General features: G+C 72.8%; 50 protein-coding genes and 2 tRNA genes (2 of these 52 running past the window's edge). 34 read left to right on the top strand and 18 right to left on the bottom strand.

Going from position 1 to position 56,347, the window contains the following annotated elements; genetic code table 11:
- On the top strand, nucleotides 1-32 hold the final stretch of the coding sequence (moeZ, locus tag IG86_RS0111525) for an adenylyltransferase/sulfurtransferase MoeZ (protein WP_030831043.1). The gene continues 1,147 nt to the left of window position 1, outside the view; the window shows 32 of its 1,179 coding nt (coding positions 1,148-1,179); its start codon lies off the left edge, out of view; its stop codon occupies nucleotides 30-32.
- Nucleotides 33-146: 114 nt separating this feature from the next.
- On the opposite strand, the gene IG86_RS0111520 is transcribed toward moeZ, so the two are convergent.
- Nucleotides 147-1,751 carry an alpha/beta hydrolase gene (locus tag IG86_RS0111520; RefSeq protein WP_045936630.1) on the bottom strand — a complete coding sequence of 535 codons (1,605 nt, stop codon included), beginning with the start codon at nucleotides 1,749-1,751 and terminating at the stop codon, nucleotides 147-149.
- 223 nt (nucleotides 1,752-1,974) lie between these two features.
- Nucleotides 1,975-4,797 (bottom strand): lysylphosphatidylglycerol synthase transmembrane domain-containing protein, encoded by a 2,823-nt coding sequence (locus IG86_RS0111515; protein WP_420894079.1) that lies wholly within the window; start codon nucleotides 4,795-4,797, stop codon nucleotides 1,975-1,977.
- Between the two features lie 167 nt (nucleotides 4,798-4,964).
- Between IG86_RS0111515 and IG86_RS0111510 the strand changes: the two genes are divergently transcribed.
- From IG86_RS0111510 to nudC, 5 genes are all read left to right on the top strand, one after another.
- Complete coding sequence (locus tag IG86_RS0111510) at nucleotides 4,965-5,345, top strand: MGMT family protein (protein WP_037942271.1); 381 nt, start codon at nucleotides 4,965-4,967, stop codon at nucleotides 5,343-5,345.
- Between the two features lie 246 nt (nucleotides 5,346-5,591).
- Nucleotides 5,592-9,119, top strand: coding sequence for an ATP-dependent helicase (locus IG86_RS0111505; protein ID WP_030896587.1), 3,528 nt, complete (start codon nucleotides 5,592-5,594; stop codon nucleotides 9,117-9,119).
- 94 nt (nucleotides 9,120-9,213) lie between these two features.
- Nucleotides 9,214-13,194, top strand: coding sequence for a UvrD-helicase domain-containing protein (locus IG86_RS0111500; protein ID WP_030831054.1), 3,981 nt, complete (start codon nucleotides 9,214-9,216; stop codon nucleotides 13,192-13,194).
- A 9-nt stretch (nucleotides 13,195-13,203) separates the two neighbouring features.
- Nucleotides 13,204-14,628 carry a dipeptidase gene (locus IG86_RS0111495; protein WP_030831056.1) on the top strand — a complete coding sequence of 475 codons (1,425 nt, stop codon included), beginning with the start codon at nucleotides 13,204-13,206 and terminating at the stop codon, nucleotides 14,626-14,628.
- Nucleotides 14,629-14,680: 52 nt separating this feature from the next.
- Entirely contained in the window at nucleotides 14,681-15,622 is a 942-nt protein-coding gene (gene nudC / locus IG86_RS0111490; RefSeq protein ID WP_030831058.1) for an NAD(+) diphosphatase, read from the top strand.
- 72 nt (nucleotides 15,623-15,694) lie between these two features.
- Here the strand turns inward: nudC and IG86_RS0111485 are convergent, their stop codons facing one another.
- Complete coding sequence (locus IG86_RS0111485) at nucleotides 15,695-15,955, bottom strand: mycoredoxin (protein WP_030772737.1); 261 nt, start codon at nucleotides 15,953-15,955, stop codon at nucleotides 15,695-15,697.
- A gap of 170 nt (nucleotides 15,956-16,125) precedes the next feature.
- Here IG86_RS0111485 and IG86_RS0111480 point away from each other — a divergent pair, with 170 nt between their 5' ends.
- From IG86_RS0111480 to IG86_RS41060, 5 genes are all read left to right on the top strand, one after another.
- Nucleotides 16,126-18,291 carry an ATP-dependent DNA helicase UvrD2 gene (locus tag IG86_RS0111480; protein ID WP_030831060.1) on the top strand — a complete coding sequence of 722 codons (2,166 nt, stop codon included), beginning with the start codon at nucleotides 16,126-16,128 and terminating at the stop codon, nucleotides 18,289-18,291.
- Nucleotides 18,292-18,458: 167 nt separating this feature from the next.
- On the top strand, nucleotides 18,459-18,791 hold the full coding sequence (locus IG86_RS0111475; protein ID WP_385873616.1) for a hypothetical protein: 333 nt from the start codon (nucleotides 18,459-18,461) through the stop codon (nucleotides 18,789-18,791).
- Nucleotides 18,792-18,974: 183 nt separating this feature from the next.
- On the top strand, nucleotides 18,975-19,346 hold the full coding sequence (locus IG86_RS0111470) for a WhiB family transcriptional regulator (protein WP_030029453.1): 372 nt from the start codon (nucleotides 18,975-18,977) through the stop codon (nucleotides 19,344-19,346).
- Nucleotides 19,343-19,672 carry a hypothetical protein gene (locus IG86_RS0111465; protein WP_030831064.1) on the top strand — a complete coding sequence of 110 codons (330 nt, stop codon included), beginning with the start codon at nucleotides 19,343-19,345 and terminating at the stop codon, nucleotides 19,670-19,672. The genes IG86_RS0111470 and IG86_RS0111465 overlap by 4 nt, the downstream gene beginning before the upstream one ends.
- 99 nt (nucleotides 19,673-19,771) lie before the next feature.
- Nucleotides 19,772-19,978: an ADP-ribosylation factor GTPase-activating family protein gene (locus tag IG86_RS41060; RefSeq protein WP_030660162.1), complete on the top strand. Its 207-nt coding sequence runs from the start codon at nucleotides 19,772-19,774 to the stop codon at nucleotides 19,976-19,978.
- A 31-nt stretch (nucleotides 19,979-20,009) separates the two neighbouring features.
- Here IG86_RS41060 and IG86_RS0111460 read toward each other — a convergent pair whose 3' ends face one another.
- Nucleotides 20,010-21,338: an ABC1 kinase family protein gene (locus tag IG86_RS0111460; protein ID WP_030831067.1), complete on the bottom strand. Its 1,329-nt coding sequence runs from the start codon at nucleotides 21,336-21,338 to the stop codon at nucleotides 20,010-20,012.
- Between the two features lie 72 nt (nucleotides 21,339-21,410).
- Entirely contained in the window at nucleotides 21,411-22,565 is a 1,155-nt protein-coding gene (locus IG86_RS0111455; protein ID WP_030831070.1) for a TOMM precursor leader peptide-binding protein, read from the bottom strand.
- Nucleotides 22,566-22,788: 223 nt separating this feature from the next.
- On the opposite strand from IG86_RS0111455, the gene IG86_RS0111445 reads away from it, so the two are divergent.
- The 4 genes from IG86_RS0111445 to IG86_RS0111430 all read left to right on the top strand — a co-directional run bounded on the left by IG86_RS0111445 (nucleotide 22,789) and on the right by IG86_RS0111430 (nucleotide 26,607).
- Nucleotides 22,789-23,328, top strand: coding sequence for a M48 metallopeptidase family protein (locus IG86_RS0111445; protein ID WP_078848255.1), 540 nt, complete (start codon nucleotides 22,789-22,791; stop codon nucleotides 23,326-23,328).
- A gap of 164 nt (nucleotides 23,329-23,492) precedes the next feature.
- Nucleotides 23,493-25,133: a TerD family protein gene (locus tag IG86_RS0111440; protein ID WP_030896584.1), complete on the top strand. Its 1,641-nt coding sequence runs from the start codon at nucleotides 23,493-23,495 to the stop codon at nucleotides 25,131-25,133.
- 20 nt (nucleotides 25,134-25,153) lie between these two features.
- Entirely contained in the window at nucleotides 25,154-25,834 is a 681-nt protein-coding gene (locus IG86_RS0111435; RefSeq protein ID WP_030829249.1) for an AIM24 family protein, read from the top strand.
- Nucleotides 25,835-25,851: 17 nt separating this feature from the next.
- Nucleotides 25,852-26,607 carry an AIM24 family protein gene (locus IG86_RS0111430; protein ID WP_030829252.1) on the top strand — a complete coding sequence of 252 codons (756 nt, stop codon included), beginning with the start codon at nucleotides 25,852-25,854 and terminating at the stop codon, nucleotides 26,605-26,607.
- Between the two features lie 69 nt (nucleotides 26,608-26,676).
- Here IG86_RS0111430 and IG86_RS0111425 read toward each other — a convergent pair whose 3' ends face one another.
- Both IG86_RS0111425 and IG86_RS0111420 read right to left on the bottom strand, forming a co-directional pair.
- Entirely contained in the window at nucleotides 26,677-27,213 is a 537-nt protein-coding gene (locus IG86_RS0111425) for an NUDIX hydrolase (RefSeq protein ID WP_030829256.1), read from the bottom strand.
- On the bottom strand, nucleotides 27,210-28,628 hold the full coding sequence (locus tag IG86_RS0111420; protein WP_030829259.1) for a zinc-dependent metalloprotease: 1,419 nt from the start codon (nucleotides 28,626-28,628) through the stop codon (nucleotides 27,210-27,212). The genes IG86_RS0111425 and IG86_RS0111420 overlap by 4 nt, the downstream gene beginning before the upstream one ends.
- Before the next feature lie 193 nt (nucleotides 28,629-28,821).
- Between IG86_RS0111420 and IG86_RS0111415 the strand changes: the two genes are divergently transcribed.
- The 4 genes from IG86_RS0111415 to IG86_RS0111395 all read left to right on the top strand — a co-directional run bounded on the left by IG86_RS0111415 (nucleotide 28,822) and on the right by IG86_RS0111395 (nucleotide 32,099).
- Nucleotides 28,822-30,000, top strand: coding sequence for an SDR family oxidoreductase (locus tag IG86_RS0111415; protein WP_030658777.1), 1,179 nt, complete (start codon nucleotides 28,822-28,824; stop codon nucleotides 29,998-30,000).
- A gap of 101 nt (nucleotides 30,001-30,101) precedes the next feature.
- Nucleotides 30,102-30,563 carry a molybdenum cofactor biosynthesis protein MoaE gene (locus IG86_RS0111410; protein WP_030829262.1) on the top strand — a complete coding sequence of 154 codons (462 nt, stop codon included), beginning with the start codon at nucleotides 30,102-30,104 and terminating at the stop codon, nucleotides 30,561-30,563.
- A 143-nt stretch (nucleotides 30,564-30,706) separates the two neighbouring features.
- A complete protein-coding gene (locus tag IG86_RS0111405) occupies nucleotides 30,707-30,922 on the top strand; it encodes a hypothetical protein (protein WP_030829265.1) in 216 nt (71 codons plus the stop codon).
- Between the two features lie 85 nt (nucleotides 30,923-31,007).
- Nucleotides 31,008-32,099, top strand: a complete 1,092-nt coding sequence (locus tag IG86_RS0111395) for a YlbL family protein (protein WP_030896678.1) — start codon at nucleotides 31,008-31,010, stop codon at nucleotides 32,097-32,099.
- Nucleotides 32,100-32,121: 22 nt separating this feature from the next.
- Here IG86_RS0111395 and IG86_RS0111390 read toward each other — a convergent pair whose 3' ends face one another.
- Nucleotides 32,122-32,691, bottom strand: a complete 570-nt coding sequence (locus IG86_RS0111390) for a PPA1309 family protein (RefSeq protein WP_030658785.1) — start codon at nucleotides 32,689-32,691, stop codon at nucleotides 32,122-32,124.
- 131 nt (nucleotides 32,692-32,822) lie between these two features.
- Between IG86_RS0111390 and IG86_RS0111385 the strand changes: the two genes are divergently transcribed.
- From IG86_RS0111385 to IG86_RS0111370, 4 genes are all read left to right on the top strand, one after another.
- Complete coding sequence (locus IG86_RS0111385) at nucleotides 32,823-35,699, top strand: UPF0182 family membrane protein (RefSeq protein ID WP_030896579.1); 2,877 nt, start codon at nucleotides 32,823-32,825, stop codon at nucleotides 35,697-35,699.
- Between the two features lie 52 nt (nucleotides 35,700-35,751).
- Nucleotides 35,752-35,825 (top strand) — tRNA-Met (locus IG86_RS0111380).
- A gap of 192 nt (nucleotides 35,826-36,017) precedes the next feature.
- Nucleotides 36,018-37,874: a tetratricopeptide repeat protein gene (locus IG86_RS0111375; RefSeq protein ID WP_107051952.1), complete on the top strand. Its 1,857-nt coding sequence runs from the start codon at nucleotides 36,018-36,020 to the stop codon at nucleotides 37,872-37,874.
- A 104-nt stretch (nucleotides 37,875-37,978) separates the two neighbouring features.
- Nucleotides 37,979-38,052 (top strand) — tRNA-Met (locus IG86_RS0111370).
- Nucleotides 38,053-38,181: 129 nt separating this feature from the next.
- Here the strand turns inward: IG86_RS0111370 and IG86_RS0111365 are convergent.
- Nucleotides 38,182-38,598: a Fur family transcriptional regulator gene (locus IG86_RS0111365; RefSeq protein WP_030829274.1), complete on the bottom strand. Its 417-nt coding sequence runs from the start codon at nucleotides 38,596-38,598 to the stop codon at nucleotides 38,182-38,184.
- 130 nt (nucleotides 38,599-38,728) lie between these two features.
- On the opposite strand from IG86_RS0111365, the gene IG86_RS0111360 reads away from it, so the two are divergent.
- The gene (locus tag IG86_RS0111360; protein ID WP_030829276.1) at nucleotides 38,729-40,198 is read left to right on the top strand and encodes a catalase; all 1,470 of its coding nucleotides are present in this window, start codon (nucleotides 38,729-38,731) and stop codon (nucleotides 40,196-40,198) included.
- Between the two features lie 70 nt (nucleotides 40,199-40,268).
- On the opposite strand, the gene IG86_RS0111355 is transcribed toward IG86_RS0111360, so the two are convergent.
- Nucleotides 40,269-40,661: a CBS domain-containing protein gene (locus IG86_RS0111355; protein ID WP_030829279.1), complete on the bottom strand. Its 393-nt coding sequence runs from the start codon at nucleotides 40,659-40,661 to the stop codon at nucleotides 40,269-40,271.
- A gap of 172 nt (nucleotides 40,662-40,833) precedes the next feature.
- Nucleotides 40,834-41,637, bottom strand: coding sequence for a histidinol-phosphatase (gene hisN / locus IG86_RS0111350; RefSeq protein ID WP_030829281.1), 804 nt, complete (start codon nucleotides 41,635-41,637; stop codon nucleotides 40,834-40,836).
- 155 nt (nucleotides 41,638-41,792) lie between these two features.
- On the opposite strand from hisN, the gene IG86_RS0111345 reads away from it, so the two are divergent.
- Nucleotides 41,793-42,335, top strand: coding sequence for a TetR/AcrR family transcriptional regulator (locus IG86_RS0111345; RefSeq protein WP_030829283.1), 543 nt, complete (start codon nucleotides 41,793-41,795; stop codon nucleotides 42,333-42,335).
- Here the strand turns inward: IG86_RS0111345 and IG86_RS0111340 are convergent.
- From IG86_RS0111340 to IG86_RS0111325, 4 genes are all read right to left on the bottom strand, one after another.
- Nucleotides 42,301-42,624, bottom strand: a complete 324-nt coding sequence (locus IG86_RS0111340) for a DMT family transporter (RefSeq protein ID WP_030658800.1) — start codon at nucleotides 42,622-42,624, stop codon at nucleotides 42,301-42,303. The two genes, IG86_RS0111345 and IG86_RS0111340, sit on opposite strands and share 35 nt — an antisense overlap.
- Before the next feature lie 101 nt (nucleotides 42,625-42,725).
- A complete protein-coding gene (rsgA, locus tag IG86_RS0111335) occupies nucleotides 42,726-43,736 on the bottom strand; it encodes a ribosome small subunit-dependent GTPase A (RefSeq protein WP_030829286.1) in 1,011 nt (336 codons plus the stop codon).
- An 8-nt stretch (nucleotides 43,737-43,744) separates the two neighbouring features.
- Nucleotides 43,745-45,103, bottom strand: coding sequence for a 3-phosphoshikimate 1-carboxyvinyltransferase (gene aroA / locus IG86_RS0111330; RefSeq protein ID WP_030829289.1), 1,359 nt, complete (start codon nucleotides 45,101-45,103; stop codon nucleotides 43,745-43,747).
- Between the two features lie 64 nt (nucleotides 45,104-45,167).
- A complete protein-coding gene (locus tag IG86_RS0111325; protein WP_030829292.1) occupies nucleotides 45,168-45,881 on the bottom strand; it encodes a M50 family metallopeptidase in 714 nt (237 codons plus the stop codon).
- A 53-nt stretch (nucleotides 45,882-45,934) separates the two neighbouring features.
- On the opposite strand from IG86_RS0111325, the gene IG86_RS0111320 reads away from it, so the two are divergent.
- The 8 genes from IG86_RS0111320 (at nucleotide 45,935) to def (ending at nucleotide 53,409) form a co-directional block, all read left to right on the top strand.
- Nucleotides 45,935-46,753, top strand: coding sequence for an SOS response-associated peptidase (locus tag IG86_RS0111320; RefSeq protein ID WP_030829295.1), 819 nt, complete (start codon nucleotides 45,935-45,937; stop codon nucleotides 46,751-46,753).
- Nucleotides 46,754-46,778: 25 nt separating this feature from the next.
- The gene (locus IG86_RS0111315) at nucleotides 46,779-47,429 is read left to right on the top strand and encodes an alpha/beta hydrolase family protein (RefSeq protein WP_030829298.1); all 651 of its coding nucleotides are present in this window, start codon (nucleotides 46,779-46,781) and stop codon (nucleotides 47,427-47,429) included.
- Nucleotides 47,430-47,725: 296 nt separating this feature from the next.
- Nucleotides 47,726-48,370 (top strand): sigma-70 family RNA polymerase sigma factor, encoded by a 645-nt coding sequence (locus IG86_RS0111310; protein ID WP_030771483.1) that lies wholly within the window; start codon nucleotides 47,726-47,728, stop codon nucleotides 48,368-48,370.
- Nucleotides 48,367-48,672, top strand: a complete 306-nt coding sequence (gene rsrA / locus IG86_RS0111305) for a mycothiol system anti-sigma-R factor (RefSeq protein WP_030658812.1) — start codon at nucleotides 48,367-48,369, stop codon at nucleotides 48,670-48,672. The genes IG86_RS0111310 and rsrA overlap by 4 nt, the downstream gene beginning before the upstream one ends.
- A 198-nt stretch (nucleotides 48,673-48,870) precedes the next feature.
- Nucleotides 48,871-50,301, top strand: coding sequence for an HD-GYP domain-containing protein (locus IG86_RS0111300; RefSeq protein WP_030896574.1), 1,431 nt, complete (start codon nucleotides 48,871-48,873; stop codon nucleotides 50,299-50,301).
- Nucleotides 50,298-51,554: an HD-GYP domain-containing protein gene (locus IG86_RS0111295; RefSeq protein ID WP_030829305.1), complete on the top strand. Its 1,257-nt coding sequence runs from the start codon at nucleotides 50,298-50,300 to the stop codon at nucleotides 51,552-51,554. Before IG86_RS0111300 ends, IG86_RS0111295 begins: the two co-directional genes overlap by 4 nt.
- Nucleotides 51,555-51,673: 119 nt before the next feature.
- Nucleotides 51,674-52,675, top strand: coding sequence for a tetratricopeptide repeat protein (locus IG86_RS0111290; RefSeq protein WP_030829308.1), 1,002 nt, complete (start codon nucleotides 51,674-51,676; stop codon nucleotides 52,673-52,675).
- Nucleotides 52,676-52,758: 83 nt separating this feature from the next.
- The gene (gene def, locus IG86_RS0111285; RefSeq protein ID WP_030829311.1) at nucleotides 52,759-53,409 is read left to right on the top strand and encodes a peptide deformylase; all 651 of its coding nucleotides are present in this window, start codon (nucleotides 52,759-52,761) and stop codon (nucleotides 53,407-53,409) included.
- Here def and IG86_RS0111280 read toward each other — a convergent pair.
- Nucleotides 53,406-54,371, bottom strand: coding sequence for a helix-turn-helix domain-containing protein (locus IG86_RS0111280; protein WP_030896570.1), 966 nt, complete (start codon nucleotides 54,369-54,371; stop codon nucleotides 53,406-53,408). The two genes, def and IG86_RS0111280, sit on opposite strands and share 4 nt — an antisense overlap.
- An 81-nt stretch (nucleotides 54,372-54,452) precedes the next feature.
- Here IG86_RS0111280 and IG86_RS38595 point away from each other — a divergent pair, with 81 nt between their 5' ends.
- Complete coding sequence (locus tag IG86_RS38595; protein WP_051785088.1) at nucleotides 54,453-54,680, top strand: hypothetical protein; 228 nt, start codon at nucleotides 54,453-54,455, stop codon at nucleotides 54,678-54,680.
- Between the two features lie 110 nt (nucleotides 54,681-54,790).
- Here the strand turns inward: IG86_RS38595 and IG86_RS0111270 are convergent, their stop codons facing one another.
- Together IG86_RS0111270 and IG86_RS0111265 are read right to left on the bottom strand one after the other, a co-directional pair.
- On the bottom strand, nucleotides 54,791-55,807 hold the full coding sequence (locus tag IG86_RS0111270) for a ribonucleotide-diphosphate reductase subunit beta (RefSeq protein WP_030658824.1): 1,017 nt from the start codon (nucleotides 55,805-55,807) through the stop codon (nucleotides 54,791-54,793).
- Nucleotides 55,807-56,347: the final stretch of a ribonucleoside-diphosphate reductase subunit alpha gene (locus tag IG86_RS0111265; RefSeq protein ID WP_030829316.1), read on the bottom strand. Its footprint extends 1,847 nt past the window's final position; 541 of the gene's 2,388 nt are visible here — the last part of the coding sequence; the start codon falls outside the window, past its right edge; it ends in the stop codon at nucleotides 55,807-55,809. The genes IG86_RS0111270 and IG86_RS0111265 overlap by 1 nt, the downstream gene beginning before the upstream one ends.

Here is a 56,347-nt window from a genome sequence, read left to right as displayed (position 1 = left end):
ACCAGATCGAGCCCGAGAAGCCGGTCTACTGATCGCCCTCTGATGTCCCCGCAGGGGCCGTACCCGCGTGTTTCGCCGCGGGTACGGCCCCTGCGCGTTTCGCCGCGGGTACGGCCCCTGCGCGTTTCCCGGTTCCGAGATCCGGGTCAGGCGCCGAGGGGTTCCACCGGGGCCGACGGCTGGGCGGGAGGTTGTGAGGCGTCCGGGGCCGGGGTGCAGACGGTGTTCGCCGCGGGCACCTTCCCGTCCAGCAGGTAGGAGTTCACGGCTCCCTGCACGCACGGGTCGCCGCTGTTGTAGGCCCCGTGTCCCTCGCCCTTGTACGTGAGCTCCACGCCCACGCCGGGGCCGAGCCGTTCCACCATCTTGCGGGCGCCCTCGTACGGGGTGGCCGGGTCGCCCGTGTTGCCGATCACCAGGATCGGGTCGGCGCCGGGGGCGGAGACGTCCGGCGTCGACGCGGTTCCGGGCACCGGCCAGCCGGTGCAGCCCATCATGGCCCAGCCGAGGAAGTCCCCGAAGACCGGCGAGGCGGCACGGAAGTCGGGCAGCTTCGCCTTGGTCTGCTCCAGGGTGTAACGGTCCTTGGAGTCCACGCAGTTGATCGCGGTGTTGGCGGCGCCGATGTTGCTGTAGTCGCCGTTCTGGGAACGGCCGTTGAGGGCGTCCGACAGGGCCATCAGCAGCTGGCCCTGGCCGCCCTCGGCCTCGTCCAGGCCCTGCTCCAGCAGCGGCCAGAGCTCCTGCGAGTAGAGGGACTGGGCGATGCCGTTGGTCGCCGAGGACTCGGTCAGCATCCGGTCGCCGATCCCCGGGATGGGCTTGGCGGCCAGCTGCTTCTGGAGCTTGATGATGTTGTCCTCGATCTCCTTGGCGGTACTGCCCTGGAGCCGGCACTCGTCGCCCCGGTCCACGCAGTCCTGCGCGAAGTTGCCGAGGGCCAGCTGGAAGCCCTTGGCCTGGCCGAGGGCCCCCTGCTCGGAGGTCGCGGTCGGGTCGACGACGGCGTCGAAGACGGTCCGGCCGACCTTCTCCGGGAAGAGGTGGGCGTAGACCCCGCCCAGCTCGGTCCCGTAGGAGATCCCGAAGTAGTTGAGCTTCTCGTCGCCGAGGGCCTGGCGGATCCGGTCGAGGTCGCGGGCGGCGTTCTCGGTGCCGACGTACGGGAGCACCTTCCCCGACTTCGCCTCGCAGGCCCGCTGGTACTTGCGGGTGTTCTCCAGGTACGCCTTCTCCGCCTCGGGGGTGTCGGGGGAGGAGTTCGAGGCGTAGTAGGCGTCGAGCTGCTTGTCGTCCAGGCACAGGACGGGGGCGCTGCGGCCCACCCCGCGCGGGTCGAAGCTCACGAGGTCGTAGCGCTGGCGCAGGGCCTCGTACTCCTTGGCGGCGCCGGGCAGCGTGGTGATGCCGGACCCGCCGGGTCCGCCGAAGTTGAACACGAGAGACCCGAGGCGCTCTTTCTGGTTCCTCGCCTTCGCCCGGATCAGGGCGAGAGGAATCGTTTCTCCTTCGGGGTCGGCGTAGTCGAGCGGCACGTGGAGCGTGGCGCACTGCCAGTCCTTGGGCGGCGCCTGCCCGCCCCCCTCGGCCGCCGTCGGGGCCTCGCAGTCCCCCCACTTCAGAGGTGGCGCCCCCTCGGTGCCGCCCGCCTTGGGCGTCTTCTCCTCCCCGCTGTCGGAACAGCCACTGGTACCGGCCACCCCGGCCAGGAGAGCGACGGCGACGGCGACCCGCAGGAGGTGTTTGGGCATGTCACCATCCTGCGCGCGCCGGTCGGCCCCCGCCCGCGCGCTGACCCGTTCGGGTAAGAACGCACCCGGCGACGGCCTGCGGGGGCGTCCGGTACCGCCGGCCCACGCCCCGCACGGCCGCCGGAGCGGGAGCGGCCGCATCCGCCGCGGCCGGGCCGCCCGGCGGGGGCGGAAACCCAGGCCCGGGGCGGAGCACCCGGAAGCCCGCCGACCGGGCCGGAGGCTAGATGGCCTCCTTGCGGGTCAGGAAGTTGAACGAGATCCACCCCGGCAGGACCGGCAGCCAGAACGTCATCAGGCGGAACAGCAGCACCGCCGAGATGGCCACCTCCTTCTCCAGCCCGGCCGCGACCAGGCCCAGCGTCAGGGTGGCCTCCACCGCGCCCATGCCGCCGGGCGTCGGCGCGGCCGAACCGAGCGCGTTGCCCGCCAGGAACACCACCGCGATGCTCGCGTAGCTGATGGCCTCGCCGCCCCCGAACGCCCGGATCGAGGCGTCCAGGCACATCACGAAGCAGCCCGTCAGCAGCAGCATCCCGCCGATGCCGGTCACCAGCTTCTTCGGCCGCTGGAGCACGTCCAGCATGCGCGGCACCACGCCCGCGAACAGCGCCCGTACCCGCGTGACCACGAACTTCCGCATGAACGGGACCGCCGTCACCACCAGCACCAGGACCGCCACCGTCAGCAGACCCGCGATGACCGTCCGGGACGGGGTCATCTCCGGGGTCTTCTCGGTGCCGGTCAGATAGCCGAAGGACAGCAGCAGCAGGATGTGGCTGGCCAGACCGAACAGCTGCGAGGCGCCGACGCTCGCCACCGCGAGCCCCGGCCGGATCCCCGCCCGCTGCAGGAAGCGCGTGTTCAGGGCGACGCCGCCGACCGCCGCCGGCGCGACCAGCTTCACGAAGGACCCGGCCACCTGCGCGACCACGGTCCGCAGGAACGGCACCCGCTCGGGTACGAAGCCCAGCAGGCTCATGGCCGCCGCGACGTAGCTGAGCGCCGAGAAGGCCAGGGCCGCACCGACCCAGCCCCACTCCGCGTCCGCGACGGTCTCGGCGAGGGGGACGTGCGCGAGCTGCGTCAGCAGGAAGTACGCGCCGAAGGCGCCCGCGATGAACGAGACCAGCGTGCGCGGCCGGATCCGCTCCAGCCGCGCCGGCTCCACCGGCGCCTGCGGACGGATCAGCAGCACCTGCTGGCGGATCTGGCTGAGCAGGTCCTCCTCGCGGGCCCCGTCCAGGGCGTCGTCCAGGGCCTTCTTCTCGGCCTTGCGGTCCGCGGCGGAGACCGCCGCGGTCGTCCCCGGAGCCGCGGCCTCCGCCTCGCGCGCGGCCTTCGCCGCCCGCGAGGACTCCAGTACGGCCTCCCGCTCCCGCTCGGCCCGCTCCCGGGCCAGCTTGCGCAGCGTCCCCCGGGTGGAACGGCTCAGCGCGATCGGCTGGAGCAGCGGCAGGCAGCCCGCCACCGTGTCCGGGCCGAGCACCGAGACCGCCGAGGCCACCGCGCGTTCCGCGCCGACCCGCAGGCCGAGGGTGGCCAGCAGCTGCGCGACGTCCATCCGGAGCACCAGGTCGCCCGCGGCGATCTCCCCGCCCCGCAGGTCGGTGAGGATGACATTGCCGGAACGATCCACCACGAGCGCGTCCCCGGTGAGCCTGCGGTGGGCGATCCGCCGCGACTGCAGGGCGCGTACCTGCTCCCACGCGTTGCGGCTCAGCTCGTCGGTGATCTCCTCGTCGGGGAGGGAGTCCAGGGTCCGGCCGCCCAGGTGCTCGTACACGAGCATCACCGCGTCCGGCCCCAGCTCGGAGGTGGCGATCAGCTTCGGCGCGTTCGCCCCGGCCGCGATGGCCGCGTACGCGAGGAGCGCCTCCTGCTCCAGGGCCTGCCGCAGCGACTGCAGGCTGCGGCGGGTGGTGATGCCGCGCAGGGTGAGCCGGCGCCAGACCCGGTAGAAGAAGCCCTGGGCCTGCTGTTCCCGGTCGACGACGGTGACGTCGAGCGGAGGACCGTCCTCCAGGGTGACGTGGTAGCGCCGGCCGCGGTCGCCGGTCTCGGACGCCTCGGGACCCTCGGGCATCTCGGCGCGCATCGCGCTGACCGGCTGGAAGCCGACGCGGCGCAGCCCGGCGAGGAGGTGCTGCCCGGTGGGGCGCACGTTGGGGGAGCCGACGGCGTACAGGGTGCCGTAGGCCACGCTCCAGCCGATCAGCACGGTGAGGATGATCGAGAAGGGCGTGGTGTAGCCGTTGACCAGCATGGTGAGCGCGTTGAGCAGCAGGACGACCCACAGCGCGACGCGCCAGTGGGGCCTGCGGGTCATGCCGACCGCGGTCATGTACGCGATCACGGGCGCGAGGTAGCCGTGCACGGGATCGGTGAGGGCCCCGCCGCCGGCGGAACGGGTGAGGGCGTCCTGGATGGTGTCGGGGGCGGCCTGGGAGACCCACAGGTCGGTGGCCAGGGTGACGCCGTGCGCGAGGACGGCGGCGAGCACGCCGTCGGCGATGCGCAGCCCGTCGCGTTTGATCAGCCGCTCGATGGCGAAGGCGACGGGGAGCAGCAGCACCGCGATGCTGGAGACCAGCGCCGCGACCTTGATCAAGAGGTCCGGCGCCTGGCCGGTGCCCTTGCTGATGTCCTCCTCCAGGCCGACCGTGGTGCCGTGGGCGAAGGCGGCGATGCCGAGGAGCACGGCGATGCCGAGGATGCCGACGAGGAGGCGTACGAGGTCGGACGGCCGGTGCACGCGGGCGGCGAGCAGCGGTTCGTCGACCTCGACCTGGTCGGCGGCGGTCGGGGCATGGCCGTGCGGGGCCTCCGCGTCCTCCTCGCCGCCGGCGTCGTGACCTTCGCCGGTGTCGTCGCCGCCGCGGGTGCGGCCGGCCGGGAGGCCGGGCGCGAGGCCCGGCGCCGGGTCCGGCGCCGGGTCCGGCGCGAGGTCCGGCGCGAGGTCCTGGGGGCGGTTCTGCGGGCGGGAGGCGGGGCCGTCGTCAGGGCGCGCGCCGTCGTCCCCCGCCGCGCCTTCCGGAGGGCTCACACCCTGCTCCTTCGTCGTCACATCCGTCTCTTCTTGATCACGTATCACCAGTCACCGCCCGGAAGATGGTGGCACGGACCGAGGGGCCGCCGGGGCATCAGGGTGCGCGCCGGTCCGGAACCACAACTTCCACCGACGGGTGGCCGGCGTACTGCACCATGTGCTGAATGAGTGAGGAGCTGCCCGCGCACGCGGAGCGCGTACTGGAGGTCGTCGAGCGTATTCCGCCCGGCCGGGTGATGACATACGGGGACGTCGCCGAATGGCTCGGCGAGGGAGGACCGCGCCAAGTCGGGCGTGTCATGGCCCTGTACGGGGGAGCCGTGCCCTGGTGGCGCGTGGTGCGGGCGGACGGCATGCCGCTGCCCGGCCACGAGGCGCGCGCCCTGGAGCACTACCGGACGGAGTCCACCCCGCTGCGCCTGACGGCCGGCGGCGAACCGCGCCTGGACATGCGCCGGGCGCGCTGGGACGGGGACCCGGACCCCGGACGGGACCCCGGACGGGACCCCGGAGGGGACGGCGGGCGCGACGAGGCTCACACCTGACAGCTTCGGCCATGCGGCGCCGGGGCGGGCGATCGGGCGACCGTGCGAACGCCCGTCCGGGGTACCCGGGGGGACTGCGCGGGGCGCGCCGGTTGCCGTAGCGTTGCCTCTTCGGCTTCCGCGCGAGCCGGCACGGCAGCACCGCCACACCCCGCAGACCCACCAGGACCGGCACCTCACGTGATCACCTCTTCCTCCGACCGCACCGAACGGCGGCGTACGCGGACCCCCGACGCGTACCGCCTCGTGCGCACCGGGCCGGAACGGGTGGATCCCCCTGTGCTGGACGCAGCGCAGCGGGCGGTGGTTGACCACCCCGGCGGACCACTCCTGGTCCTGGCCGGACCGGGCACCGGGAAGACGACCACGCTGGTCGAGGCCGTCGCCGCCCGCGTGGAAGCGGGCACGGACCCCTCCCGGATCCTCATCCTCACCTTCAGCCGCAAGGCGGCGGTGGAACTGCGCGACCGGGCCGCCCTGAGGCTGGGCGGTGCCCGCGCCCCGCAGGCCACCACCTTCCACTCCTTCTGCTACGGCCTGGTCCGCGCACACCAGGACACCGACCTGTTCGCCGACCCGCTGCGGCTGCTGTCCGGCCCCGAGCAGGACGTGATGGTCCGCACCCTCCTGGAGGGCCAGCGCCGGATCCGCTCGATCCGCTGGCCGGACGACCTGCGGGCCGCGCTGACCACGCGCGGGTTCGCCGACGAAGTCCGGGCGGTCCTCGCCCGCGCCCGCGAGCTGGGCCTCGGCCCGCAGGCCCTCGCCGCCTTCGCGGACCGCATCGGCCGCCCCGACTGGAAGGCGGCGGCCGCCTTCCTCTCCGAGTACCTGGACGTCCTCGACATGCAGGGGACGCTGGACTACGCCGAGCTCCTGCACCGCGCGGTGCTCCTCGCCGAGCGCACCCCGTCGCTGGCCTCCGCCTACGACGCGATCTTCGTGGACGAGTACCAGGACACGGACGCCTCGCAGCTGCGGCTGCTGCGGGCCCTGACCGGGCGCGGCGGCACGCTGGTCGCCTTCGGCGACCCGGACCAGTCGATCTACGCCTTCCGCGGCGCCGACATCAACAACGTGCTGGACTTCGAGTCCGCCTTCCCGGGCGCGCGGGTCAGGGCCCTGACGGTGGGCCGCCGCTCGGGCGCGGCCATCCTGCAGGCGACCCGCCTCCTCACGACCCGCATGCCGCTGCCCCGCCTCCCCGCGGACGCGGTCCGCGCGCACCGCGCCCTGCAGGCCACGCGGGAGGGCGGCCGGGTGGAGGTCTTCACGTACCCGACGGCCGGCGCCGAGCTGGACAACATCGCCGACGTCCTGCGCCGGGCCCACCTTGAGGACGGCGTGCCCTGGCAGGACATGGCCGTCCTGGTCCGCGCCGGCGGCCGCACCCTCCCGCAGATGCGCCGCGCCCTCATCGCGTCCGGAGTCCCGGTCGAAACGGACGGCACGGACACCCCCCTCCGCCACGAACCGGCGGTGGCCCCCCTCCTGACCGCCCTCCGCCTGACGGCCACCCCGCCCGCCACCGCTCCGGCCGAGCCGGGCCCGGAACCGGACCCCGAACCGCAGGCCGCCCCCGCGCAGCCGCCCCCGGCCGACGGCCGGCCCGCATCTGCCGCAGCAGGCGAGTCCGGGCCGCAGGGGGACCACGCCCCGGAGCCCGGGGCCGAAGCCCTGCCCGCTGCCGCGGGCGGCCCCGGCGCCCAGGAGCCGACCCCGGCCGTCGCTGCCGTCGCAGGCGAGTCCGGCCCGGTGGCGGGCCGCGCCGCCCCGGCCGGGGGCGCGGGTCCCGCGTCGGCCGCCGCCGACCCGCAGGGTGACGTGGCTGCGGGCCTCGGGCCCGCGGACAGCGGCACGGGGTACGGGGCCGGCCCCGTAAGCCCCGCCGACCCGGCCGGAGGCGTGGAGGTGGAGGCGGCGCTGACCCTGCTCGCCTCCCCCCTCGGCGGCATGGACGCCGCCGACCTGCGGCGGCTCGGCCGCGCTCTGCGTGACGAGGAGCGCGCCGCAGGCGTCAAGGTGCCCGCGCCCTCCGACGTCCTGCTCGCCCGCGCCCTCGCCGAGCCCGAGCGCCTCACCGCCCACGACCCCGCCTACGCCCGCGGCGCGCAGCGCCTCGGCCTGCTCCTGCGCAAGGCCCGCGAGCTCCTCCAGGGCGGCGGCACCGCCGAAGAGGCCCTGTGGATCCTCTGGGACGGCACGCCCTGGCCGGACCGGCTGGAACGCCAGGCCCGCCGCGGCGGCGCGGCCGGCCGCAACGCCGACCGCGACCTCGACGCCGTCTGCGCCCTCTTCGACACCGCCGCCCGCGCCGAGGAACGCACCGGCGGCAGCGGCGCGCTCAACTTCCTCGAACAACTGGAGGCGGAGGACATCGCCGCCGACACGTTGACGGCCCGCACCACCCGCCCCGACGCCGTCCGGCTGATGACCGCCCACCGCTCCAAGGGACTGGAGTGGTCCCTGGTCGTCGTCGCGGGCGTCCAGGAGGGCCTGTGGCCCGACCTGCGCCGCCGCGGCTCCCTGCTGGAAGCCGACCGCATCGGCCGCGACGGCCTCGCCGAGCCCCTCACCCCCGGCGCCCTCCTCGCCGAGGAGCGCCGCCTCTTCTACGTCGCCGCCACCCGCGCCCGCGACCGTCTGGTCGTCACCGCCGTCAAGGCCCCCGCCGAGGACGGCGACCAGCCCTCCCGCCTGCTCACCGAGCTCGGCGTCACCCCGAAGGACGTCACCGGCCGGCCCCGCCGCCCCCTCGCCGTCCCCGCGCTCGTCGCCGAGCTGCGCGCCACCACCGTCGACCCGGACGCCTCGCCCGCCCTGCGCGACGCGGCCGCCCGCCGGCTGGCCCGCCTCGCCGCGCTCACCGACGACGAGGACCGCCCCCTGGTCCCCGCCGCGCACCCGCAGCGCTGGTGGGGCCTGTACGAGCCCACCCGCAGCAGCGTCCCGCTCCGCGACCGGGACCGGCCCCTCGCCCTCTCCGGCAGCGCCCTGGACCAGCTCGCCAACACCTGCTCCCTCCAGTGGTTCCTCGGCCGCGAGGTCAAGGCCGACGCACCGTCCACCGCCGCCCAGGGCTTCGGCAACGTCGTCCACGTCCTCGCCGACGAGGTCGCCTCCGGCCGCACCCCCGCCGACCTGGCCGTTCTCATGGAACGCCTCGACTCGGTCTGGGACGCCCTCGCCTTCGACGCCCCCTGGAAGTCAGCCCAGGAGAAGGAGAACGCCCGCGCCGCCCTCGAACGGTTCCTGCGCTGGCACACCACCGACCGCGGGGGCCGGGAGGCCGTGGCCACGGAGCACGAGTTCGACGTCACCCTCGAAGCCGGCGACGTAGCCGTCCGCATCCGCGGCTCCATGGACCGGGTCGAGGCGGACCCGCAGGGCCGCGCCTACGTCGTCGACTTCAAGACCGGGAAGTCGGCTCCCACCAAGGACGAGGTCGCCCGCCACCCCCAGCTCGCCGTCTACCAGCTCGCCGTCCGCGAGGGCGCCGTCGACGAGGTCTTCGACGGACAGCGCCCCGAAGCCGGCGGCGCCGAGCTGGTCCAGCTGCGCCAGGGCGCCGCGATCCGCGACGGCGGCGAAACGGTCCCCAAGGTCCAGGCCCAGGAGCCGCTCGACGGGGAGTGGGTCGGCGATCTGCTCGCGACCGCCGCCGGCCGGGTGCTGGACGAGCGGTTCGCGCCCGCCACCGGCCGCCACTGCGACCACTGCTCCTTCCGCAGCTCGTGCAGCGCCCGCCCGGAGGGCCGCCAGACCGTCGAGTGAGGTCGGGCCGGTCCCCTGAGCGGTCGGGCGGTCGTCCGGTGATCCGGTCGGCTGGGCGGTCGGGGCTGTCGGTGGGGGCGGCTAGCCTTTTTACGTGTCCGCGCGTGCGTCCGTACTGACCGATCCCGAGCAGCTCAAGGAGCTCCTCGGGATCCCCTTCACGCCCGAACAGATGGCCTGCGTCACCGCCCCGCCCGCCCCGCAGGTGATCGTCGCCGGTGCCGGATCCGGCAAGACCACCGTCATGGCCGCCCGCGTGGTCTGGCTCGTCGGCACCGGCACGGTCGCGCCCGAGCAGGTCCTCGGCCTCACCTTCACCAACAAGGCCGCCGGCGAACTGTCCGAGCGCGTACGCACCGCCCTGGCCCGGGCCGGCATCACCGACCCCGACCCCTCCCCGGCCGACGCCGCCGCGGCCGGCGGGGAGCCGCGCATCTCCACGTACCACGCCTTCGCCGGCCAGCTCCTCAAGGACCACGGCCTGCGCATCGGCCTGGAGCCCAGCTCCCGCCTCCTCGCCGACGCCACCCGCTTCCAGCTCGCCGCGAAGGTGCTGCGCGACGCCCCCGGCCCGTACCCCTCGCTCACCAAGTCCGTCCCCGACCTGGTCGGCGACCTCCTCGCGCTCGACGCGGAACTCTCCGAACACCTGGTCGACCCGCAGAGCCTGCGCCTCCACGACACCGCGCTGCTGGACGTGCTGGCCGGTACCCGGCTCACCAACGAGGACCTGCGCAAGGTCCCCGAGGCCGTGCGCGGCCGCCTCGAACTGCTGGAGCTCGTCGGCCGCTACCGCGCCGCCAAACGCTCCCGCGACCTGTTCGACTTCAGCGACCAGATAGCCCTCTCCGCGCAGCTCGCCACCACCCGGCCCGAGGTGGGCGCGCTGCTGCGCGAGGAGTTCCGGGTGGTCCTGCTCGACGAGTACCAGGACACCTCCGTCGCCCAGCGGCTGCTGCTGTCCGGCCTGTTCGGCGCGGGCACCGGCCACGCCGTCACCGCCGTCGGCGACCCGTGCCAGGCGATCTACGGCTGGCGCGGGGCCTCCGTGGCCAACCTCGACGACTTCCCCGAGCACTTCCCGCACGCCGACGGCACCCCCGCCACCCGGCTCTCCCTCAGCGAGAACCGGCGCAGCGGCGGCCGCCTCCTGGACCTGGCCAACGGCCTCGCCGCCCCGCTGCGCGCCATGCACGAGGGGGTGGAGGCGCTGCGTCCGGCGCCGGGCGCCGAGGGCGTCGGGCAGGTCCGCTGCGCCCTGCTGGAGACCCACGCGCAGGAGCTCGACTGGGTCGCCGACTCCGTCGCCCACCTGGTCCGCACGGGTACGGAGCCGCGCGAGATCGCCGTCCTGTGCCGGTCCGCCGGGGACTTCGCGCAGATCCAGGCCGTCCTGGTGGACCGGGACGTCCCGGTGGAGGTCGTCGGCCTGTCCGGGCTGCTGCACCTCCCCGAGGTCGCGGACCTCGTGGCCGTCTGCGAGGTCCTCCAGGACCCGGGTGCCAACGCCTCCCTCGTCCGGCTCCTCATCGGACCCCGCTGGCGGATCGGCGCCCGCGATCTGGCGCTCCTGGGCCGCCGGGCGCGGCTCCTGGTGGGCCGTACGCCGGCCGGGGCCGACCCCGACGAACGGCTCGCGGCGGCCGTGGAGGGCGTGGACCCGGCCGAGATCGTCTCCCTCGCCGACGCCCTGGAGACCTTCCTCGACGGCGCGGGCCAAACCCCGGACGACCTCCCCTTCTCCGCCGAGGCCCGGGTCCGCTTCGCACACCTCGCGCAGGAGCTCCGCGACCTGCGCAGGTCGCTCGCCGACCCGCTGATGGACGTCCTGCACCGGGTGCTGTCCGCCACCGGCCTCGAAGTGGAACTGTCCGCTTCCCCGCACGCGCTGGCGGCCCGCCGGCGCGAGACCCTGTCGAACTTCATGGACGTCGCCGCCGGTTTCGCCGCACTCGACGGGGAGGCCACGCTCCTGGCCTTCCTGGCGTTCCTGCGCACGGCCGCCCAGTACGAGAAGGGCCTCGACCACGCCCTGCCGGGCGGCGAGAACACGGTGAAGGTCCTCACCGCCCACAAGTCCAAGGGCCTGGAGTGGGACGTCGTGGTGGTCCCGGACCTGTGCGCGGGGTCCTTCCCGAAGGAGAAGGCACCCGAGGCCTGGACCTCCTACGCGAAGGTCCTCCCGTACGCGCTGCGCGGCGACGCCCCCACCCTGCCCGCGGACCCGGCGTGGACCTCGGCCGGCCTGAAGTCCTTCAAAGCCGCCCTCAAGCACCACAAGTCGGTGGAGGAGCTGCGCCTGGGCTACGTGACCTTCACCCGCCCCCGGTCCCTGCTGCTGGCCTCGGGCCACTGGTGGGGCCCCACCCAGAAGAGGCGCCGCGGCCCGTCGGAGTTCCTCACCGCCCTGTACGAGCACTGCGCGGCCGGTTCCGGCGAGATCGAGGCCTGGGCGGACGAGCCCGAACCGTCCGCCGAGAACCCGGCCCTCGCGGGTGAATCCGCCGCCGACCACTCCTGGCCCCTCCCGCTCGACCCGCACTCCCTCAAGCTGCGCCGCGAGGCGGCCGCGCTGGTGGAGTCATACCTGGCGACCCCGCCCCCGCCGGACCAGGACGACGCCTACCTCTGGCCCCCCGACTGCGAGGACCCCGCCTACGGCGACGAACCCTGGCCCCCGGACCCGGACGACCTCTGGTCCGCCGATCCGTGGCCGCCGGCCGACGCGCCTTCCGCGGCGCCCGCCGTCGAAGCCCACCCCCCGGCCGCGCGGGTCCCCGGCTCCGCCGACGGCCGGGAGACGGACGCGCCTTCCGCGGCGCCCCGCGTCGAAGCCCACCCCCCGGCCGCTGCCTCCGACGGCTGGGACACCGACGCGCTCTGGGGCGAGGGTGCCGCCACCCCGTGGCCGGGTGACGTCCCCGACCTCGCGGGCGGGCCGGCCGCGCCCGGAGCCGCGGGCCGGGCCCGAGCCGCCGACGGGACTGAGACCCCCGCCCCCCGGGGCGACGGCCCCTGGGACGACGCCGACCGGGCCCCCAGCCCCAGCCCCCGTCCCGACGGCCGACATGCCCTGCCCCACCCGCGCGGCGCGTGGGCCGACGAGGCCTGGGCCGCGGACCCGGTGGCGCAGCCGGGTATGCCCGGGCCCGTTTCCCCGGCCGGCCCGCAGGCCGACCCGGACCCCGCCCAGGGCGGAGCCGCGCGCGGCGCGTGGGCCGACGAGGCCTGGGCCGCCGACCCGGCGATGCGGACCGCCGTCCCCGCGGCCCAGCCGCACTCCGCGGCGCGGCCCGGCCCGCCCGACCCCGCCGGAGGCGTGCGGCTCACGCCCGAGGAGGCCCGGGCGATCGCCTCCTGGGACCGGGACCTCGACGCCCTGGAGGGCGAGCTCCGCCGTGCCCGCGCGGCCGTCCGCGACGTGGAGCTGCCCCCCGCCCTGTCGGCCAGCCAGCTGCTCCGGCTCGCCGCCGACGAGCAGGGCTTCGTACGCGACCTCGCCCGCCCCATGCCCAAGCCCCCGCAGCCCGCGGCCCGCCAGGGCACCCGCTTCCACGCCTGGGTCGAGTCCCGCTTCGACGAGCTCCCGCTCCCCTTCCTCGACGTCCTCGACCCCGTCGCAGACCTCCCCGGCGCCGCCGGCTCCGGCTCCGGCCAGGACATCGCCGACGAGGCCGACCTCGACGCCCTCAAGGCCGCCTTCGAGCGCAGCCCGTACGCCGACCGCCCGCCCCACCGCATGGAGGCCCCGGTACAGCTCACCCTCGCCGGCCGCGTCATCCGCGGCCGCATCGACGCCGTCTACAAGACCACCGACGCCGACGGCGACGACGCCTACGAGATCGTCGACTGGAAGACCGGGCGGACCACCGAGGCCGATCCGCTCCAGCTCGCCGTCTACCGGCTGGCCTGGGCCGAAGCCACGAACACCCCGCTCGACCGGGTCACCGCCGCCTTCCTGCACGTCCGCAGCGGCCGGGTGATCCGCCCCCGCAACCTCCCCGGCAGAGCCCGTCTTGAGCGGATCCTCCAAGGCGAATCGGGCACCGACGGTGACCACCAGGCGGACGGCTAGGCTCGGGGCATGAGCGACACCCAGCCGGACAACGTCGTCCGCACGTACATCGACACCCACCGCGCCGCGTTCCTCGACGACCTCGCCGAGTGGCTGCGCATCCCCTCCGTCTCGGCCCAGCCCGAGCACGCGGACGACGTACGCCGCAGCGCCGAATGGCTCGCGGCGAAGCTCAAGGAGACCGGGTTCCCGGTCGCCGAGGTCTGGGAGACCGACGGCGCTCCCGCCGTCTACGCGCACTGGCCGAGCGAGGACCCCGACGCCCCGACCGTCCTCGTGTACGGCCACCACGACGTGCAGCCCGCCGCCCTCGCCGACGGCTGGGACACCGACCCGTTCGAGCCGGTGGTCCGCGACGGCCGGATGTACGCGCGCGGCGCCGCCGACGACAAGGGCCAGGTGTTCTTCCACACCCTGGGCGTGCGGGCGCACCTGGCGGCCACCGGCAACGCCGCCCCCGCCGTGCACCTCAAGCTGATCGTCGAGGGCGAGGAGGAGTCCGGCTCCGCCCACTTCCGCGAGCTCGTCGAGACCCGCGCCGGCGAACTCGCCGCCGACGTCGTGATCGTCTCCGACACCGGCATGTGGTCCGAGACCACTCCCACCGTCTGCACCGGCATGCGCGGCGTCGCCGACTGCGAGATCGACCTGCACGGCCCCGACCAGGACATCCACTCCGGAGCCTTCGGCGGAGCCGTCCCCAACCCGGCGACCGCCGCCGCGCGCCTCGTCGCCGCCCTGCACGACGACGACGGCCGCGTCACCGTCCCCGGCTTCTACGACGGGATCGCCGAACTCACCGACGCGGAGCGCGCGCTCATCGCCGAGCTGCCCTTCGACGAGGCCGAGTGGCTGCGCACGGCCAAGTCCCACGCGGCCGCCGGCGAGGCCGGCTACAGCACCCTGGAGCGCGTCTGGGCCCGCCCGACGGCCGAGGTCAACGGCATCGGCGGCGGCTACCAGGGCCCCGGCGGGAAGACCATCGTGCCCTCCTCCGCCCACGTGAAGCTGTCGTTCCGCCTGGTGTCCGGGCAGGACCCGTACGAGGTCGAGGCGGCCGTCAAGGAGTGGGTCGCGGCCCGGATCCCGGACGGCATCCGCCACGCCGTCACCTTCGGCGCACCGACCCGCCCGTGCCTGACCCCGCTGGACCACCCGGCCCTGCAGTCCGTCGTCCGGTCCATGGGCCGCGCCTTCGGCCAGAAGATCCGCTTCACCCGCGAGGGCGGCTCCGGACCCGCCGCCGACCTCCAGGACGTCCTGGGCGCGCCCGTGCTGTTCCTCGGCATCTCGGTGCCGTCCGACGGCTGGCACGCGCCGAACGAGAAGGTCGAGCTGGACCTGCTGCTCAAGGGCGTCGAGACGGCCGCCTACCTCTGGGGGGACCTGGCCGCCGGACCGCACGCCCACCGCACGCCCCGCACACCCGCCTGACGCGGCGCACACACCTGTCGTACCGAGCCTGCCTGTCCCACCACCGGGGGAGTTGGAAGTACCAGTGAGCACCCATACCGAGCGCCCTCTCTCGCTCACCGCGCCCAGCGGCATCGACCGCAGCGCGCACCACCGCCTCGACGAGGCCTGGCTCGCCGCCGCCTGGAGCCACCCGACGACGCGCGTCTTCGTCGTGTCCGGCGGCCAAGTCCTGATCGACGACACCCCCGACGGCGGCACCGGCATCGTGATGACCCCGGCCTTCGAGGCCCCGGTCACCGAGACCCACCGCTACTTCCTGGGCACGGACGAGGACGGCGTACGGTACTTCGCGCTGCAGAAGGACGCGCTGCCGGGCCGCATGGACCAGTCGGCCCGCCCGGCCGGCCTGCGCGAGGCCGGACTGCTGCTGAACGACCGCGACGCCGGACTGATGGTCAACGCGGTGGCGCTGGAGAACTGGCAGCGGATGCACCGCTTCTGCTCCCGCTGCGGAGAGCGCACGGTGGTCGCGGCGGCTGGGCACATCCGGCGCTGCCCGGGCTGCGGCGCCGAGCACTACCCCCGCACCGACCCGGCCGTGATCATGCTGGTCACCGACGAGCACGACCGCGCGCTGCTGGGCCGCCAGGTGCACTGGCCGGAGGGCCGCTTCTCGACGCTCGCCGGGTTCGTGGAGCCGGGGGAGTCGATCGAGCAGTCCGTCGTCCGCGAGGTGTGGGAGGAGGCGGGCGTCAGGGTGGGGCAGGTCGAGTACGTGGCCAGCCAGCCGTGGCCCTTCCCCTACAGCCTGATGCTGGGCTTCAACGCCCGCGCCACCAGCTCCGAGATCACCGTGGACGGCGAGGAGATCCAGGAGGCCCGCTGGTTCTCCCGCGACGAGCTGCGCGCGGCCTTCGAGTCGGGCGAGGTGCTGCCCCCGTCGGGCATCTCCATCGCCGCGCGGCTGGTCGAGCTCTGGTACGGCGAGCCGCTGCCGAAGGCCGCGGCGTAACGTTCGTCACTGCGTGACAGCGGAAGGCCCCCGCCCGGCAGGACGGGGGCCTTCCGCGGACGCGGGAGCGGCTCAGACGGCGAGGGCCTGCTTGACCTGGGCGAGGCTCGGGTTCGTCATGACGGACTCGTTGCCGGCGGCGGACTTCACGAGCACGGTGGGCACGGTCTGGTTCCCGCCGTTGGCCTTCTCGACGAACGCCGCGGACTCCGGGTCGAGCTCGATGTTGATCTCGTTGTACGCGATGCCTTCCCGGTCCAGCTGGGTCTTCAGCCGACGGCAGTAGCCGCACCAGGTCGTGCTGTACATCGTGACGGTGCCCGTGTCCTGCATGCTGCGCTCTCCTTCGTGAAGGCTCTGTGGTCCGAGTACTCGAACGTACGCGACCGCACGGCCATTCCCGTCCGTGCACATCCACACCGCCGGTGTGACTGATATGACGTATCGGTGATGCCTGTGGACAGATTTCCCGCCCGGCTCACGAGACCTGGCAGCATGGCGGAGTGACAGCAGCAACGCACTCCTCATCCTTCACCGCCGCGGCGGACTCGGCCGACGCGGTGCTCCTGGGCCTCGACCCGGAGCAGCGCGAGGTCGCGACCAGCCTGCGCGGACCGGTGTGCGTGCTGGCCGGAGCCGGTACCGGCAAGACCCGCGCGATCACCCACCGGATCGCCTACGGGGTCCGGTCGGGCCAGCTCATGCCGGCCAGCGTGCTCGCCGTCACCTTCACCAACCGGGCCGCCGGCGAGATGCGCGGCCGGCTGCGCGCGCTCGGCGCGGGCGGGGTCCAGGCCCGGACCTTCCACGCCGCCGCCCTGCGCCAGCTCCACTACTTCTGGCCCAAGGCCATCGGCGGGGAGATGCCCCGGCTGCTGGAGCGCAAGATCCAGTTCGTCGCTGAGGCCGGGGCCCGCTGCCGGATCCGTCTCGACCGCGGCGAGCTGCGCGACGTCACCGGCGAGATCGAGTGGGCCAAGGTGACCCAGACGGTGCCCGCCGACTATCCGGCGGCCGCCCTCAAGGCGGGCCGCGAGGCACCCCGGGACATGGCCGAGATCGCCCAGATCTACGGCACCTACGAACAGCTCAAGCGCGACCGCGGAATGATCGACTTCGAGGACGTGCTGCTCCTGACCGTCGGCATCCTCCAGGACCGCCACGACATCGCCGAGCAGATCCGCGCCCAGTACCAGCACTTCGTCGTCGACGAGTACCAGGACGTCAGCCCGCTCCAGCAGCGGCTGCTCGACCTGTGGCTCGGCGAGCGCGACAGCCTCTGCGTCGTCGGTGACGCCAGCCAGACCATCTACTCCTTCACCGGCGCCACCCCCGACCACCTGCTGAACTTCCGTACGCGCTACCCGCAGGCCACCGTGGTCAAGCTGGTCCGTGACTACCGCTCCACCCCTCAGGTGGTGCACCTCGCCAACGGACTCCTGAACCAGGCCAAGGGACGGGCCGCCGAGCACCGCCTGGAGCTGGTCTCCCAGCGCGAGTCCGGCCCGGACCCGCTCTACGCCGAGTACGCCGACGAGCCCGCCGAGGCCGAGGGCGTCGCCCGCCGGATCCGCGACCTGATCGCCGCGGGCGTCCCGGCGGGCGAGATCGCCGTGCTGTTCCGCATCAACGCCCAGTCCGAGGTCTACGAGCAGGCCCTCGCCGACGCCGGGGTTCCGTACCAGCTGCGCGGCGCCGAGCGCTTCTTCGAGCGGCAGGAGGTCCAGAAGGCCATCCTCGCCCTGCGCGGAGCGGCCCGCTCCGGCGGGAACGACCCGCTGCTGGAGGACGTCGTCGACCTGGGCTCCCAGGTCCGGGCGGTGCTCAGCTCCACCGGCTGGACCACCGAGCCGCCCGCCGGCTCCGGCGCCGTGCGCGACCAGTGGGAGTCGGTGGCCGCGCTGCTCCGGCTCGCCGAGGACTTCGCCCGCACCCGGCCCGGTGCCACCCTGGCGGACCTCACGGTCGAGCTGGACGAGCGCAGGGCCGCCCAGCACGCCCCGACCGTCCAGGGCGTCACCCTGGCCTCCCTGCACGCGGCGAAGGGCCTGGAGTGGGACGCCGTGTTCCTCGTCGGCCTCACCGACGGCATGCTGCCGATCACCTACGCCAAGACCGACGACCAGGTCGAGGAGGAGCGCCGGCTGCTCTACGTCGGCGTCACCCGGGCCCGGCTGCACCTGACGCTCTCCTGGGCGCTCTCCCGCGCCCCCGGGGGCAGGGCCTCCCGACGCCCCAGCCGCTTCCTGAACGGCCTGCGGCCGGGCTCCGCAGCCCCGGGAATCCGGCCGGGCTCCGCGGGCGAGCGGGCGCCGCGGGCGCGCGGCCGCCGCGGGCCGGTGCTCTGCCGGGTCTGCGGCAGGACGCTCACCGAGGCCGGCGAGCTGAAGCTGATGCGCTGCGAGGACTGTCCGTCCGACATGGACGAGGGTCTCTACGAGCGGCTGCGGGACTGGCGGGCCGACCGGTCGAAGGAGCAGGGCCTGCCCGCCTACTGCGTCTTCACGGACAAGACGCTGATGGCGATCGCAGAGGCCGCGCCCTCCGAGGCGGGGGAGCTTGCGATGATCTCCGGAGTGGGCAGTCGCAAGCTTGACCGGTACGGAGCCGATGTTCTGGCCATCTGTGCAGGTGAGGAGCCTGGGGGCGAGGATTCTGACGACGCGTAGAAACTCGTCGGAAAAATAGTTTGCACATGCCCAGCCAAGACCCATAGGTTCTTAGCAACGGAAACGGTGGCTTCTCCGAAGCCCTGGATCCGTGCTGTACTTATCCGAATACGCATGGGACAGGCCCTCGGGCCGGGTCCCCGAGACGCCGAGAGGAGGCGAGACCAGTGACCAGCTTCATGACCTTCACCAAGATGACCGATCGCTCGGTTGATGCCTCCTGCCTGCTCGGTTCCGTCTCTGCTCTGGGTACCGGTGCGTCCGCGATTTCCGCCGACCGCCCCGCCCTGCTCGCGACCCTTGCGGTCAGCGAGCGCAATGAGCGACCGACCCAGGCACCGGTGGCAGTACTGGCAGCAGAAGCACAGGCGCACGGCGCCTATGGATTTGCCGCCGCGGCCGGTGCCGGCTCCCTGACGAAGCAGACGAAGCAGACGAAGCAGCAGCACCACCTGATGTGGGCCTTCCGTGGGCTCGAACCCTGGAGTGATCCAGCCTGATCGCATGATCAGGCCGGCGCCTTCAGGGCCGCGGAACCCCACCCGGGATCCGCGGCCCTTCTGTTTGTCCCCGACCGGGGGCCACGACAGAGAAGGGGCCTCGGGACTGGCAGAACCAGGTACCAGCCGAACCCGGCCGACCGGCCGGAACGACTAGCCGAACAAGACGAGGAAGAAACCACCGTGCAACTCGAAGCGCACGCCCCGTCCGTACCTCAGACCCAAACGATCTCCCCGCCCGCAGTCCCGGAGGACCACACCTTGACCCCGCTCACCGCGCTGACCGCGCTCGACGACGCCATCGAGAACCTCGGCGTCCCGGTTCCCTGCCGCACCTTCGACCCCGAGGTCTTCTTCGCCGAGTCCCCGGCCGACGTCGAGTACGCCAAGTCCCTCTGCCGCACCTGCCCGCTGGTCGAGGCCTGCCTCGCCGGAGCGGTCGAGCGCCGCGAGCCCTGGGGCGTCTGGGGTGGCGAGCTCTTCGTCCAGGGTGTCGTCGTGGCCCGCAAGCGTCCCCGTGGCCGTCCGCGCAAGAACCCGGTCGTCTCGGCATGACCGCCCTCGGAACCATCGACCGCCCCCTGACGCACGACCCCCTGAAGCAGGCCCTCATGACCGCCCACACCACGAGCGAGCAGCCCCACGGCGCCGCCCACGCAGACTTCATCACCACCGGCGCGATCACCTCGCGTCAGAACAGGACCCGCGAAATGCAACTCATCCCAGAAGCCCTGGCTCGTGCCCATATGGACGAGCGCATGCGTGAGGTGGACGCCGAGCGTCACGCCGTGCGCCTGGTCGCCGCCCGCCGCATGCAGCGGCGAGCCGAGCGCGTCTCCCTGCGCGCCCGGCGTGCGCTGGCCATGGCCGTCATGCACTGAGAACTGACAGCAGCAATCCGGGGGGACCGGTCCGAACGGACCGGTCCCCCCGGTGCGTTGCGCAGGCCCCGCCACCCCTGCCGGAGGTATCGTCGGCAGGTGGACCAGCCGACTCCCCAGCCCGACCCGTCGGGATCCGAGGCCCAGCCCGTCGTCTGCGCGCGCTGCGGCACACAGTCCCCCGGCGGAGCCCCGCCCACCTGGACCTGTTCGGTGGAGAACGGGACCAGAGAGTACTTCTGCGTCGAATGCGCCCGCGCCAACCTCCGGGCGATCGAAGGCAGGCTCGACTCCTCCTGGTGGTGATCTCCCAGGGGGCGGAACACCCCCTGGGACGTCACTCGGCCGAGGCGAACCCGGGCAGCCAGGTGTCCAGTTCCTCGCGCAGCCGCACCGTCGCGCCCAGCTGGCACAGCACCCCGATGGTGCTCAGCGTCACCCGGTGGATCAGCAGGTACGAAGGCGGCAGGTTGATCTGCCGGCCCAACTGGTGCGCGGGGGAGCGGGGATCGGCGATCCGCGCCGCCTGACCGCGCAGCCACGGCCGGGTGAAGGTGAACTCCTCCGCCTCCGCGGGCTCGATGATCGGCTTCAGGTAGTCCAGCACGGCGTCCGGGTCCAGCTCGACGGACTCCTTCACGAACCCCTCGGCGCACAGGTGGCCGTAGACCCCCTCGGCATCGCCGTCCAGCGTCATCCGCAGGGACCTGCCGATGGGCTTGGGCCAGCCGCCGGGCAGCCGGTCGACCGTGCCGAAGTCCAGCACGCCCAGCCGCATCCGGCCGTCCGCGCCCGGTATCAGCCGGAAGTTCCCCGGGTGCGGGTCGGCGTGCAGCAGACCGGTGCGGGCGGGACCGGAGAAGAGGAACCGGGCCAGCAACTGCCCGGCGCGGTCGCGCTCCTCCTCGGTGCCGTCGGCGATCACCTCCGACAGCGGGGTCCCGTCCAGCCACTCGGTCACGAGCACCTGGTCGCCCTGGTGCACCACGTCCGGGACGATCACGTCCGGGTCGTCCACGAAGGCGTCCGCGTGGGTCCGCTGGGCCTCGGCCTCCAGCTCGTAGTCGAGCTCCTCCGACACCCGGTCGCGCAACTCCTTGATCAGCGGCTTGATCTCCATCCCGGGGACCAGCGGACCCAGCAGCCCCGCGAACCGGCCGAGCTGCTTCAGGTCCGACAGCAGCGCCTCACCTGCCCCCGGGTACTGGACCTTGACCGCCACCTGCCGGCCGTCGTGCCACACCGCCCGGTGCACCTGCCCGATCGAGGCCGCCGCGGCCGGCTTGTCCTCGAACTCCTCGAACAGGTCCCGCCAGTCCGCGCCGAGACGGTCCGCCAGCACCTGATGCACCGTCGCCGTGGGCAGCGGCGGAGCCGCCTCCTGGAGCTTGGTCAGCGCCGCCCGGTAGGGGCCCGCGACCTCCTCGGGCAGCGCCGACTCGAAGACCGACAGGGCCTGCCCGAACTTCATGGCACCGCCCTTCAGTTCCCCGAGGGTCCGGAACAACTGCTCGGCGGTGCGCTGCTGGAGCTCGCGCGCCACGATCTCCGCCGACTTGCCCCCGATCCGCTTGCCCAGACCCCAGGTGACCCGACCCGCGATGCCGAGCGGCAGCGCGGCCAGCTTGACGGTACGGGTGACCGCCTTCCGGGGAAGATCAGACATGCGCCCCTCCAAATCCCAGACAGCTGCGCCGCAAGCGGCGTTCGGCAGAACCCTCGGTCCCGAAGCATCCTGTCACGGCCCTCCCGGCGGGCTCGCTCCCGATCCTCTCCCCGGGCCCCGTCCCGCCGGCTGGAGCCGCTCCGCGGACTCCGAGGCAGCCCCGCAGGGGCAGTCGGGGTGGGGGCGGACCGGAGCGGACTCCCAGTGGAGGGTGGGCAGGGCCGCTTCCCAGCGGGACCCCGTGGAGGCGGGCAGCCCGCCGTCCAGGAAGGCCAGCGCGTGGGCCGCGGCCAGCCCGGCCACCGCCGTGGACAGACCCAGGTCGCAGGAGGCGCTCCCGCGGCGGCGGTGGGACGAGCGCCACTGCACGAGCATCCTCGGCCAGGCCGCGTCCCGGTCCACGCGGTCGCGCTCCATGCACCCGGCACACGCCGTCATGCCCGGCAGCACCAGCGGCCCCACCAGACCCGTGCCCTCCAACACCCCCGCGTACAGGTGCGGAATGCCCGAGGCGACCCAGTCGGCCGCGGTGTCCGGGTCGGGGGCCCACGCGTGCAGCCCGTCCCGGGGCGCGACCACCACGAGGGCCAGCCCCGGCTCCGGACCCTCCTCCTCCCCGGCCCGGGGGCCCGGCCCCGGGGCCGCCGAGCGGACCGTGCCCGCCGCGGCCTCGGCCCGCATCCGGCCCACGCTCGCGGCCCCCAGTCCGCCCGGCGCCACATCCGCCGGCTCCACCCGGCCCCCGTCGAGCACCTCGACCCGCCCCACGCCCGCTCCCGACAGGACCGACGCGATCACTGCGCCCACCCGGCCGCTCCCGCGCACCCGGACCCGTATCGCCCGGCGCGCGGCGATCCCCCGCAGGTCCCCGCCGGGCTCCCGGTGGACCAGAGAGAGCGAACCCAGGTCCGGGCCCAGCCGCTCCAGGGTCTCCGGATGCCTGCGCAGCGCCTGCGCCCGCGGGCCGCCCGCCGAGGCGTCGTCGAGCAGGCCGGCCCCCGCCAGCCGTCGGACCAGGGCGTCGGCCAGGCCGTCCGGCAGCCCCATCCGTGCGGCCTCGGCCCGCAACAGCTCCATCCCCCGCGTCCCGTCGATCCGGTCGATGAGCGCGCCCGTCGCCGTGTCCACGGGCCCCAGCACCACCGCGTGCGCCGGTGTCACCCCGAACTGCACCGTCTGCAGATCCCGCCAGGCCCGCGCCAGCGCCGGCTTCACCCTCGGAAACATGTCCGACCCCCTCCCCGTCCGTGCGGCCTCGCACCGCCGCATTTCCCGCTCTCCGGCAACAGTGCCCCTCCGCCGGAATGCGCGCAGGAATTTGTCCACAGGCACGAGGTATTCGGCATATGAGATGAAGAGCAATGCCGCGTCGGAATCCGGCGCCGAACCGTCCGTGTTCGAACCCCGGACGCGCGGGACTTCCGCCACCGACACCGGGTAACGTCGTGGCGTGTCCGCCGACCCACCGCAGCGCGCCGTCGAAGTCCGCCGGAGCGCGCGCCGCCGCAGGACCGTATCCGCCTATCGCGAGGGTGACCGTACGGTCGTCCTCATCCCTGCCCGGATGTCCGAGGCCGAGGAACAGCGCTGGGTGGGCGTCATGCTCGAGAAGCTGGCCGCCCAGGAGAGCAAACGCACCCTCGGGGACGCGGAACTCACCGAACGCGCCGAGCGTTTGTCCGAGCAGTACTTCGACGGCTGCGCCCGCCCCCGCTCGGTCCGGTGGGTCACCAACCAGAACACCCGCTGGGGCTCCTGCACCCCGGCCGAAGGCAGCATCCGGCTCTCGCACCGCCTCCAAGGCATGCCGGAGTACGTCGTCGACTACGTGCTCCTGCACGAGCTGGCCCACCTCCTCGTACCCGGCCACGGACCCCGCTTCTGGGAGCTGCTGGAGGCGTACCCGCGCACCGAACGGGCCCGCGGTTATCTGGAGGGCGTGGTGGCGGCGGAGCGCCTGCCCAAGGTGCCCGCCGCCCGCGAGGAATGACCCCGCCGCCCGGAGCGACCGGCCGGCCGGACGCCCGAACCGCCACCCCGCCGTGTCACACAGCGTGATGTGTACCGGCTTGGTACCGGCTTGGCCGGATGTCGGCAGTTGCCGTTAGCCTGAGCGGCACGAATGCTCAGTCGGGATGGGGGACGTCGTTACGTATGGCAAGGGAATTCCAACGCGGCCACAAGGCCAAGGTCAGTGATCTCACGGCGGGCACCGATCTGTACGTAGGCGTCCAGATCGCCGGCCCCGGGCTCACCTTCGACATCAGCTGTTTCGGCCTCGACGCCAATGAACAGCTCTCGGACGACCGCTACTTCGTCTTCTTCAATCAGCCGAAGTCGCCGGAAGAGTCCATTCAGCTGCTCGGTGCGCAGGCCGGTGACACGGAATCCTTCCGGGTGACCCTGGACCGGGTTCCGGCGTCCATCCACAAGCTGTCCTTCACCGCCACCATCGACGGCGCCGGACAGATGTCGCAGATCGGCCCGGGCCACATCCGGATCGTGGCAGGCGGCGAAGAGGTCGTCCGGTACGCCTTCACCGGCGCGGAGTTCACCACCGAACGGGCCGTCATGCTCGGCGACTTCTACCTGAAGGACGTGTGGCGCTTCGCCGCCGTCGGCCAGGGCTTCGACGGCGGGCTCGACGCCCTCCTGAAGAACTTCGGCGGCGAGGTCGCCGAGGAGGAGCAGCCGCAGCAGCAGGCCCCGGCGGCCGGCGCCCCCGGCTTCGCCCCGCCGCCGCAGGCGGCCGCCCCGGCCCCGTCCTTCGGCGCCCCGGCTCCGGCCCCGCAGGCCCCGGCCCCCGCCCCGTCCTTCGGCGCGCCCGCCCCGGCCCCCGCGCCCGCCGCACCCCAGCCGCCGCAGTACCCGCAGCCCGCGGCCCCCGCCCCGGTGCACGCCGCGCCCACCATGGCCGCGCCCCTCGCCCCGCCGGCCCCCGCGCCCTACGGCCAGCCGCCGCAGCAGCCCTCGTACGGCCAGGTCCCCGGGCAGTACCCGGGCCAGGTGCCGCCGCCCGCCCCGGCCCCCGGCGGCTACGGGCAGCAGCCCTCCTACGGCCAGGTCCCGGGCCAGATGCCGGGGCAGGTCCCCGGCCAGCAGCCGGGCTACGCCCCGCAGGCCGCCGCCCCCGCGGCCGGCCTCGCCGCGGCCCTCCAGCCGTACAAGGAGGCCCCGACCGGCTCCCGCTGGACCCCGCAGAACCAGCAGCTCATGCGCGTCGACCTGTCGATGGGCGGCCAGGCCGTCCTCGCCCGCCAGGGCAGCATGGTCCTGTACCAGGGCAAGGTCGACTTCAGCTACAAGGGCGCCGGCTTCGCCGGCCGCATCGTCGGCAACGCCACCGGCCAGGAGATGCAGCTCATGCGCTGCACCGGCCGCGGCCAGGTCTTCCTCGCCGAGAACGGTGCGCACCTGCACGCCATCGAGCTCCAGGGCGACGCCATCTGCGTCTCCGCGGAGAACGTCCTCGCCTTCGACGAGTCCCTCCAGCACGAGGTACGCCGGATCGAGGGCCACGGCATCCCCGGCGGCGCCCTGTTCACCATGCAGTTCCAGGGCACCGGCACGGTGATCGTCAAGACCCACGGCGTCCCGGTCGTCCTGCCCGTCACCCCGACCACCTTCGCGGACAGCAACGCCATCGTGGCGTGGTCGGCCGCCTCGCAGGTGATCCTTTCCAGCCAGGTCCGGCTGCGGCGCAACGCCTACCCCGGCCACAGCGGGGAGACCGTGAACCTCCAGTTCCGCGGCGCCCCCGGCAACTTCATCGTCGTCCAGCCGTACGAGGTCTGAGGGAGCCCGACATGAACGCAATGAACCAGCAGCTCGCGGGCTTCGCCCCGACCCCCGTGACGGCCCGCATGGAGAACCACGGGCGGTCCATGCTCAAGGTCGCCATGCAGAGCGGCCAGGACCTCTTCGCCCGCACCGGCTCGATGGTCGCCTACGAGGGCTTCGTGCAGTACGAGCCCAACCCGCCGGCCGTCCGCCAGATGGCCTCGCAGTGGGTCACGGGCGAGGGCGCACCCCTGATGAAGTGCACCGGCGACGGCCTCCTGTACCTCGCCGACTACGGCGCCGACGTCGTCGTCATCAACCTCAACAACGACTCGCTGTCGGTCAACGGCACCAACCTGCTCGCCTTCGACGCGCACCTGCAGTGGGGCGTCGAGCGGGTCAAGGGCCTGGCGAAGTTCGCCGGCCAGGGCCTGTTCAACGTCGAGGTCGCGGGCACCGGCTGGGTCGCCCTGACCTCGCGCGGCACCCCGATCGTGGTCGACTGCGGCCGCGGTGAGGACGAGACGTACGTCGACCCCGACGCGCTCGTCGCCTGGTCGCCGAACCTGAAGGTCAAGGGCAAGCGCAGCTTCAAGGCCTCGTCGATGCTCGGCCGGGGCAGCGGAGAGGCCTACCAGATGGCCTTCTCAGGCCAGGGCATCGTCGTCGTACAGCCCAGCGAGGACAGCACCGACCGGCTCCGGGCCCGGGGCTGAGGGGGAGCGGACACATCATGCAGAGCGCACTTTTCGCCCACGCCGAGGCGCAGTCCCAGGACCGGTACACCGTCCAGAACCCGCAGCTGCTGCGGGTCTCCCTGACGGGCTCCGACGACGTACTCGCCCGCAAGGGCGCGATGGTCGCCTACCAGGGGCTCATCGACTTCGACGGCGAGTACCAGAGCACGAGCCAGCGCAACGCCCGCCGCCGCACCGGCGAGGGCCTGGACCTCATGCGCTGCTCCGGGCAGGGCACGGTCTACCTCGCCAACCTGGCCCAGTACGTCCACGTCGTGGACGTGGAGCAGGAAGGCCTCACGGTCGACAGCAGCTACGTGCTGGCCCTGGACTCCACCCTGCACACCGAGGTCATCGCGGTGGACAGCCAGTACGGAATCTCCGGTTCCGGCAAGTACCAGCTCAACATCTCCGGCCGCGGCAAGGTCGCCCTGATGACCTCCGGGCAGCCCCTGATGATGCACGTCACGCCCGACAAGTACGTCAACGTCGACGCGGACGCCATCGTCGCCTGGTCCACCTCGCTGCGGGTGCAGATGCAGGCCCAGACGCACTCCAGCGGCGTGTGGCGGCGCCGCGGCAACACCGGCGAGGGCTGGGAGCTGAGCTTCCTCGGCACCGGCATCGCGCTGGTGCAGCCCAGTGAGGCGCTGCCGCCGCAGAACGCCCAGATCGGACAGGGCGTCGCCGCGCAGTTCGGCATGGGCCAGCACGGCGCCCACGCCCAGAACCAGAACAACGCCTGGAACTGATCCGGGACGCGCAAGGGGCGGCCCCGCGAGGGACCGCCCCTTCCGCATGCCCGGGGGCCGCCCGCGGGCTCAGTCCATGGCGGCGAGCCGCGCCAGGGTCGCCTCCAGCAACAGGACGACCGAGGTGTCGGCCACCGAGGCCACCTCCCCGTACGGGAACCAGCGCAGGTCGAGGGACTCGTCGCTGATCTCCGCCACGGCCCCGGCCGGGGCCAGCGCCGCGTACTGCACGTCCAGGTGCCAGTTGCAGGGCGCCGGGATGGGATGCCGGTCCAGGCGCACCGGCCCGCCGGGCAGCAGGGTCAGCCCCTGCTCGATGCCCGACTCCTCGCGGCCCTCGCGCAGCGCCACCTCAGCCAGCGTCGCGTCACCGTCCTCGCAGTGCCCGCCCATCTGCAGCCACATGCCCAGCTTCTTGTGCAGGGTCAGCAGTACGCGCTCCCGCACCGGGTCGATCACGAGCGCGCTGGCCGTGAGGTGGCCCGCCCCGCAGGGCTTGTAGACCCCGTCCGGGTGGGCGGCCAGGTGCTCCAGGTACAGGTCGCGCAGCTCGGTCTGGTCCTCGTAGCCCTTCAGGACCAGGACCGCGTCTTCGTGCAGGCTCACTTCGTCTCTTCGCCTTCGTCGTCGCCCTGCTGCCCGCGCTTCTCGGCGGCCTCGCCGAGCATCTTGTCGATCTCGGAGAAGTCCAGCTGCTCGCGGTGCACGAAGCCGTCCGGGTCGTCCAGGTCGGAGGCCGTCGGCAGCATGTCCGGGTGCTCCCACAGCCCGTCCCGCCCGTCCACACCGCGCGCGTCGGTGAGCGAGGCCCACAGGCGCGAGGCGTCCCGCAGCCTGCGCGGGCGCAGCTCCAGGCCGATCAGCGTCGCGAAGGTCTGCTCCGCCGGGCCGCCCGAGGCGCGCCGCCGGCGCATGGTCTCGCGCATGGCGTCCGCCGAGGTCAGCCGCGGCTTCGCGGCCTCGTGCACCACCGCGTCGACCCAGCCCTCGACCAGCGCGAGCGCCGTCTCCAGACGGGCCAGGGCCGCCTTCTGCTCGGGGGTGTCCTGCGGCTGGAACATGCCGCCCTGGAGGGCCTCCTGGAGCTGCTCCGGGTTGGACGGGTCCAGCTGCCCGACCACGTCCTCCAGCTTCGAGGTGTCCACCTTGATGCCGCGGGCGTAGCCCTCGACGGCTCCGAACAGGTGCGAGCGCAGCCACGGGACGTGCGCGAACAGCCGGGCGTGGGCCGCCTCGCGCAGCGCCAGGTACAGCCGCACCTCGTCCGAGGGCACGCCCAGGTCCTTGCCGAAGCCCTCGATGTTCAGCGGGAGCAGCGCGGCCTTGCCCGCCGGGCCCAGCGGCAGCCCGATGTCGGTCGATCCGACGACCTCGCCCGCGAGGACGCCGACGGCTTGGCCGATCTGCTGGCCGAACATCGCCCCGCCCATGGAGCGCATCATGCCCAGCAGCGGGCCCGCCATGGCCTGCATCTCCTCGGGCAGCACGCCTCCCATGGCCGCGCCGACCCGCTCGGCGACCGGGTCCACGAGCTCCTTCCACACCGGGAGGGTGGCCTCCACCCACTCGGCGCGGCTCCACGCCACGGCCGTGGGGGCACCCGAGGGCAGCGAGGTCACGCCGTCCAGCCAGTGGTCGGCCAGGCGCACGGCCTCCTCGACGGCCGACTTCTCGGCGATGCCGACGCTGGTGTCCTTCACGCCGTCCGCCGTGCCCTGCGAGACGGTCTGGCGGGCGATGTTCTTGGCCATGTCCCAGTTCACGGGACCGCCCTCGTAGCTGAGCATCTGGCCGAGCTGCTGGAAGGCCGCACCGAGGTCGTTCGGGTTCATCGAACCGAACATCGCGGCGAACGGATTGTCCGCGCCGCCGGGGCCACCGGCGCCCGGCAGCCCCATGCCGGGGAACCCGAAGGGATTCGCGGGGCCGCCCTGACCGCCCTGGTCGCCCTTCTTCTTGCCTTCGTCGCCGTTGTCCGGCTCCTCCGGCGGAAGGCCGAATCCGAATGGGGTGTCGCTCACGGGTTTCCTCGGCTCGTAGGGCCGCCGGCGGGGGCCGGCGGGCAACGGTCAGACAACACCACCCAGCGTAGACACCGGAGCCCGCATCCGGGCTCGGTGCTCCGCCGGCTCCTGGGCTGCGGCAGGATGGACATCACCTGGTGGGTACGCGTCACGGCGCGTCCCTACTGAAGACAACCGCTGGAGACGCCCGGTGAGTTCCCCAGATCCGCACGTTTCGGATAAGCGCAGCCGCGCGACGCAGGACGAAGACCGCCCCGAGCACGGTGACGGCGCCCCCGGCGTTCGCCAGCCGCGAAACCCCGAAGGCCCCCGCCGGCCCAGCCCCGTGATCGCCGTGACCGGCGCCGCCTCGGGCGTCGGCGCGGCCCTCGTGAGCCGTCTGGCCGCCTCCGACGAGGTCAAGCAGGTCGTCGCCATCGACGAGCGGCGCGGGGACTGCGCGGCCGCGCAGTGGCACGTCCTCGACGTACGGGACCCCGCGATCGCCGAGAAGCTGCGCGGGGCGGACGTCGTGGTCCACCTCGCCCTCGACCTCGACCTGGAGACGGACCCCGCGGCCCGTACCGCGTACAACGTGCGCGGGACCCAGACCGTCCTGACGGCTGCCGCCGCGGCCGGTGTGCACCGGGTCGTGCTCTGCACCTCCGCGATGGTCTACGGGGCGCTGCCCGACAACGACATCCCGCTGTCGGAGGACTCCGAGCTGCGGGCCACCGCCGAGGCGACCGGCGTCGGCGACCTGCTGGAGATCGAGCGGCTCGGACGCCGGGCCCCCCGGGCCCACCCCGGCCTCAACGTCACCGTGGTCCGCCCCGCCGTCCTGGTCGGCGGCACCGACACCGCCCTGACCCGGTACTTCGAGTCCCCGCGCCTGCTCGTGGTCGCGGGATCCCGCCCCACCTGGCAGTTCTGCCACGTGGAGGACCTGGTCAGCGCCCTGGAGTACGCGGCCCTGGAGAAGGTCGAGGGCGAGCTCGCCGTGGGCTGCGAAGGGTGGCTGGAGCAGGAGGAGGTCGAGGAGCTGAGCGGTATCCGCCGCATGGAGCTGCCCTCGGCGGTGGCGCTGGGCGCCGCGGCCCGCCTGCACCGCATCGGCCTGACCCCGTCCCCGGCCGGCGACCTCGCGTACACGATGCACCCCTGGGTGGTGAGCGTCAGCGGGCTGCACGCGGCGGGCTGGCGGCCGCGCTGGACCAACGAGGAGGTCCTCGCCGAACTCCTCCAGGAGGTCGCGGGCCGCCACACGGTCGCCGGACGCCGGCTCGGCCGCAGGGACGCCGCCACGGCCGCCGGTGCGGCGGGCGCGACGGTCGCCCTGCTGGGCGCGGCCGCCGCGGTCCGCCTGGCCCGCAAACGGCGCGGGATCTGATCCCGGGCCGCCGGGTCCTGTAGGAGGCTCCCAAGGCGGGGACCGCGGGCCGGGCGAATCAGCTATTTCGCCCTGTCAGCGGCTAGGGCACGATGGACGGTATGGCACCGCACTTCGACCACCCCGGCGAGCAGGCCGCCCAGGACCCCGTCCGGCTGCTCGAGATCCGTGACACCCCGCTCTCGATCGACGAGGTCTTCCGGGCCGTCGGCGACGACGCCACGGGCGGGACGACGCTGTTCGTCGGCACGGTGCGCAACCACGACGGCGGGGCGGACGTCGACTCGCTCGGCTACTCCTGCCACCCGACGGCCGAGGCCGAGATGCGCCGGATCGCCGAGCGCGTCGTGGCCAAGTACCCGGTCCGCGCCCTGGCCGCCGTGCACCGCGTGGGCGACCTCGCCGTCGGCGACCTGGCCGTGGTCGTGGCCGTCTCCTGCCCGCACCGCGGGGAGGCCTTCGAGGCCTGCCGGATGCTCATCGACGACCTCAAGCACGAGGTCCCGATCTGGAAGCACCAGACCTTCTCGGACGGCTCCGAGGAGTGGGTCGGCGCCTGCTGACCCCGGCCGCGGGGCGGCGTTGGCCGACGGGTAGCCTCGCACCCGTTCGGCCGCGCAACACGCCCTCGATTTGCGTAACCCCCCCACGGGCACGAGCGTTGAAGCCACCAACGAAACGCACTTCGGGGTAGGGAGACACGCCCATGGCATCTCTGGCGTGGTTGCTGATTCCGCTGTTCGCAGCGATCGGCGCGGCGATATGGGGCAGCTGGGCGGCACGCGACCGCACGCAGGGCGACATATCCGAGCTCGCGGGCTACGCACGGTTCCGTGAAGCCATGGGCAACGGTCAGGGTCACGCCCATGCCGACCAGACGAGGGCGAAGGCCGAGGCGGCCTCCGCCTCCGACGCCGTCTGAGATTCCCCTGAGAGTTTCGCGCACGGGCCCCGTACGGACCGGCCCCGAGGGCCGCTCTCCAGTGCCGTCCCGTACTGTCGGATCCATGCCACGCCGCACCGCGACGATGCTCGCCTCCACCCTGGTGCTGTTCGCGCTGCTCTGCGCAGGGGTGTTCATCAAGGTCCCGTACTCCGAGATGAGCCCCGGCCCGACCGTGAACACGCTCGGGGACTCGCACGGCGAGCCCGTTCTCAACATCGCGGGACGCAAGACGTACCCGACCAGCGGGCACCTCAACATGACGACGGTCCGCGTCACGGGCGCCGACTACGAGATGAACCTGGTGGAGGCCGTCTACGGATGGCTGGACGGCGACAACATCGTCGTCCCGCACGAGAACCTCTACCCGAACGGCAAGACCGACGCGGAGTCCACGCAGGAGAACGCCGAGGAGTTCAGCCAGTCGCAGCAGAGCGCCAAGGTCGCGGCCCTCAAGCAGCTCGGCATCCCGGTCACCGCCCGCGTGATCGTCGCCACGGTCGTCAAGGACAGCCCCTCCGAGGGCAAGCTGCACGCCGGTGACGTGGTCAAGGCCGTGGACGGCGCTCCCGTCACCGCCCCCGAGGACGTGGCCAAGCTCGTCACCAAGCACAAGCCCGGCGAACCGGTCGAGTTCACCATCGTGCCCGCGGCCGACGCAGCCGCCGCGGCGAAGGCCGGCCGCGAGCCCGCCGGCACCTCCAAGGTCACGATCACCGCGGGCAAGGCGGAGGGCGACGGCCGGGCCATCGTCGGCATCCGGGCCGGCAGCGACCACACCTTCCCGTTCACGATCGACATCAAGCTCGCCGACGTCGGCGGCCCGAGCGCCGGGCTGATGTTCGCCCTCGGCATCGTCGACAAGCTCACCCCGGAGGACCTGACCGGCGGGAAGTTCGTCGCGGGGACCGGCACCATCGACGACGCCGGCAAGGTCGGTCCGATCGGCGGCATCCAGATGAAGACCATCGGCGCCCGCAAGGCCGGCGCCGAGTACTTCCTGACGCCCGCCGACAACTGCGCCTCCGCCGCCTCGAACGTGCCCGACGGGCTGACGCTGGTGAAGGTCTCCACCATCGAGGACGCCACGAAGTCGCTGGAGAAGATCAGCAAGGGGGACACGGCCGGGCTGCCGCAGTGCAGCGCCAAGCCCTGACCGGTCCGCCTCCCCGCACCGCTCAGGCGAAGGTCGCGGCCAGGGCCTCGGCCAGGCCGGGCACCAGGCCCCCGCCGGTGAGGACCTCCGTCGAGGAGTCCTTCTCGCGCAGCCGTACGGCGGACTCGCGCGAGCCGTCGCGCAGCACGGCCACGGTGATGCGGACCTCCTGCCGCTCCGGGTGCCCGGCGACCCACTTCGCCAGCTGCTTGTCGCTGAGCCCCTCGGGTACGGAGGCCTCCGCGGAGGGCGGCAGCATCAGGCGCTCGACGGTCAGCGCGCATCCGACGACGGCGTCGGGCCAGGCGATGGTGCCCAGGAACTTGTCGAGCGGGGTCCCGGACGGGACGGTGTCCTGCTCGATCGGGGTGAGGGAGCTCTTGCCGGCGTCGTCCTGGTCGAGGCCGAGCTGCGAGGCCAGGCGCGGCTCCTGCTTCTTGAGCCGGGCGGTGTCGACCAGCGCGAACAGCCGCGCGGGCTTGTCCCAGCCGAGGCCTGCCGCGTACTCGTCGATCTCGAGGCAGGCGCGGGTCAGCGGACTGGCCGCCATGGGGGTGCCGGGGGAAGGCGAAACGTTGGACATGGACAACATCCTGCCTCCTTTCCGCCTTATACCGGGAACTGACCGGAGCCTCAGTAAGTTGCATGAATGGGCTCTACGATCGGGGGTCCGTTCAATACCAGTACTCAGCGACTTTCGAGGTGCGCACCTTGGCTTTCCAGATGCCGGACCGCGGCGGAGGCCCTTCCGGGCCACGGATGAGAGTCGGCCGCCCCTCCCGGCGTGCACGCACTCTCCTCATGACTTTGGGCGTGCTGGCCGTCCTGGCCATGCTCTTCATCATGTTCGCTGGCTTCTGGACGGACTGGCTCTGGTTCCGCTCCGTGAAGTACTCCACCGTCTTCACCACCACACTGTGGACCAAGATCGGCCTCTTCGCCGTCTTCGGCCTGCTGATGACGGGTGCGGTCGGGCTGAACATCTGGCTGGCGCACCGGCTGCGGCCGCCGCTCAGCGCGATGTCGATGGAGCAGCAGAGCCTCGACCGCTACCGGATGAGCATCGCCCCGTACAAGAAGTGGCTGCTGCTGGGCATCTCGGTGCTCGTCGGCCTGATCGCCGGAGCGTCGGCGGCGGGCCAGTGGAAGACCTGGCTCATGTACGTGAACGGGGTGCCCTTCGGCACGAAGGACCCCCAGTTCCACATGGACGTGTCCTTCTACACCTTCGACCTGCCCTGGTACCGCTTCCTGCTCGGCTTCGGCTTCGCCGCCGTCGTCCTGTCGGTGATCGCCGCGACCGTCGTGCACTACCTCTACGGCGGACTGCGCGTGACCAGCCCGGGCGCCCGGGCCACCGCCGCCGCGACCGGGCACCTCTCGGTGCTGCTGGGCCTCTTCGTGACGCTCAAGGCGGTCGCGTACTGGCTCGACCGGTACGGGCTCGCCGTGAAGTCCAGCGACTTCAAGGCCGCCGACAACTGGACGGGCCTGCGGTACGTCGACGCCAACGCCTACCTGCCGGCGAAGACGATCCTCGTGGCGATCGCCGCGATCTGCGCCGTGCTGTTCTTCGCGACGCTGTGGCGCCGCACCTGGCAGCTGCCGGTGATCGGTTTCGGCCTGATGGTGCTCTCCGCGATCCTGATCGGCGGGCTCTACCCGGCGATCGTGCAGAAGTTCCAGGTCCAGCCGAACGAGCAGGCCAAGGAATCCCCGTACGTCCAGAAGAACATCAAGGCCACGCGCGACGCCTACGGGATCGCCGGAGCCGAGGTCAAGGACTATCCGGGCGTGCCGCAGACCGAGGACCGCACCAAGCTGCGGTCGGCGGCCGACACCACGGCCAGCCTGCGCCTGCTCGACCCGAACATCGTCTCTCCCGCCTTCCAGCAGCTGCAGCAGGTCAAGGGCTACTACGCCTTCCCGTCCACGCTCGCCGTCGACCGGTACAGCGGCCAGGACACGGTGATCGGCCTGCGCGAGCTGAACATCGGCGGCATCCCGAAGAACAACTGGATCAACGACCACTTCAAGTACACGCACGGCTACGGCGTGGTCGCGGCCAAGGGCACCACCGTGAAGGACGGCGCCCCCGACTTCACCCAGTCCGACCTCCCCTCCAAGGGGATGTTCGGCACGGACTTCGAGCAGCGGATCTACTACGGCGAGCAGACGAAGCAGTACTCCATCGTCGGCGGTCCGCAGAAGGAGCTCGACTACTCCGACGACAAGGGTGAGAAGGAGACCAGCTACCAGGGAGACTCCGGCGTCAACCTGGACAACCCGGTCAACCGGGCCGCCTACGCGCTGACCTTCAGCGAGCCGCAGATCCTGTACTCGGGTGCCATCGGCGACGGTTCCCGCATCCTCTACAACCGCACGCCCAAGCAGCGCGTCGAGGCCGTCGCGCCGTGGCTGACGATCGACGGGGCTCCGTACCCGGCCGTGATCGACGGCCGGATCAAGTGGATCGTCGACGCGTACACGACCACCAACGGCTACCCATACGCCTCGCGCACCACGCTGGGCCAGAGCACCGCGGACTCGCTGACCAACAGCCAGCGCGCGGTGGTCGCCCAGGAGAACCAGGTCAACTACATCCGCAACTCGGTGAAGGCCACCGTCGACGCGTACGACGGCTCGGTCGACCTGTACCAGTGGGACACCCAGGACCCGGTCCTGAAGACCTGGATGAAGGCGTTCCCGGGCACGGTGAAGCCCAAGAGCGAGATCGACAAGCCGCTCATGGACCACCTCCGCTACCCGCAGGACCTCTTCAAGGTCCAGCGCGAGCTGCTGACCCGGTACCACGTCACCGACCCGCAGACCTTCCTCAGCGGCAGTGAGGCCTGGGCCGTCCCGGACGACCCGACGACCAAGGCCGGTACGGCGGTTCCGCCGTACTACCTGTCGATGAAGATGCCGGAGCAGAAGGAGAAGGACCAGGTCTTCTCGCTCACGACGACCTTCACGCCGAACGAGCGGCCCAACCTGAGTGCCTTCATGGCGGTCAACGCCGATCCGGGCACCCCGGACTACGGCAAGATCAGAATCCTGAAGATGCCGACCAGCAAGCCGCCGGAGGGCCCCGGCCAGGTGCAGAGCAAGTTCCAGTCCGAACCGAAGATCGCCGAATCCATCCGCCTGCTGCGCGGTGGTGACTCGGAGATCGAGTACGGCAACCTGCTGGCGGTGCCGCTCGACGGCGGGATGCTCTACGTCGAGCCGGTGTACGTCCGCAGCTCCGGCCTGAAGTACCCGCTGCTGCGCAAGGTGCTGGTGACCTACGGCAACCAGACCGCCTTCGAGGACACCCTTGAGAAGGCGCTCAACGTGGTCTTCGGGGCCGAGGCCCCGACCACCCCGGTGCCGCCGGCCCAGCCGCCGGGCGAGGGCACCGTCACGCCGCCGACCAACCAGGACCCGACGGTCAAGGCGGCCCTGGCCGACGCGCAGCGGGCCATCGAGGACGCCGAGAAGGCCAGGCAGTCCGGTGACTGGGCGGCCTACGGCAAGGCCCAGGACGAGATCAAGGCCGCGCTGAAGCGGGCGATCGAAGCCGAGGCGAAGGCCACGCCCCCTCCGTCGGGCGGCTGATGATCAATGGGTGAAGGCTCCGTCCCGCGTCGTGATACTGTGGTTTCACCGACGCGGGGTGGAGCAGCTCGGTAGCTCGCTGGGCTCATAACCCAGAGGTCGCAGGTTCAAATCCTGTCCCCGCTACTGAAAACGAAGGCCCGGATCCATGGGATCCGGGCCTTCGTCATGTCCGGACAGGACACGCGGTCGCTGGGACGGGTGAGTTGGGGCAGGAGCGTGTTTGACTTACCCCACTGTGGGCATGTCGACAAAACGCTGTAGTGACCTCACTGACTGCGACATACCAGGTGTACGCGGGTAGCAGGTGATGCGACGATGGGATTTATGGGGGACAGGTCAACTCTGCTGGAGACAGGGCGGTTTGTGAGGGCGCAGGCCGAAGCGGGCACAGGAGCCAACGAGTCGGCACCGGTCGCCGACACGCACACCGCACTGACCGATGCGGATTTCGCGCAGGAGATGTTCGCCGAGACCGACGCGGCGAGCGACGCCGAGCTGGAGGCCCGGCACCGGGTGGCCGCCGACAAGGGCGACCCCGGTGCCATGAGCGTGCTCGGCGCGCTGCTGCTGCGCCGCGGAGACCTGGACGGCGCCGAGCCGTACCTGCGCGGCGCCACCGGCGAGGGGGACCGCGCCGCCGCCAACAACCTGGGCGTCCTGCTGCTCCAGCGTGGCTATCCCGAGGAGGCCGCGGGCTGGTGGAGGGTCGCGGCCGTGGCCGGGTCCGCGCCCGCCGCGCACGCCCTGGGCCGTCACTTCCGCGAGCGCGGGGACGAGCCGGCCGCCGAGTACTGGCTGCGCCAGGCGGCGGAATCCGGCCACGCGCTGGGCGCGTACGGACTGGCCGACCTGCTGGAGCACCGCGGGGACAAGGGCGTGGAGCGGTGGTTCCGCGCCGCTGCCGAACAGGGCCACCGCGAGGCCGCGTACCGGCTCGCGCGGCACCTGCGCAAGGGCGACCCCGCCGAGGCCGAGCAGTGGTACCGGCAGGCCGCCGCCCGCGGGCACCGGCGCGCCGCCCTGCACCTGGGCGCGCTGCTGGAGGCGCGCGGAGAGCTCAAGGAGGCCGGGCGCTGGTACCTGACCTCCGCCAAGCAGGGCGAGGCACGGGCCGCGTGCGCGCTCGGCTTCCTGCTGCGCGACGCCGGCGACGAGGACAGTGCGGCCGCGTGGTGGCACCGGGCGGCGCAGGACGGCGACGGCAACGCCGCGAACGCCCTGGGCGCGCTGCACGCCGCCCGGGGCGAGACCCAGACCGCCGAGCGCTGGTACCGGACCGCCATGGACGCGGGCGATCAAAACGGGGCGTACAACCTTGCTCTGCTGTGCGCCGCACAGGACCGGACCGCCCAGGCCGAGCAGTGGTACCGGCGCGCCGCCTACGCAGGACACCGCGAGGCGGCCAACGCGCTGGCCATCATGCTGCTCCAGGTCGGCGACGCGGCCGGGGCCGAGCCGTGGTTCTCGAAGGCCGCTGAGGCGGGCAGCGTGGACGCCGCCTTCAACCTCGGGATCCTGTTCGCCAGCCGCGACGAGGACCGTACGGCGCTGAAGTGGTACGAGCGGGCCGCCTCGGCCGGCCACACCGACGCCGCCCTCCAGGTCGGCATCGCCCTGGTACGGGACGGGGAGGAGCGAGCCGCCGAGCGGCACCTGCGGTGCGCGGCGGGCGGCGGCAGTGCGGAGGCGGCCTTCCGCCTGGCCGCGCTGCTGGAGTCGCTCGCTCCGCCGCCGGAGCCGCCGGCGCTGGGCGAGCCGGTGGGCAGCGCCCCGCGCACCGAGAGCGAGGAGTGGTACGAGCGGGCCGCCGAGCTGGGCCACCGCCGGGCCCAGGTGCGCGTCGGCATGCTGGCCGCCGCCCGCGGTGACATGGAGGCGGCCGCCCGCTGGTACCGGGAGGCGGCCGAGGCCGGGTCCCGCAACGGCGCGTTCAACCTGGGGCTGCTGCTGGCCCGCGAGGGGAGCGAGCCGGAGGCCGCCCTGTGGTGGACCCGCGCCGCGGTGGCGGGGCACGGCCGTGCCGCCCTGCGGCTGGGCCTGCTGGCAGCCCGCCACGGCGACCTCGCGGAGGGCCAGAAGTGGTGCGCCCGCGCCATGGAACTGGGCCCGGCGGAGGTCTCGGAGCGCGCGGCCCGGCTGCGCGAGGCGCTCGCGGAGGAACTCTCGGCGTGAGCCTCGTTCGGGGCCCGGACCGGGCCCCGAGCCGGGGCCCCGTCCGCCCACGGTTAACCGATTTGCATCTGCCGGGGGCGTTCACGTAACGTTGGGTTTACCGACGCGGGGTGGAGCAGCTCGGTAGCTCGCTGGGCTCATAACCCAGAGGTCGCAGGTTCAAATCCTGTCCCCGCTACTGAAGACTCAGGGCCCGGATCCTATGGATCCGGGCCCTGAGTCGTTTCCAGCCGTGAAGCACGCCGGGAAGCGGAAAGGCCCGGACCCCACGGGGTCCGGGCCTTTCGCGTCGTCCGGGCTCCGGGAATCAGGCGCCCGCGCAGTTCGGGCAGACGCCCCGGTAGGTGACCTCGACCGCCGACACGACGAAGCCGAAGCGTTCCGAGTCCGGCAGGTCGGCCAGCGGGTTGCCCGCCGGGTGGACATCGCGGATGGCGCCGCACTGGGCGCAGACCAGGTGCTGGTGGGGCCGGTGGGCGTTCGGGTCGTAGCGCTTGGCGCGCCGGTCCGTGGCGACTTCCAGGACCTCGCCGAGGGAGACGAGCTCGCCGAGGGTGTTGTAGACGGTCGCGCGCGAGATCTCGGGCAGCTTGGCCACGGCGCGCGCGTGCACCTCGTCGGCCGTCAGGTGCACGTGGTCACCGTCGAGCACCTCGGCCACGACGCGCCGCTGTGCCGTCATGCGCCAGCCGCGTCCGCGAAGTCGTTCCAGCAGGTCACTCATAGACATCAGCCTAACAGTGAGGGGATTCGGTGTAACTCCCGAACCGGTGCGGACTTGGATGCTTGCTTGACTTGGACAATGTCCATTGTAGGATCGAGTACGGCGAACGCCAAGGACAGGACACGCAGCGATGACGCAGGAGGCGCACGTGACGCAGGGACCGCTCACCACGGAGGCCGGGGCGCCGGTGGCCGACAACCAGAACAGCGAGACGGCCGGCATCGGCGGTCCCGTTCTGGTCCAGGACCAGCTCCTGCTGGAGAAGCTCGCGCACTTCAACCGCGAGCGCATCCCGGAGCGCGTGGTGCACGCCCGCGGCGCCGGCGCGTACGGCACCTTCACGCTGACCCGTGACGTCTCGCAGTGGACGCGCGCCGCGTTCCTGTCCGAGGTCGGCAAGCAGACCGAGACCTTCCTGCGCTTCTCCACCGTCGCGGGCAACCTGGGCAGCGCCGACGCGGTGCGCGACCCCCGCGGCTGGGCGCTGAAGTTCTACACCGAAGAGGGCAACTACGACCTCGTCGGCAACAACACCCCGGTGTTCTTCATCAAGGACGCCATCAAGTTCCCCGACTTCATCCACACCCAGAAGCGCGACCCGTACACCGGCTCGCAGGAGGCGGACAACGTCTGGGACTTCTGGGGACTGTCGCCCGAGTCCACCCACCAGGTGACCTGGCTGTTCGGTGACCGGGGCATCCCGGCGTCCTACCGCCACATGAACGGCTACGGCTCGCACACGTTCCAGTGGAACAACGAGGCCGGCGAGGTCTTCTGGGTCAAGTACCACTTCAAGACCGACCAGGGCATCAAGAACCTGACCCAGGCCGAGGCCAACCTCCTCGCCGGCGAGGACCCCGACAGCCACCAGCGCGACCTGCGCGAGGCCATCGAGCGCGGCGACTTCCCGACCTGGACCGTGCAGGTCCAGATCATGCCGGCGGCCGACGCCGCGACGTACCGCTTCAACCCGTTCGACCTCACCAAGGTGTGGCCGCACGCGGACTACCCGCCGATCGAGATCGGCAAGCTGGAGCTCAACCGCAACCCGGAGAACGTCTTCGCCGAGGTCGAGCAGAGCATCTTCTCCCCGGCGCACTTCGTCCCCGGCATCGGTCCCTCGCCGGACAAGATGCTCCAGGGCCGTCTCTTCGGCTACGGCGACGCCCACCGCTACCGCGTCGGCATCAACGCCGACCACCTGCCGGTGAACCGTCCGCACGCCACCGAGGCGCGCACCAACTCACGTGACGGTCACCTGTACGACGGCCGCCACAAGGGCGCGAAGAACTACGAGCCGAACAGCTTCGGCGGCCCGCACGAGACCGGCCGTCCGCTGTGGCAGCCGGTCCCGGTCACCGGTGGCACGGGCAACCACGCCGCCGCCGTGCACAGCGAGGACAACGACTTCGTCCAGGCCGGCAACCTCTACCGCCTCTACTCCGAGGACGAGAAGGCCCGTCTGATCGAGAACCTCTCCGGCTTCATCGCCAAGGTCTCCCGCGACGACATCGTCGAGCGCGCGATCGACAACTTCCGCCAGGCGGACGGCGACTTCGGCAAGCGGCTCGACGCCGCGGTCCAGGCCCTCCGCGGCTGACGGGCACCGCTCGCCGTAGCAGGACGCCGGGCCGCAGCCCCCTTTCGGAGGGCTGCGGCCCGGCGTCGTTTCACGCCGCCACGGTGCGCCGCGCGGGGACCCAGCAGCGGATGACGTCGCGCACGGACACGATGCCCACCGGTCCGCCGTGCTCCAGGACGATCAGGTGCCGGAAACCGCCGTGCGCCATCGCCTCGGCGGCTTCCTGCAGGGTGGCGTCGGGGGTGCAGAAGACGACGTTGTTGGTGGTGTGCGCGCCCACCGACTCCCGGTCGGGATCGTGGCCGGCGCCGATCGAGTTGAGGATGTCGCGCTCGGTCAGGATGCCGATTCCGCTGTGGTCGGGGTCGAGGACGACGGCCGCGCCGACGCGCCGGCCGGACATCAGGCAGGCCGCCTGCCGGAGGGTGTGTGCGGGTCCGAGGGTGAGGATCACGGTGCTCATTGCGTCACGGACGAGCATGAAGGGAGCCACCTCCTGGGGTGAGTCCCCCCGCTTGGGTGGGTGCGCAGCGCGAAGTCGTCTCCAGTGAAACGCTTCACAAGGGCACAAGCGGGGGGATCCTCAGATTCCCACGGACCGGGAGGGCCAGCAAGGAGGCGTGCGAAAGGAGCACGCCCGGCGCGCACACGCGTCAGGCGCGCGGGCGGAGCAGGCCCAGCATCTCCTCGTGGAGCAGGCCGTTGGACGCCGCGGCGTTCCCGCCGTGCACGCCGTCGACGCCGTCCAGGCTGGTGAACCGGCCGCCCGCCTCCTGGACCACCACCGCGATGGCCGCCATGTCCCACAGGTTCAGCTCCGGCTCGGCGCACAGGTCCAGGGAGCCCTCCGCGACCATCATGTACGGCCAGAAGTCGCCGTAGCCGCGGGTGCGCCAGCACGCCCGCGTCAGGTCCAGGAAGCCGGGCAGCCGCCCCTGCTCCTCCCAGCCGCTCAGCGAGGAGTACGCGAACGAGGCGTCGCCCAGCCCGGCCACCCGGGACACGCCGATCGGGGTGGTCCCGCCGAGCGCGCCGCCCGAGTACGCGCCACCGCCCTGCGATGCCCACCAGCGGCGGCCCAGCGCCGGCGCGGACACCACGCCGACCACGGGGCGGAACACGCCGTCCCCGCCCTCCGCCATCAGGGAGATCAGGGTCGCCCAGACGGGGACCCCGCGCACGTAGTTCTTCGTGCCGTCGATCGGGTCCACGACCCAGCGGCGCGGGCCGCTGCCCTTGAGCCCGTACTCCTCGCCCAGGATGGCGTCGTCGGGCCGGGCCGCCGTGATGCCGGCCCGGACGACCTCCTCCGCGGCCTTGTCCGCCTCGCTCACCGGGGTCATGTCCGGCTTCGTCTCGACCTTCAGGTCGAGGGCGCGGAACCGCTCCATCGTGGTGACGTCCGCCGCGTCGGCGAGTTCGAGGGCAAGGCGCAGGTCATCGTCATACTCGGGCATGCCCGAACAGTATCGGGGCTCCCGGACCCCGGCCAGCGAGGTCCACAGTGCGGCCGCACGAGTCCGGCCGGGCGCGGCTCTTGACACCGGACGCGCCCTTGACAGGGTCTGGCGCCCCGTCAACTCTGGCCGGAGAGCCGAGCGGGGAGGCGCGGATGCCGGCAGCCCGGGATTCCTTGCTGGACGCGGCGGCAGCGGCGCTCTCGGCGCGCCCCTGGCCCGACGTCCGGATGGTCGACGTGGCCGCCGCGGCCGGGGTGTCGCGGCAGACCCTCTACAACGAGTTCGGCGGCAAGGCGGGTCTGGGCCGCGCCCTGGTGCGGCGCGCGGCCGACCGGTACCTGGAAGGGGTGGACCGGGCCCTGTCCACCCCGGTCCGGGCCCCCGAGCGGCTCGCCGCCGTCGCGGAGTGGACCGTGGGGGCGGCCCGCGCGCACCCCCTCGTACGGGCCCTGCTCACCGGCAGCTGGGGGCCGGGCCTGCCCGCCGCGGGCCGGCGCGAACCGGGGCCCGGTGAGCTCGCGCGCGCCGTGCGCGACCGGGCGGCCGCCGCACTCACGCCGGGGGAGGGCCCGCAGCGGTGCGAGCTGGTGGTACGGCTCGCGCTCTCCTACGTGATCGCCCCGGGGGAGGAGCCGGGACCGGGGGAACTGATCGGGCTGCTCAGTGCGCCGACCCCGACAGCTGGAGCCCGATGACCCCCAGGATGACCAGCGTGATCGAGACGAGTTTGAGGGTGGAGACCAGGTCGCCGAGGAAGACCATGCCGTAGATCGCGGTACCGGCCGCTCCGATGCCCGTCCAGACCGCGTACGCCGGGCCCACGTCCAGCTTCTTCAGGGCCAGGGTCAGCAGGCCGAAGCTGCCGAGCGCGAAGCACGCGAAGGCGACTGTGGGCCACAGGCGGGTGAATCCGTGGGAGAGCTTGAGGCAGACCGCGAAACCGGTCTCCAGGAGTCCCGCGACCACGACCAGCAGCCACGCCATGGCGAATGCCTCCCCGCGTCATGTGACATCACGTCACTTGGTGCGATTATGCACTTATCCAGACAGGTCCTCCGACAAACACGGCATACCCGCCGGGTCGGTCAGTCGCCCTCGCGGCGCTCCCGCGTCTGCAGCAGCCGCCGCAGCGAATACAGCCGCGCCGGATCCGCGTGGCCGTCCTCCACCCACTTGTCGAGCGCGCAGTCCTGCTCGTCGTGGCTGCAGGCGCGCGGGCACTCCTCCGTACCGGGCACCAGGTCCGGGAAGGCCAGGATCACCCGGGACGGGTCCACGTGGTGCAGGCCGAAGGAGCGCACGCCCGGGGTGTCGATGACCCAGCCGTCGCCCGAGGGCAGCGGCAGCGCCAGCGCGGAGGTGGTCGTGTGCCGGCCGCGGCCGGTGACCGCGTTCACGTGCCCGGTGGCGCGCTGGCGGCCCTCGGCGACCAGCGAGTTCACCAGGGTGGTCTTCCCGACGCCGGAGTGGCCGACGAAGGCGGTGATCCGGCCGGTCAGACGCTCGCGGACCCGCTCGGCCGCGTCCCCGGCGGCCAGCTCCTCGCGGTTGGTGACCACGTAGTTCAGGCCGAAGGTCGAGTAGATCTCCAGGATCTTGTCCGCGGAGGTCAGGTCGGACTTGGTGAGCACCAGCAGCGGCTCCAGCCCGGCGTCGTACGCCGCCACCAGGCAGCGGTCGATCATCCGGGGCCGCGGCTCCGGATCGGCCAGGGCCGTGACGATCGCCAGCTGGTCGGCGTTGGCGACGACCACCCGTTCGTACGGGTCGTCGTCGTCCGCGGTGCGCCGCAGGACGGACTTGCGCTCCTCGATCCTCACGATGCGGGCCAGGGTGTCCTTCTTGCCGGTCAGGTCACCGACGATCCAGACCCGGTCGCCCACGACCGCGGCCTTGCGGCCCAGTTCCCGGGACTTCATCGCGGTGATCGTGCGGCCGTCGACCAGGCAGGTCAGGCGGCCGCGGTCGACGGTCAGGACGAAGCCCTCGGAGGCGTCCTCGTGCTTGGGCCGGATGCTCGTCCTCGGCCGGTTGCCCTTGGGGTTCGGGCGCTGGCGGATGTCGTCCTCGTCGGTGTGCTTGCCGTACCTGCGCATGACGGGCCCTACGCTCCCGCACCCGCTTCGGGTCCCGCGTCCCCGGCCAGCATGTCCGTCCACATCTTCGGGAAGTCCGGCAGGGTCTTCGCGGTCGTGGCCACGTTCTCGATCTGCACGCCCTCCACGGCGAGGCCGATCACCGCGCCCGCGGTGGCCATCCGGTGGTCCTCGTACGTGTGGAACACCCCGCCGTGCATCCGGCGCGGCCGGATGCGCAGACCGTCCTCGGTCTCGGTGACGTCGCCGCCGAGCGCGTTGATCTCCTTGGTCAGCGCGGCCAGCCGGTCCGTCTCGTGCAGCCGCAGGTGGGCGACACCGCGCAGCACCGACTCGGAGTCGGCCAGGGCCGCCACCGCCGCGATGCCCGGGGTGAGCTCGCCGACCTCGCTCAGGTCCACGTCGATGCCGTGGATCTTGCCGCTGCCGGTGAAGACCAGGCCCGCGTCCGTCAGTTCGCAGGACCCGCCCATCTCCGTGAAGATCCGGCGCAGCGCGTCACCGGGCTGCGTGGTGCGGCGCGGCCAGTCGGCAACGGTGACCGTGCCGCCCGTGATCAGGGCCGCGGCCAGGAACGGCTGGGCGTTGGACAGGTCCGGCTCCACGACCATGTCGCGGCCCAGCAGGGCGCCCGGGGCGACCCGCCACACGTCCTTCTCGCCGCCGGCCTCGGGGGTGTCCACCTGGGCGCCGGCCGCGCGCAGCATCTCCACCGTCATCCGGATGTGCGGCATCGACGGCAGCTTGCCGCCCACGTGGCGGACCTCGACGCCCTGGTTGAAGCGGGGGGCGGAGAGCAGCAGGGCGGAGACGAACTGCGAGGAGTTGCTCGCGTCGATCTCGACCGTGCCGCCCTCCAGCGCCCCACCGCCCTGGACGGTCATGGGCAGCGCGCCGCGGCCGTCGTCGTCGATGCGGGCGCCGAGCGTGCGCAGGGCGGTGATGACCTGGCCGAGCGGGCGCTCGTAGGAACGCGGGTCGCCGTCGAAGCGGATGTCGCCGTCGGCGAGGGTGGCGACGGGCGGCAGGAAGCGCATGACCGTGCCGGCGTTGCCGACGTCGACCGTCGTCGGGCCGTGCAGGGCCGCCGGGATGACCCGCCAGGCCTCGCCGCTCGCGGCGGCGCCGGCGGAGCTGGAGGAGACGGTCTCCTCGATGCCCACGCCCATCGCGCGCAGCGCGTCCGACATCAGCTGGGAGTCGCGCGAGCGCAGCGGGCGGCGCACCCAGCCCGGCTCGGAGGCGAGGGCGGCGAGCACGAGGGCGCGGTTGGTGACCGATTTGGACCCCGGCACCGTGACGGTGGCGTGGACGGTCCCATCGGCGAGCGGAGCGGGCCAGAGGGCAGGGGCGGGGGTCTCGGTCATGGCCCCCACTTTAGTGGCTTCCTCCGGGCCCGGATCTTGATCGCCGTCCGGTCTCAGAGGGTGGTCACAGGCCGAGCAGCCAGCGGCCGCCGCCGACCAGCGAGCAGAGCGCGACCACGTGGAAGAAGAGCAGCCACACCACGGGGTGCAAGTGGGTGAGGCGCCCCAGCTGGTCGGCGTCGGAATCGGGCGCCCCGCCGCCCCGCCGCTTGGCGCCCAGCTCGAAGACCGGCCGGACCCCGCCGAGCAGCAGGAACCACACCACGAGGTAGGCGAAGCCCGCCTGCACCTCGGCCGAGGTCAGCCACGAGACCAGCAGGAAGGTTCCTCCGGTCAGAATCACCGTCAGCGCCCCGTACGCGTTCCGGATCATCACGAGCATGGCCACCAGCAGGGCCGTGGCCGCCCACAGGAGCAGGGTGATCCGGTGCGCCGACAGCAGGGCCGCCCCGCCGAGCCCGAGCAGCGAGGGCGCGGTGTACCCGCCGGCCGCGGTCAGGATCATCCCCAGGCCCGTCGGCCTGCCCCGGCTGACGGTGACCCCGCTGGTGTCGGAGTGCAGCCGTATCCCGCTCAGCCGCCGCCCGGTGAGCAGCGCCAGCAGGCCGTGCCCGCCCTCGTGCGCGATGGTGATGGCGTTGCGCGACAGCCGCCACAGCGGGCGCGGCCCCACGGCGGCCAGCGCGACCACGCCGGTCGCGATCACCAGCCACTGCTCCGGTGCGGTCTGTATGCCCGTGAGCCGGTCCCACAGGCCGGCCGTCGTGCTGCTGTCCATGAGGTGGCGGACTCCTTGCGGTGGTGTGCGGTGGACATGGCAGTGTGACAGCCATGTGCGGACGGTATGCAGCGAGTCGTGGACCGCAGGACCTCGTGGAGGCCTTCGGCATCGAGAAGTGGGAGCCGGAGGAGGCCCTGGCCCCCGACTTCAACGTGGCGCCGACGAAGGAGGTCCACGTCGTCCTCGACCGTCCCCTGAAGGACGCTGCGGATCCGCGTCCGGTTCGCCAGCTGCGCGTCCTGAAGTGGGGCCTGGTGCCCTCCTGGGCCAAGAACCCCGACGGCGCCGCCCGGATGATCAACGCCCGCTCGGAGACCCTGCACGAGAAGCCTTCCTTCCGCCGGGCGTTCGCGCAGCGCCGCTGCATCATCCCCGCCGACGGGTACTACGAGTGGGTCACCGCCCACGACGAGCGGCAGCTGGAGGTGGAGGGGAAGAAGAAGCGGGCCCGCAAGCAGCCCTACTTCGTGCTCCCCTCCGACGGCTCCCCGTTCGCCATGGCCGGCATATACGAGTTCTGGCGCGACCGGACCCTGCCCGACGAGCACCCCCTCGCCTGGTGGGTGACCTGCTCGGTGATCACCACCGAGGCCGAGACGGGACCGCTGGGGGTGGCCCCCGACGAAGGACCGCGCTCCCTGGCCGACATCCACCCGCGGATGCCGCTGATGCTCACCCCCGACCGCTGGGACGCCTGGCTCGACCCCGCGAACACCGACACCGAGGGCTCCCTCCGGGAGCTGCTCGCACCCCCGCCGGGAGGCCTGATGCGGGCCTATCCGGTGTCCACCGCCGTCAGCAACGTACGCAACAACGGGCCCGAGCTGCTGACGGAACTGGCCGCGCCGGAGGAGGGCACCCTCTTCTGACCGGTTGGGGCGGCACGATGGGCGCATGACCACGCGTACCCAGAGTGTCGACACCCCGGCGGGCGAGGCCCGCGTCACCTGGCACACCGCCCCCGGGGCCCGGCTCGTCCTCGCCGTGAGCCACGGCGCCGGCGGCGGCATCGAGGCCCGGGACCTCCAGGCGCTGGCCGCCGCCCTGCCCGCCCGCGGGATCACGGTGGCGCTCGTCGAACAGCCCTGGCGGGTCGCCGGGAAGAAGGTCGCCGCCGCGCCCAAGGTCCTGGACGAGGGCTGGCGCGGGCTGTGGCCGGCGCTCACCGGTCCCGGGCTGCCGGTGGTCGCGGGCGGGCGCAGCGCCGGGGCCCGCGTGGCCTGCCGCACCGCCGCGGAACTGGACGCCGCCGGCGTGCTGGCCCTCGCCTTCCCGCTGCACCCGCCGGGCCGGCCCGAGAAGTCCCGGGCCGAGGAGCTCACCGGGGCCGGCCGGCCCACCCTCGTGGTCCAGGGCGGCCGGGACCCCTTCGGCCGCCCCGACGAGTTCCCGGCGCCGGCCGGGCGGCACCCGTACGAGCTCGTCGAGGTGGCCCACGGCGATCACGGCTTCGCGGTGCCGAAGAGGGCCGGCACCACCCAGGAGGAGGCACTGCGGACGATCACCGAGGCGGTCGGGGAGTGGCTCGCGCGGCTCCCCGGGTGACACCGGCCACACCGTCCCGGCGCCGGAGGGGCGAAGGCCGAAAACCCGTGGCGCGGCGGGGAATGCGCCGCCCCGCCCCCGGTGTTGTCTCAGATGTCGGTACACACGGAACGTCGGAGGAGAGGGAGCGAATGACCCAGGTCATCAGCCAGAACCGTCCGCAGGCCGCTGACCTGGACTGGACGGTGCTGCCCGCGCCCAAGCGCAGCCCGCTTCGGGCGGCGGAGGGCCGGGAAGGTCGACTATTCTCCGATTCGAGCGGATCCGCTTTCGGAGCCGCCACGCAGTCGGAGGAGGTGGGTCCTGTCGCTGGGACCGACGAAGGCCACGCGGAGGAGACGACCCCGGAGCGCAACGCGCGCTTCGAACGGGACGCCCTCGGCTACCTCGACCAGATGTACTCGGCCGCGCTGCGCATGACGCGCAATCCGGCCGACGCCGAGGACCTGGTCCAGGAGACGTACGCGAAGGCGTACGCGTCCTTCCACCAGTTCCGCGAGGGCACCAACCTGAAGGCGTGGCTGTACCGCATTCTGACCAACACGTTCATCAACTCCTACCGCAAGAAGCAGCGCGAGCCCCAGCGCAGCGCCGCGGAGGAGATCGAGGACTGGCAGCTGGCGCGCGCCGAGTCGCACATGTCGACCGGACTGCGCTCGGCCGAGTCGCAGGCGCTCGACCATCTGCCCGACTCGGATGTGAAGGAAGCCCTGCAGGCCATTCCGGAAGAGTTCCGCATCGCGGTCTATCTTGCCGACGTAGAGGGCTTTGCGTACAAGGAGATCGCGGACATCATGGGTACACCCATCGGAACGGTCATGTCGCGACTGCACCGTGGCCGCCGTCAACTCCGCGGAATGCTGGAGGACTACGCCCGTGAGCGCGGGCTGGTTCCCGCGGGCGCGGGCGAGGCGAACGACCGGAAAGGCTCGGGCTCATGAGTTGCGGAGAGCCGCACGAGACAGAGTGCTCTGAGGTCCTGGACCACCTGTACGAGTTCCTCGACCATGAGATGCCCGACAGCGACTGCACGAAGTTCGAGACCCACTTCGGCGAGTGCAATCCCTGTCTGGAGAAGTACGGGCTGGAACAGGCCGTGAAGAAGCTGGTCAAGCGCTGCTGCGGGTCGGACGACGTGCCGACCGACCTGCGGTCGAAGGTGATGGGCCGGATCGAGCTGATCCGGTCGGGTCAGGCGGTGCCCGACCACGACGTCACCGCCGACAATCCCGCTCCCGGCTGACGGCTCCGGTATCCGTCGAACATCTGAACAGCCGCCCCCGGAAGATCAGTTCATTCACCCGAATGTGCTAATCCGGGGGCGTCCGCATGGCGCAATACGAAAATGTGGCCCGCCCCGCTCGGGGCCCCACCTATTCTCCCCAATCGGTACCGGTCGGATTCGGTACCCGGCTTGCCCGGCCCAGGGGAGGAGAGCGCCATGCGGGGTCTTCCGCCGGCCGCGCGCGGATTCGTCCTCTGCGCCGTCCTGGCCGCGCTCGCCTGCACCGCCCCCGCCCTCACGGATTCCGCCACGTCCTGGCCGGCCGTGACCCTGCTCGCCGGGCTCTACCTCGGCTGCGAGCTGGTGAAGAGCTGCCCGCTGCCGGGCCGGCGGGTGCCCGAGGGCATCGGCTCCTTCTTCCCCGTGGTCCTCGCCGCCGTCTTCCTGCTGCCGCCCGCGGCCGCCGCGCTCGTGGCGCTGCCCGGCGGCTTCGCCGCCCCCGTGGTCCAGCGGCCCGTCCTGGTGCGCCGGGTCTGGCACGGCGCCCAGCAGGCCATGGGCGCCTGGGCCGCGGGACAGGTGTTCGGGCTGCTCTCCGGCCCGGCCGCGCTGGGCGGCGGGCCCTCCGCGCGGCCGGCGGACTTCCCCTACGCGATGCTCCCCGCGACGGCGGCGGCCACCGCCTTCTGCCTGGTGATCACCGCGCTCGACGGGGCCGTCCTGGCCGTCGCCGAACGCAGGCCCGCCGCCACCGCACGGCACGGTCTGCTCGCCCGCTCCGTCGCCCCGCACTGCGTCCACGGCCTCGCCGGCCTGATGATGGCCGTCATGTGGCGCAGCCCGTACGGGGTCCCCGCCGCGCTGCTCGTCCTGCTGCCGATGTACGTCTCCTGCTGGGTCTTCGCCCAGTACCACCGTGAGCGCGCCGCCCACCACGCCACCATCCGCGCCCTCGTCCAGGCCGTCGACATCAAGGACCGCTACACGCGCGGCCACAGCGAACGGGTCGGCCAGGCCTCCACGATGATCGCCCGCGAGCTGGGAATGGCCGATGAACGCCTGGAAGTGGTGCGCATCGCCGGCATCCTGCACGACGTCGGCAAGCTCGGCGTCCCGACCCGGCTGCTGCGCAAGGACGGCCCCCTGACCCCGCAGGAGCGGCGGATCATCGAGCTGCACCCCGAGTACGGGCACGAGATGGTGCGCGGCATCGGCTTCCTGGGGGAGGCCAGGTCCGCGATCCTGCACCATCACGAACGGGTGGACGGCTCCGGCTATCCCTACGGGCTGACCGGCGAGCAGATCCCCGTGCTGGCCCGGGTGGTGGCGGTGGCCGACGCCTTCGACGCGATGACCTCGACCCGCTCGTACAGCCGGGCCCGGCCGGTGCCCACCGCCCTGGCCGAGCTGGACCGGTGCGCGGGCGCCCAGTTCGATCCGGCGATGGTACGGGCCCTCACCGACGCCATCGGCCGGCACGGCTGGCACCCGGTGGTCACCTCCGACGACGACCTCCAGGTGATCAGCGACACGGCTCCCGCCGGGGTGGCTGCTCCCGGGGTGCCGGGGCCGGGGCGGCCCGCACCGCCGGTCACGCCGCCCGGCGGTGGCCGGGGGCCGGCCCGCCCCGCCCGGGGCGGGCGGTGAGGGCCGCCGCCCTGGCGGTGCGCGGCGCGGCGGGCGCGCTCGTCGCCGTCGCCCTCGCCCACACCCTGTGGCACGGGCTGGCCGAGCCCGGCGCCGCCCTGGCCTTCGGCACCCTGGTCGCCGTCGGGGAGCTCGCCCGCCGGGACCGGCCGGACACCCCCGAGCACCAGCCCGCGCCGCTCGGCTCGGCCGGCGCCCTCGCCTACGCCCTGCTCGGCCAGAACGCCGGCCAGCCGACCCACCACGGAGTGCTGGAGACCGTCACCGTCGTCGCCGCGGCCGCCCTCGCGGGGATCGTCCCGCACATCGCCCGCGGCCGCGGGCCCGCCCTGGACCACCTGGCCCGCCGGGTGCTCACCGTCGCCTTCGCCGCGGCCTGCTTCCAGCCGCTGTACAACTCCGGGCGGCTGGAGGACCGGGTGGGCCAGGGCCCGTACCTGGCCGTCTTCCTGCTGCTCCTGCTGGGCCTCACCGCCCTGTGCGACGCCGTCCTCGCCGCGGCCCTCGCCGGGGCCCGCACCGGCTGGCCGTACGGGCCGCTGCTGCGCGACGGGCTGCGCGCCCAGCTCGGCATCGGTTCGGCGATCTGCGCCACCGGCGTGGTCATGGCGCTCGGCGCGGCCGTCGCGGGCCTGTGGGCCATCCCCGTCTTCAGCCTGCCGCTGCTGCTGACCCAGCTGTCCTTCCACCGGATCACCGCGATCCGCACCACCTACCGCCAGACCATCACCTCCCTGGCCCGGGCCACCGAGATCGCCGGATACACCCCGCCGGGCCACTCCCGCCGGGTCGCGGCCCTCAGCTGCGCCGTCGGCCGGGAGCTGGGCCTGTCGGAGCGGGAGCTCACGGTGCTGGAGTACGCCGCCCTGATGCACGACATCGGCCAGCTCTCCCTGGTCGACCCGGTGCCCGACGGGGCCACCGCCGAGCTGCCCGCCGCCGAGGCCCGCCGGATCGCCGGGCTGGGCGGCGAGGTGGCGCGGCAGACCGGGGTGCCCGCCGAGGTGGCGGTGGTGGTGGAGCGGCAGGCGGACCCGTACCGGGAGCAGCCCGCGCTGGCCCGGATCGTGCGCGCGGTGAACGCGTACGACGACCTGGTGGGCGGGAACCGTCACCCGGGCGGCTCACTGGCCGCCCTGGAGCAGCTCCGCCTGGGCACCGGCCGGGATTACCAGCCCGAGGTCGTGGAGTGCCTGGCGAGGGTTCTGGCCAGGGGCGGACGTGGCAGAGTGGTGCCCGTCCCACCTGGGTAACCCATGGGTAATGAGCGGCCGTCCGAGTGGGCATGGTTGGATGCCAGTAAGAGTGTCCGCAAGGCTGCACCGTAGTCCCCCAGCCACCGCTGGGAGGTGCCCCCAGGCAGGCGGGAATCGTGAGGATCTTCGGGAAGGTACGGCATCGGCCCTCCGCCTCGTGGCGGCAGGCCACCGACCGCGCGTTCACGCTGATCGGCGACGGGCGGTACGAGGACGCCGGCGCGCTGCTGACCAGAGCCGCGGACCTGGAGCCGTGGCTCTCCGAGTCCTGGTTCAACCTGGCCCTGCTGCACAAGTTCCGGCACGACTGGGAGCAGGCGCGGGCCGCCGGGCTGCGCGCCGTGGCCCTGCTGGACCGCGAGACCGGAGCCCCCGACTGGTGGAACGTCGGGATCGCCGCCACCGCGCTCCAGGACTGGCCGCTGGCCCGCCGGGCGTGGCAGGCGTACGGGCTCAAGGTGCCCGGAGACCCCCACGGGACGAACGGCGGCGGGAACGGCGAGCCGGTTGGCATGGAGCTCGGCAGCGCCGCCGTGCGGCTCTCGCCCGAGGGCGAGGCCGAGGTGGTCTGGGGCCGGCGGCTCGACCCGGCCAGGCTGGAGGTCCTCTCGATCCCGCTGCCCTCCTCGGGACGGCGCTGGGGCGAGGTCGTCCTCCACGACGGGGTCCCGCACGGCGAGCGGGTGACCGCGGCCGGGCCCTCGTACCCGGTGTTCGACGAGATCGAGCTGTGGGCGCCCTCGCCGGTCCCGACCTGGGTGGTGCTGCTGGAGGCGGCCACCGAGGCGGACCGCGACGCGCTGGAGCAGCTGGCCTCGGACGCCGGCTTCGCCGCCGAGGACTGGTCCTCGTCGGTGCGGCTGCTGTGCCGGACCTGCTCGGAGAGCGAGATGCCGAGCGACGAGGGCGACGGCGAGCACCTGGACCCGCACGACCACAGCGAGCCGGGCCACCCCGGACCGCTGGGGCACCGGACGGCGGGCTCCGGATCCCTGTGGGTGCCCGAGCGCGAATGCGGCATCGCGGCACCGGCCGGACTCGTGCGCGGACTCCTCGACGGCTGGGTGGCCGACAGCCCGGACAGCCGCGAGTGGCGGGATCTCGAAGAAGTCTGCTGAGCCGGGGCCGTAGGCTGTACGGGCACATCGGTGGCCATCGGCGACCACCGGTGACCGGGACTTACGGAAGGCGTACGGCGGACATGGCGCAGCAGGAGAACCAGGTTGTCGATGGTGGCGAGGTCGTGAACGACGGGTACGTCGTGGACACCGAGGACTGTGAGGCGCGCGAGCTCGCCCACCGGGAGCGCGGCACCGCCCGCCCGATCACGGTCGTCGGCAACCCGGTCCTGCACAGCGAGTGCAAGGACGTCACCGAGTTCGGCGACGAGCTGGCCCAGCTGATCGACGACATGTTCGCCAGCCAGAAGGCGGCCGAGGGCGTGGGCCTGGCCGCGAACCAGATCGGCGTGGACGCCAAGGTCTTCGTCTACGACTGCCCGGACGACGAGGGCGTGCGCCACACCGGTGTCGTGGTCAACCCCAAGCTCGTCGAGCTCCCGGCGGGCTCGCGGGTGCTGGACGACTCCAACGAGGGTTGCCTGTCCGTCCCGACGGCGTACGCCTCGCTGGCCCGCCCGGACTACGCCGAGGTCGAGGGCCAGGACGCCCAGGGCAACCCGATCAAGGTCCGTGGCACCGGCTACTTCGCCCGCTGCCTGCAGCACGAGACCGACCACCTGTACGGCTACCTGTACATCGACCGGCTCTCGAAGCGGGACCGCAAGGACGCCCTGCGCCAGATGGCGGAGGGCACCCCGCGCTACGAGACCGTCCCCAACGCCCAGTCCTAGGCGGCCTGCGGGCCCCGGAAGGCACGCCTGAAGGCGTTCGGCGTGGTGCCCAGGGTCCGCAGGAAGTGGTGGCGCAGCGCGGCCGCGTTGCCGAAGCCGCAGCGGCCGGCGATCGCGTCGACGGTGTCGTCGGTGGACTCCAGCAACTCCTGCGCCAGCAGGACCCGCTGGCGCAGCACCCACTTGTACGGGGTGGTGCCGGTCTCCTGGAGGAAGCGGCGGGCGAACGTCCGCGGTGACATGTGCGCGCGCTCCGCGAGCTGCTCGACGGTGATCTCCTCCTCCAGGTGGCGGGCCATCCACCCGATCACCCCGCCCACCGTGTCGCAGGACGTGCGCGGCAGCGGCCGCTGGATGTACTGCGCCTGCCCGCCGTCCCGGTGGGGCGGTACGACCATCCTGCGCGCTACGGCATTGGCCACCTCGGCGCCGTGCTCCTGGCGGACCAGGTGCAGGCAGGCGTCGATGCCGGAGGCGGTGCCGGCCGAGGTGATCACCGCGCCCTCGTCGACGTAGAGCACGTCCGGGTCGACCAGCGCCCGCGGGAAGCGCCGCGCCAGGGCCGGGGCGTGCATCCAGTGCGTGGTGCAGCGCCGGCCGTCCAGCAGCCCCGCCGCGCCGAGGACGTAGGCCCCGCTGCACACGCTGAGCACGCGCGCGCCGCGCTCCACGCCACGGCGCAGCGCCGCCAGGAGCGGCTCCGGATAGGTGCGTTCGGAAGCGTTGCGGAAGGCGGGCACGCAGATCAGGTCGGCGCTCTCCAGCCGCTCCGGCCCGTGGGCGGGGGCGAACGCGAAACCGGTCCCGGACATGGTCAGCGGGCCGTCCTCCGCCGCGCAGACGGCGTAGTCGTACACCGGCAGCCCGTGGTCGCTGCGGTCGATCCCGAAGACTTCGCAGAAGATTCCGAACTCGAAGGGGGCCACTTCGTCGAGGAGGGCCACGGCCACGTTGGTCAGCATGGATCCAGTGTGGCAGTAATTCGCCCTTCCATGACAGTCCTGCCACTGGCCGGGTTTCGTGAACGGAGTGACAGTGGATACATGAACACGTTCCTGAGCTACCTCGCCGTCCTCGCCGTCGCCACCCTGCTCCTCGCCCCCAGCCTGTACGGGGCCCTGCGCGAGCGGCGCACAGACCGGCAGCTGCGGGCCGTGGAGACCCGGCTCGTGTGGCTGCCGCGGCAGAAGGCGGGCGGCATGCCGCCCACGCCGCGCCACCGGCACGGTCTGCGGTCCGCGGCCTGGCGCCGGCGGCGCCTCGCCCACTGAGCCCCGCCGACGTCCTCCCGCAGGCGTCCTCACCGCCCCGGAACGCGAAGAGCCGGGACGCGATCACCTCGCGTCCCGGCTCTCGGTGCACCCGGGGGTGCGCGGTCGGACTAGAAGTCCTCGTCCAGGTCGACCGTGCCCTCGACCGCGACCTGGTAGGCCGACGGGCGGCGCTCGAAGAAGTTCGTCAGCTCCTGGACGCCCTGGAGCTCCATGAACGAGAACGGGTTCTGCGAGCCGTACACCGGCGCGAAGCCGAGACGGACCAGGCGCTGGTCCGCGACGCACTCCAGGTACTCGCGCATCGACTCGGTGTTCATGCCCGGCAGGCCGTCACCGCACAGGTCGCGGCCGAACTGCAGCTCGGCCTCCACGGCCTCCTTCAGCATGTCGGTGACCTGCTGCTGGAGCGCGTCGTCGAAGAGCTCCGGCTCCTCCTTGCGGACCGTGTCCACGACCTCGAACGCGAAGTTCATGTGCATGGTCTCGTCACGGAACACCCAGTTGGTGCCGGTGGCCAGGCCGTGCAGCAGACCGCGGGAGCGGAACCAGTACACGTAGGCGAAGGCGCCGTAGAAGAACAGGCCCTCGATGCACGCCGCGAAGCAGATCAGGTTCAGCAGGAAGCGCCGGCGGTCGGCCTGCGTCTCCAGCCGCTCGATCTTCTCGACCGAGTCCATCCACTTGAAGCAGAACTGCGCCTTCTCACGGATGGAGGGGATCTCCTCCACCGCGTCGAACGCGGCCGCGCGGTCGTCCGGGTCGGGCAGGTAGGTGTCGAGCAGCGTCAGATAGAACTGGACGTGCACGGCCTCCTCGAACAGCTGGCGCGACAGGTACAGGCGCGCCTCCGGGGAGTTGATGTGCTTGTAGAGCGTCAGCACCAGGTTGTTCGAGACGATCGAGTCGCCCGTCGCGAAGAACGCGACCAGACGGCCGATCATGTGCTGCTCGGCGGGCGTCAGCTTCGCGAGGTCGGCGACGTCCGAGTGGAGGTCGACCTCCTCGACGGTCCAGGTGTTCTTGATCGCGTCCCGGTAGCGCTCGTAGAAGTCCGGGTAGCGCATCGGACGGAGCGTGAGCTCGAAGCCCGGGTCCAGGAGGTTCTTCTTGTCGGTGGAGCTCATTACTGGCAGGCCTCGCAGGACTCGGGGTTCTCAAGGGAGCAGGCCAGCGCCTCGGCGTCGACGGCCTGCGGGAGCGCCACCGGAGCGGCGGGGGCGGCCTGGGCGGCGCGGGCGATCTTCGTCGCCGGGCGCGAGCGCAGGTAGTACGTGGTCTTCAGGCCCTGCTTCCAGGCGTACGCGTACATCGAGCTGAGCTTGCCGATGGTGGGCGTCTCCAGGAACAGGTTCAGCGACTGCGACTGGTCCAGGAACGGCGTACGGGCCGCCGCCATGTCGATCAGACCGCGCTGCGGGATCTCCCACGCCGTGCGGTACAGCTCGCGGACCTCGGCCGGGATCCAGCCGAAGCCCTGTACCGAGCCGGAGGAGTCGCGCAGCGCCTCACGGGTCTGGGCGTCCCACACGCCGAGGGCCTTCAGCTCCTCCACCAGGTAGCCGTTCACCTGCAGGAACTCACCCGACAGCGTCTCGCGCTTGAAGAGGTTGGAGACCTGGGGCTCGATGCACTCGTACACGCCGGCGATCGAGGCGATCGTCGCC

The sequence above is a fragment of the Streptomyces virginiae genome (genome assembly GCF_000720455.1).
Lineage (GTDB): Bacteria > Actinomycetota > Actinomycetes > Streptomycetales > Streptomycetaceae > Streptomyces > Streptomyces virginiae.
The sequence above is the reverse complement of the archived record's forward strand: the minus strand, read 5'-3'. Positions and strand labels throughout refer to the sequence as shown.

What these genes read in the sequence shown, in the direction of transcription:
- IG86_RS0111520 (WP_045936630.1), bottom strand. Translation starts at nt 1,751, where the DNA reads ATGCCCAAACACCTCCTGCGGGTCGCCGTCGCCGTCGCTCTCCTGGCC.
- IG86_RS0111510 (WP_037942271.1), top strand. Translation starts at nt 4,965, where the DNA reads ATGAGTGAGGAGCTGCCCGCGCACGCGGAGCGCGTACTGGAGGTCGTC.
- IG86_RS0111495 (WP_030831056.1), top strand. Translation starts at nt 13,204, where the DNA reads ATGAGCGACACCCAGCCGGACAACGTCGTCCGCACGTACATCGACACC.
- IG86_RS0111485 (WP_030772737.1), bottom strand. Translation starts at nt 15,955, where the DNA reads ATGCAGGACACGGGCACCGTCACGATGTACAGCACGACCTGGTGCGGC.
- IG86_RS0111465 (WP_030831064.1), top strand. Translation starts at nt 19,343, where the DNA reads ATGACCGCCCTCGGAACCATCGACCGCCCCCTGACGCACGACCCCCTG.
- IG86_RS0111460 (WP_030831067.1), bottom strand. Translation starts at nt 21,338, where the DNA reads ATGTCTGATCTTCCCCGGAAGGCGGTCACCCGTACCGTCAAGCTGGCC.
- IG86_RS0111455 (WP_030831070.1), bottom strand. Translation starts at nt 22,565, where the DNA reads ATGTTTCCGAGGGTGAAGCCGGCGCTGGCGCGGGCCTGGCGGGATCTG.
- IG86_RS0111440 (WP_030896584.1), top strand. Translation starts at nt 23,493, where the DNA reads ATGGCAAGGGAATTCCAACGCGGCCACAAGGCCAAGGTCAGTGATCTC.
- IG86_RS0111435 (WP_030829249.1), top strand. Translation starts at nt 25,154, where the DNA reads ATGAACCAGCAGCTCGCGGGCTTCGCCCCGACCCCCGTGACGGCCCGC.
- IG86_RS0111430 (WP_030829252.1), top strand. Translation starts at nt 25,852, where the DNA reads ATGCAGAGCGCACTTTTCGCCCACGCCGAGGCGCAGTCCCAGGACCGG.
- IG86_RS0111410 (WP_030829262.1), top strand. Translation starts at nt 30,102, where the DNA reads ATGGCACCGCACTTCGACCACCCCGGCGAGCAGGCCGCCCAGGACCCC.
- IG86_RS0111405 (WP_030829265.1), top strand. Translation starts at nt 30,707, where the DNA reads ATGGCATCTCTGGCGTGGTTGCTGATTCCGCTGTTCGCAGCGATCGGC.
- IG86_RS0111395 (WP_030896678.1), top strand. Translation starts at nt 31,008, where the DNA reads ATGCCACGCCGCACCGCGACGATGCTCGCCTCCACCCTGGTGCTGTTC.
- IG86_RS0111390 (WP_030658785.1), bottom strand. Translation starts at nt 32,691, where the DNA reads ATGTTGTCCATGTCCAACGTTTCGCCTTCCCCCGGCACCCCCATGGCG.
- IG86_RS0111385 (WP_030896579.1), top strand. Translation starts at nt 32,823, where the DNA reads ATGCCGGACCGCGGCGGAGGCCCTTCCGGGCCACGGATGAGAGTCGGC.
- IG86_RS0111375 (WP_107051952.1), top strand. Translation starts at nt 36,018, where the DNA reads ATGGGATTTATGGGGGACAGGTCAACTCTGCTGGAGACAGGGCGGTTT.
- IG86_RS0111365 (WP_030829274.1), bottom strand. Translation starts at nt 38,598, where the DNA reads ATGAGTGACCTGCTGGAACGACTTCGCGGACGCGGCTGGCGCATGACG.
- IG86_RS0111360 (WP_030829276.1), top strand. Translation starts at nt 38,729, where the DNA reads ATGACGCAGGAGGCGCACGTGACGCAGGGACCGCTCACCACGGAGGCC.
- IG86_RS0111355 (WP_030829279.1), bottom strand. Translation starts at nt 40,661, where the DNA reads ATGCTCGTCCGTGACGCAATGAGCACCGTGATCCTCACCCTCGGACCC.
- hisN (WP_030829281.1), bottom strand. Translation starts at nt 41,637, where the DNA reads ATGCCCGAGTATGACGATGACCTGCGCCTTGCCCTCGAACTCGCCGAC.
- IG86_RS0111345 (WP_030829283.1), top strand. Translation starts at nt 41,793, where the DNA reads ATGCCGGCAGCCCGGGATTCCTTGCTGGACGCGGCGGCAGCGGCGCTC.
- IG86_RS0111340 (WP_030658800.1), bottom strand. Translation starts at nt 42,624, where the DNA reads ATGGCGTGGCTGCTGGTCGTGGTCGCGGGACTCCTGGAGACCGGTTTC.
- rsgA (WP_030829286.1), bottom strand. Translation starts at nt 43,736, where the DNA reads ATGCGCAGGTACGGCAAGCACACCGACGAGGACGACATCCGCCAGCGC.
- aroA (WP_030829289.1), bottom strand. Translation starts at nt 45,103, where the DNA reads ATGACCGAGACCCCCGCCCCTGCCCTCTGGCCCGCTCCGCTCGCCGAT.
- IG86_RS0111325 (WP_030829292.1), bottom strand. Translation starts at nt 45,881, where the DNA reads ATGGACAGCAGCACGACGGCCGGCCTGTGGGACCGGCTCACGGGCATA.
- IG86_RS0111320 (WP_030829295.1), top strand. Translation starts at nt 45,935, where the DNA reads ATGTGCGGACGGTATGCAGCGAGTCGTGGACCGCAGGACCTCGTGGAG.
- IG86_RS0111315 (WP_030829298.1), top strand. Translation starts at nt 46,779, where the DNA reads ATGACCACGCGTACCCAGAGTGTCGACACCCCGGCGGGCGAGGCCCGC.
- rsrA (WP_030658812.1), top strand. Translation starts at nt 48,367, where the DNA reads ATGAGTTGCGGAGAGCCGCACGAGACAGAGTGCTCTGAGGTCCTGGAC.
- IG86_RS0111300 (WP_030896574.1), top strand. Translation starts at nt 48,871, where the DNA reads ATGCGGGGTCTTCCGCCGGCCGCGCGCGGATTCGTCCTCTGCGCCGTC.
- def (WP_030829311.1), top strand. Translation starts at nt 52,759, where the DNA reads ATGGCGCAGCAGGAGAACCAGGTTGTCGATGGTGGCGAGGTCGTGAAC.
- IG86_RS0111280 (WP_030896570.1), bottom strand. Translation starts at nt 54,371, where the DNA reads ATGCTGACCAACGTGGCCGTGGCCCTCCTCGACGAAGTGGCCCCCTTC.
- IG86_RS38595 (WP_051785088.1), top strand. Translation starts at nt 54,453, where the DNA reads ATGAACACGTTCCTGAGCTACCTCGCCGTCCTCGCCGTCGCCACCCTG.
- IG86_RS0111270 (WP_030658824.1), bottom strand. Translation starts at nt 55,807, where the DNA reads ATGAGCTCCACCGACAAGAAGAACCTCCTGGACCCGGGCTTCGAGCTC.